Source organism: Pontibacter pamirensis (assembly GCF_010015475.1).
GTDB classification, from domain to species: domain Bacteria; phylum Bacteroidota; class Bacteroidia; order Cytophagales; family Hymenobacteraceae; genus Pontibacter; species Pontibacter pamirensis.
The window spans coordinates 57672-115342 of the sequence record NZ_SSNI01000009.1 but is presented as its reverse complement, the minus strand read 5'-3'; the positions used below and the strand labels follow the sequence as shown (position 1 = coordinate 115342).

Here is a 57671-nt window from a genome sequence, read left to right as displayed (position 1 = left end):
TACTTCTCTTTTCTTTGGGGCAGCATACTTCTTTTTCGCATCATCCAGTATGAGCACCCAGTCGTTGTCTGGGCCATTGGTAGGTGGCGTGAAGACTTTAGTGCCTTCGTTTATGAATTTACCTATAGAGGTAGATTCCCCTGTGCGCGGATTAAACCAGGTGGCGTTTATTCTATTACCAGAAATGATGCCCATATTCACGTCTATTGGTTTACCAAATGTGGTGTAGATAAAGGCAAAATCCTCACCCCGCGTGGCCTGTATGCGCTCCGCTCCCGCATAAGCTTCCCGCACCAGCTTCTGGTCTGGTACGCGCACCAGGAAAGGCCGTGACTCCATCAGAGTTCGCACGTGAGTCATCTGTGTGGCTCCGGGTAAATCAAGCGATTCTTTCCATGTTCTTCTGGGCCCATTGATAGCATTTCGTTCCGGGGAGTACATCTGCCAGATGTCGTGGCAACCGTAGGTGTGGCCATGGGCACCGGCAAACAAATCCTGGTAAGCAGTACGACGCACATCATGCGCCTCTGAATAACCTAGCTCCTTTGCATTGAAGCAAACAGGATGGTCTTCGTAAATGGGTTCTCCATCCATAGTTGGCTTGGTTGGCGTTAAGTTGTAGTCATGCGTGATCTTCTCATACACCTTTGCATCACGGCAGTGGCCTGTCTGGTACATGTTAAAGTCCAGCCAGTTGTTGTTATGGAACCACTTAGAGGAACCAGAGCCTCCTGAAGGATGGAAGGTTATCATGACTTTCGCCGGATCACCATCACCTGCTCCCGCTGTAATGCCTTCCGCCATGGCAGTCCATACCGCTTCATCCTGCTCTTGGCGTGGGTCACGGTCTCCACCCATAATCCAGATGATGGGCTTGTCTTTATAGCGCCTGCCAACATACTCCCCAAAGACTTTGGCATTAGAAGTATTAAATACCTCTGGTCCTTGTCCCCAGGTGTTCTTAAACAGCTTATCACCCCAGGTGGGTAACATGCCGATGGTCAAGCCCAGTTCTTCTGCTTTATTCACGATGTAGTCCACATGCTGGAAATAGGCTTCGTTTGGCTTCGTTGGGTCCTCGTTATGCAGCGGCAAATCGCCGTAGGGGTTGGGTTCCTTCAAACCATTCAGCTCTGCCAGCACCACTGCCTGAATCACTGTAAAGCCTTTATCGGCCCGGTTCTTCAAATATAGGTCTGCTTCTTCGCGGTTTAGCCGATGGAACAACTCCCAGGCTGTATCACCCAGGTAGAAAAAAGGAGTGCCGTCTGCTTTAACTATATACCGCTCGTTATCGCTGACGCGAAAGTGCTGCGCAGTTGCAGGCAGAAGACTTATAAAATAAAGCGCAACCCCAAGGGTAAGTAGTTTCGAAGTCATAAGATGTTATGTTTGAGGATCCAACCAGAAGAATTTCTTAGTGTTACTTCACCATTAATTTAAAGTTTCCCGAGGCAAAAGACAACAGCCGTCCATTATCGCAAACAATTACAAGGGCGTCAGCCTTTTTATTATTTCATACTCTCAGGCAGCGCAAAGGCAATATATTGGTCACCGGAAGGGCTGCCGATTTTGCCTCCACCACAGGCAATTACTACATACTGCCTGCCGTTCAGACTGTAGGTGGCAGGGGTAGCATAGCCCGCCGCAGGCAGCTTCGCCTCCCAGCGCACCTTCCCTGTTTTCTTATCAAAAGCCCTGATTTTTTCATCCTTTGTCGCGGCGATAAATACCAGACCTCCTTTTGTAACCAATGGGCCACCGTAATTCTCTGTGCCTGTTGGAGGAATGCCTTTCCTTGTCAGCTCCTCATACTCTCCCAGCGGCACCTTCCAGAGCAGTTTGCCGCTGTTCAGGTCTACTGCGTTCATCGTGCCCCAGGGAGGTTTAATGCCGGGGTAGCCGTTCTTATCCAGGAAGCGGTGATAGCCGGTGGATACATAAGGGATATCGCCAATAATGTTCTTCGGCCCTGCTATGTTATCGGCCTCGGCACCGCCAACTTCTTTTGCCAGTTCCAGTTTGGCGTGGGCTTCCTTATCTTCTGTGTTCAGCAAAAAGGCAATCAAAGCGACCCGCTCACTTTCGGGTATTTGTCTGAAAGCCGGCATCATGTTGCGGCCGGACGCAATGATACTATTTACCTGCTCCTCATTCATACGCCCGCTCAGATTTGCCAAATCCGGAATTGAGGTACCATTTCCTTTCAACCCCGTTCCATGGCAGGAGATGCAGTACTTGTTGTACACAGTTTTACCAATACCCTTCACCGAAAGATCTTTACCGGCTTCTTCGGGCACATCCATCATGGTGAGTATCCAGGGCAGTTCGCTGCTGTTCACATACATAATACCAGATTCCGGGTCTACGGCAGCGCCCCCCCACTCTCCTCCACCATCATACCCAGGAAAAATCCAGCTGCCCTCTTTACTGGGCGGATAAAACATCTCCTTGTGCTGCACCTGCCTGTACTTCTCCAGCATCTGCTGATGCGTTTCCGGTGTCAGGTCAGATACATCCTCTTCCTCGAACTTATGACGGGCAAATGGTTCTGGCAGAGTGGGAATGGGCTGCGTTGGCCATACTTTTTCACCGGGCAAGCCATTGATTGGCACAGGCTTTTCTTCAATAGGGAAAATAGGTTCGCCAGTATTCCTATTGAACATGAATATGTACCCATGCTTGGTAATCTGGGCAACGGCATCTATTTGCTTGCCATCTTTGTTAATGGTCACCAGGTTCGGGTTGGCAGGCAGATCGCGGTCCCACAAATCGTGGTGCACCACCTGGTAATGCCAGATATAGTTTCCAGTAGCGGCATCGAGGGCAAGCAGGCTGTTGGCAAAGAGGTTCTGGCCTTTGCGCACGCCGCCATAAAAGTCGGGGCCTGCCGTACCAGTAGGTACGTACACTATGCCCCGCTCCTCATCCAGCGACATACCCGCCCAGCTGTTGGCTCCGCCTATTTTTTGCCAGGCATCCGGGTCTTCCCAGGTGTCATACCCTTTCTCTCCCGGGTGGGGAATGGTATGGAAGATCCACCTGCGCTCACCGGTGCGTACATCAAAAGCCCGAATATGGCCGGGTGCGGCATCTCCGTCTTCGGTAACGCGCATGCCCATAATGAGCAAATCTTTGTATATGACACCGGGTGTGGTGCCAGCAATATAAGCATCCTCTGTTCCTTCCCTGTCCAGACCTACTGACAGATCTATAGAACCACCTTTGCCGAAGCTTTCAATGAGTGATCCGTCTTCAGCATTAACCGCAAACAGTCTGGGGCCTACACTGTACAATATTCTTTTTTCATCTCCTCCCGCACTCTCCCAATATACAACGCCTCTGTTTATCTGGTGAAACCAGGCCATATTCCCATCCGGGTTGATTCCGGCAGTTGCCGGGTCAAACAGCCATTTCTGCTCACCTGTTGCAGCATCAAGGGCAAACAGCTTCAGGAAGGGCGATGTGCCATAAAGCAAACCATCAACTATAATGGGGTTACACTGAATCTGCGAGTGATTTTCCGGATCTTTGTCGCCCGTACTGTAGCGCCAGGCTATCTCCAGTTGGTCTACATTTTCAGGCGTAATCTGCTCATTTGAAGAATAGCGGTTTCCTGCTTTGCTGCCGGCATACGTAGGCCAGCCACTATAAACCTCCTGCTCCTCTTGCTCTGTTTCGGGTTGCGTTGCGCAGGAATAGAACAGAGCTCCGGCGAGGGGTAAAACAACCCATAAAAGATTTTTTCTCATTTTTTAGCTGATGAAGAAACCACTCCATACCGGAGGGCCTGCTCTTTTCTGATTGGCTTTCGTCTATTAAATTAAGATCAATATAGCAAAAAACAACGCAGGATTCCCCACAGAGAGCAAAAGTATCAGGTGTATGGCTTATCTGCCTCTATGATTTGGCAAAAGACTTCTTGAGAGCCAGCGTCTTTAAAGAAAAAGAGTTGTTTCAGCAGGAATCACCTTTGTTCTTATACCAGCCGGGTGAGTTTTGCGTTCATTTATTTCTCCGCAAAGGATTTTCGTTACGTATACATTGCTTTTCAGGCCTTTGATGCAGCGGTACGCAGTTTTACGCACTACCAGAGCATTTTCTGCCTGCTTTATCTAAAACTTTATTATACAAAATTTTACATATGCCTACTGAGAGAAACACCAATGAATGGGACGACGAAAAATATAACCTCCTGAACGCGCACTTCCGCCAGAAGATAAATGAACTGCTGGGTTCAGACCCTTACCTGCAGCAGGCAGTGAGCGAGGGAAAGGAGCTACAACTCAGGGAGCTTATAGACAGGATGACAGCACAGGATAAAAAGCTTTGGAATGAATTCATGCGGCTAGACCGGAAAAAGCTGGAAATGGACATGAAAGATCACCTGGAAGGTAAAGGCACTCCCTACAATGCGCAGAGGGGCTTTGGTAACAGCACAGGAAGCATTAGCGATGAGGAGCAGCCTTGGTAACACTGGATAAAAGAAAATACAGAGCTTCGATGTGTTCTGATGCTAAACGCGAAAGAAGCTATATAAAATAAAGCAACCTGGCACTGAGACTTAAAATCAAACCCGTGCTTACTCCAGCACTTCATAGAGCATGACAGGGGTAATTTTATTTTTGAGCTTCACTTCACCTAACTGGCGGCACATAAAGGATTCCTTTACCTTTTCATAAACATTTGACGTAATCACAATCTGACCTGGCTGGGCTGAGGCCTGCAGGCGTTGTGCTACATTTACCACATCTCCTATTACCGTATAATCCAGCCGTTTAAGTGAGGCTGAACCGATGTTACCCGATACCATTTCGCCTGAACTTAAACCTATAGAAACCTGCGGTTTGTATACAGTGCCATTGGACACTATTTCCTCAACGGCTTGAAATTCTTTCCTGATGGCTATGGCTGCGTCTATCGCCCTATCCAGGTGATACTCGCCCCTGAAAACAGCGAGTATGGCATCCCCCATAAACTTATCTACATGGCCTTCCTGAGCAATTACCCCCTTCACCATCAGGTCAAAGAGATTGTTCAGTATATTGATTACCTTATTGGCGGGCACACTCTCTGTAATAGCCGTGAAACCACAAATATCGATGAACATTACTGTGGCTTCTATCGTCTCGTTCAGCATCAGGCTGTTCTCAAACTCTTTATGCGTCATAAAGTTGAGAACATTCTCGTCCACATACATTTTGAGGATATTGTTTTCTTTAATGGCCTTCAGGGTTTCCCGCAGCTGATTGACGTGCTGGAAGGTTTTCTCCATTGTGAGCTCCAGGTCTTCAAAGTTCACTGGCTTGCACACAAAGTCGAAGGCACCCCGGTTCATGGCCGTCCGGATGTTCTCCATATCACCATAAGCTGAGACGATAACTGCTTTAATAATGGGGTTTACTTCCGGAAGTTTTGTGAGCAGCGTTAAGCCATCCATCTCCGGCATGTTTATATCACTGAGCACAATATCTAAGTCAGGATTTTCCTGAAGCCTTTTCAGTGCTTCTACACCGTTCTGGGCAAATACGAATTTGTAGGTGTTCTCCCGTATCTTCCGTCTGAACTTCTGTTTGATCAGAAGTTCCAGATCAGCCTCATCATCTACCACGAGTATCTTTGCCATCAAAATGCCAGTGTTTTAAATTTATCCTTTAGAGCATTGAAGTCCAGCGGCTTTGTTAAAAAATCATCGGCTCCGTACTGCATTGCCTGCTGGTAATTTTCCTTATCACTATAAGCAGTGATCATCATGATAACAGGAGGAGGCGTATTGTATCTCTCCCGAATCTGGCGGAGTAACTCAATACCGCTCATACCAGGCATGTTGATGTCCGATAATATAAGAACTATCTCTGAGGGATGTTGCTCCATATAAGTAACGGCTTCTTCTCCGGAAAGCGCAAAGGAGAAGTCAAGCTCTCCACTGCGTATCTCTTTTCGGAACCGCTGTACGAACAGTGGCTGCACATCAGCTTCATCGTCAACTACAAGTATCTTCATCTGTCAATTTGTATAATACAATATAATTGAAAAATACTTACATACTCCTTTTTTATACGAAGGATCAGCAGAATTAATAAATTATTTGGTCATAAACTAAAGCTGAAGGCCTTCTCGTGAGGCATTTTCGTCCAAGTATCTTAAAATAAAGAAAATTAAGCAGCTACAGGTATTTTTAATTCTTTGCATAAGCAAAAAGTTTAACACAACTTGGTGCCAATCCAGACAAGAATTAAATCGGATAAGGCATTATTATATTTAGGCTCAACCATCACTGTTTCTTATTCAGCGGTATCTGCAGGTTTTTCAAATGGCAACCGGATGATGAATTCTGTGAATTTTCCTTCCTGGCTTTTCACCTGCAGCTTACCTCTGTGGCCTTTCGTTATTATATCGTAACTGAGCGACAGCCCAAGTCCGGTACCCTGCCCACTAGGCTTTGTAGTGAAAAAAGGCTGAAATAATTTAGCCTTAACCTTCTGCGGTATGCCTGTGCCATTGTCACACACCCGCACCTCCACTCTGCCCCTTAGCTGCCGCGTCATCACCCGCACCTCCGGCTTGTATTCCTGCCCAGCCTGCTTCTGCTTCTGCTGAACGGCATAGAAAGCATTATTAAACAGGTTCAACAGCACCCGTCCTATTTCCTGTGGCACCACGCGGATTTTTTGAAGCTTATCATCTAAATGAGTAATAAGCGCCGTATTAAAACTTTGATCCTTTGCCCGCAAGCCGTGGTAAGCCAGGCGCATGTACTCATTTGCCAGCGCGTTCAAATCTGTTAGCTCTTTCTGGCCGGTGCTGTTGCGAGAATGCTGTAGCATTCCTTTTACAATGGCTTCGGCCCGACGCCCGTGTTCCTGAATTTTATAAAGATTCTGAACGAGGTCTGCCAATGTTGTTTGCGCCTCCTCCAGCAGGCTTGATTCGATCTCCTGTCCTATCTCTGCGCAAAGCTCCACGCTCACCTCTGAAAAGTTGTTGACAAAATTCAGGGGGTTCTGTATCTCATGTGCGATGCCTGCCGTCAACTCGCCCAGCGAGGCCATTTTCTCTGATTGTACGAGTTGCGACTGGGTAGCTTTTAAATCTGTCAGCGCTTTCCTTAGTACATCCCGCTGTAGCTCTGTGCGCTCTTTCTGCTCTTGGATTTCTTCGTTTAGTTTGGCTAACTCAGTATTGCGAATCCGAAACGCCTCCATTTCTTTAATGGCTTTCTCTATGCCGTGTGTGATCTCCAGGTCAATCACTTTCTTGCTCATCGCCTCGCTGTAGATTTCTTTATCCAGCGCTATGTGCTTTTCATAATGCACAAGCGCCTCCTGATAATCTCCTGACTGTTTCAGAACCTGATAATAGCCTTTGTGAATTTTCGAAAGCGTATCTTTTGCCTTTATATCTTCTCCTAAATGCACACCTTCGTTTAAGTATCCTATAGCTTTCTCAGTGTTTGCCTCCAGGAACTCTTTATCAGAGTAGAGCTCGCTGAAGCAAAAGAGAATGTCCGCCTGACCCTTTTTGTCTTGTATTTCCGCTCTTATCTGCTGGCTGTTCACCCAATTTAAGCGTGCCTGTTCAAAGTCTTTAAGCTTAAAATGTATGCTGCCGATATGAAAGAGTGCATTGCCCTGCCCTTTTTTATCTCCAATGCTTTCAGCAATCGCCAGGCTTTGCTGGCAGAATGTCAGTGCCTTTTCATGGTCTTCCAGTTTGTAATAGGCAGTACCTATGTTATCCAGGCATCCTGCCTCCCCCCATTGGTCGCCGCTCAATTTACGAAGGCTTAAACTCTGCTGGTAATACGAAAGCGCTCTATAAAAGTCATTGCTCTCATAGTAAATAAGTCCTATGTTGTTCATCACATAGGACTCGGTTAAAGTAGCCTTTATTTTTCTAGCTTCCTGCAGGCTCTTCAGCAGATAGTCAAGCGCTTTGCTGTAGCTCCCGAGATACTTATACGTAATTCCCAGATCGTATAAGTTTAATGGAATATCTTCCTGGTTTGAAAGCTTTTCTCTTGTAGCCAGCGCTTTAAACAAACACTCGAGAGATAAAGCATAATTGCCCTGGCATCGTTTTATAATTCCCTTATACTGCCATATATCCGCCTGGCCTTTTAAATCATCTGTTGCCTGGAAAAGCGGAAATGCTTTTTCCAGGCAATAAACAGCCTTGTCGTGTTCAGAGCGGCGGATGTGGCAAAAGCCCCATATCCGCAGGCCTTCTGCCTCTCCCTGCAGATAAACTATCCCCTCCGCAAGGCGCACCGCTTCCTGACTAAGCACGAGCGCCTGGTTGGAATCTATCACCATTAGCTCCCTGGCTTTGCCGTTCAAGGCATCAACCTTGTTTTTAGTGGCTTCAGCAACCGAAGGCAATACTATCTTCTGCATAGGCGTCAGATCATGTAAAGCTCCCATTGTATCCGGTCTGGTTCTTTGAACGCAACATAGTTTTCCTTTAAAAGGGCATTTCTTTTTTAGACGTTGTCCTTCAGATTAATCTGGTATATATTATCAGGATTCAAAATGTAATAGCCAGGAATATATTTTTTAAGGTGGCAATGATGAAAATAGCCCTGGTAAATTATAAGATGATGCTATTTGTCAGTCCGGAACCTCTACCTTACCTTTCATATGCATCACGGGCACCTGAACAATAAACTCCGTATACTGACCTTCCGCTGTTTCAAAATAAAGCTTGCCACCGTGGCCCTTGGTCACAATATCATAGCTCATAGATAAACCCAGGCCAGTGCCATGACCATTTGGTTTAGTAGTAAAAAATGGCTGAAAGATCCGAGCAGCGGCTTTTTTCGGGATGCCCGTGCCATTGTCCCTCACCCGGATTTCAATAGCATCATTAAGGCGGCGCGTACTGACGGTGATCCGGGGCTCGTAAGTCTGCTCCTGCTCCCTTTGCTTTGCCTGCAAAGCATAGAAGGCGTTGTTGAAAAGATTCACCAGCACCCTTCCCAGGTCCTGCGGCACTATCTCCACTTTTCCCACCTTGTCATCAAAATTCCTGATAATCGTGGCAGTAAAGGTGCTGTCTTTTGCCAGCAGTCCGTGGTAAGAAAGACGCAGGTGCTCCTTTACAAAAGCATTGAGTTCTGTGGCCTCCATCTTTCCCCTATTCTTTCTTGAATGCTGCAGCATGCTTTTCACGATAGAGTCCGCACGACGGCCGTGGCTGTGGATCCTGGACAGGCTCTGCTCCAGGTCTGAGAGCAGCTGGTTTGCTTCGTTCCTTTGCTCTCCCTGCAACTGCAGCACAGGGCCCTGGCGCAGCTCCTCCAGCAGCTCCGCTCCTACTTCAGCGAAGTTGTTGATAAAGTTTAAGGGGTTCTGTATCTCATGTGCGATGCCTGCCGTCAGTTCCCCCAGCGATGCCATTTTCTCCGAATGAACAAGTTGCGCCTGTGTTGCTCTAAGCTCTTTCAGCGCTACTTTAAGGTTATCTCGCTTTTCTTCAGTTATCTTTTTCTGTTCCTTTATCTTCTGGTTCAGGTTCGCCAGTTCTACGTTGCGGAGCCGGTATATCTCAGTTTCTTTTTTGGATTGTTCTATTTTGTGTGAAATCTCAAGGTTTACAACCTTCTTCGTCATTGCCTCGCTATGCACTTCTTTTTCGAAAACGATGTGCTGCTCAAAATGATGTAGCGCCTCCTCAAACCTGCCTATCAGCTTTAACGCTTTATAATAACCTTCATGAATTCTAGCCAGTGTATCTTTTGCCTTGATTTCATCTCCAATCTGCACTCCCTCTTCCAGATAAGATAGAGCCTGCTCAACGCTGTAGCCTGAAAAATCCCTCTTGCAGTAAAGTTCGCTCAGGCAGTACAGAATATCCGCCTGCCCTTTTTTATCCTGCACTTCCATTCTTATTTTTTGACTTTCAACCCAACAGCCGTGAGCTTTGTCAAAATTCTTAAGCTGGAAATAAATGCTTCCCAGGTGAAAGAGAGAGTTCCCGTTCCCTTTCTTATCACCTGTTGATTTTGTTATCTCCAAGCTTCTGAAACAATATTCCAGCGCCTCTGTGCATTTGCCGAGCCTAAAAAAGGTAAGCCCTATATTATCCAGGCAACCTGCTTCTCCCCATTGGTCGCCGTTGGCTTTTCTTATTCTTAAGCTTTTCTGAAAGCAAACCAGCGCGTTGGCAAAGTCGTTGTTCTCGAAGTAGATAAGCCCGATGTTGTTGAGACTATAGGATTCACCCATCCAGAACTTGTTTTTCTTGGATATACTCAGGCATTGCAGCAGGTAGTCTAATGCTATACTGTAATTCCCTAGATATTTATACGTAATGCCTAGGTGATAATTTGTAAGGGATTTTCCTTCCTGGTAATTAATCTTTTCCCTTAGCTCAGCCGCCTTAAAGAGGAGTTCAAGAGACACAGCATAATCTCCCTGGCTACGGCTTATTATTCCCCTGTATTCTAAAACATCAGACTGTCCTTTTACGTCATCCAGCAGTTTGAAAAGCTGAAACGCCTTTCCCAGGTGCTGCAGGGCCTTCTCATGCTCTGAAAGTCTTAGATAGCAAAAGCCCAGGGTTCTGAGGCTTTCTGCTTTCCCCTTAGAGTAGTCGAGACTTTCTGAGAGCTGCAGCGCCTCCTGGCTGTACAGGCGCGCTTGGTTTGAGTTGATCACTCGAAGATTCCAGGCTTTGCTGTTCAGGGAGTCTACTTTATTAATTGTGGCTTGAGCAATGGAAGACATCACCATCTTCTGCATGTGTGTCAGATCATGTAAAGCTCCCATTGTATTCGATCCGGATCTTTGAACGCAACGTAGTTTTTATTCAGAAGGCTATCCTTTTTCACGCCGGTGTTTTCTACGCCTGCATCGGCAAGCGCCTTCGCTACCCGCCTCAGTTCCTCTTCGTTTTCACAGGCCATTGCCAGGTGGTCCATGCCTATATGAAATGGATTAAACACTGTTTCTCCGTCATCCGCAACTTTGGCCGGCCTGAAACCGATAAAATTAGAGCCTACCATGATGCCAAAGAGGTCCGGCGTGTCAAGTACTAGCTCAAAACCTAAAATCTCTTTGTAGAACTGCTTTGACCTGTTCATGTCTTTGCACCGCAAGGCAATGTGGTGAATACCGGGGGTTTTGATATTGATAGCCATTTTTTTTACCGTTTAAGTGAAAATGATTTATTACCGTATTTTGAGCCTGTATAAATGATCTTGCCTATCAGGAAGTAACCAGCATTCCTTTATCCACCTTCATCACCGGCACCTGAATAATAAATTCTGTATACTGGCCTTCCACTGTCTCAAAGTACAGCTTACCCCCATGCCCTTTCGTCACGATATCATAACTCAGGGACAATCCCAAGCCTGTTCCCTGTCCTGTTGGTTTTGTAGTAAAGAAAGGCTGAAAAATACGTTTAACGGCTTCTTCTGAAATACCTGTACCGTTGTCCTTTACTCTTATCTCGAAAGCATCATGGAGGCGGTGCGTGCTAACGTCAATTTGCGGCTGATAGATTTTGCCCTCCAGCCTTTGCTTCGTTTGCACTGCGTAGTAGGCGTTGTTGAGCAGGTTCACCAGCACCCTTCCCAAGTCCTCAGGGATAATCTTTGCCTTGCCCACCTCCTCATCGAAATCAGTAACGACAGTAGCCGTGAAAGTTTTGTCCTTTGCACGTAGCCCGTGATATGATAGGCGCAGGTACTCCTCCACAAAAGCATTAATATCTGTAAATTCTTTATGCCCGAGGCTCTTTCGTGCATGCTGCAGCATGCCTTTCACAATGGAGTCAGCGCGCAGACCATGGGCGTAAATCTTGGAAAGGTTCTGCGCTAGTTCAGAAAGCAGGCTGGTTGCTTCACTCTTCGGCTCATCCTGCAGTAGCTGTACAGGCCCCTCCCGCAACTCTACCACCAGTTCTGCACTGACTTCTGAGAAATTGTTAATAAAATTCAGGGGGTTCTGAATCTCATGCGCAACACCCGCCGTTAACTCCCCCAGTGAGGCCATTTTTTCTGACTGCACGAGTTGCGCCTGTGTGGCCCTTAAATTGTCGAGGGTGTGTTGCAACTCCATTTTCTGTTGCTCCAGTTCCACTGACTTCCGCTCCAGTTCTGCGGTGCGCTGTGCCACCAGGCTCTCCATTTGCTCCGCATAGCGCCTCAGGGAATCTGTCATCTTATTGAATTGCTGCGCCAGCGTACCTATTTCATCCTGCACCTCTACTGGTACCTCAACCTTTAATTCACCTGTATTCACCCTCTTCACACCTTCCAGCACATAATTGAGAGGCCGCAGCAAACTTTTTTGAAAAAAAGGAGGAAATACAATCACTATTAAAACAGTTGAAATTGGAATCAGGTAAGCCAGATACTTGAGTGCCTCTTGTGTATGGGCATCAACTGGGCCATCGGGATCGTTTATTCCATACAGCATGAAGCCTAGCATACCTAATATAACGAGGGTGAGGCACATAAACAGGCCTACCAACTTTGCCAGAAAGGTTGTCTTCTCCTGGGCATATGTCATATAGTTGATGACAATACCTGTAATCAGCACCAGATAAATGGCATGATGAAGTGGTTCCCACCAAGTGGAGGTGATGCGAAATATACCAAGGTTGGCATTGATCCAGGCTACCACAAGTAGCAGGCACCAAAGGGTAAACGCCCTGTATGCTTTTGTGTCGCGTGTAGCGGGTTCTTTAAGTTCCTCTAAAATTGCGCTCCATTTACCTGGAGCAGAGGCCTGATGGATAGAACCGGTAGCACCTGCTATTTCCAATTGAGCCTGAGCGGACAGCGTGGCTTTCCTAATAAATACAATGACAAACCAAAGAGCCATTAAAAGCTGCACGGGGAAGGTCCAAGGGTATCCCACTTGGTGAAAGTACATGCCACCACACATCAGCACAAGACTTACTACGAGTGCCACTCTCATCTCACCCGGATAGGGATTATACCGGTAAGTGTAGCAAAAAAACATATTGTAGAGTCCAAGAATAACAAGTATAACACTGTGCACCCACACGATAGGCGCATATGCATCTGTGCCAAAAGCGGAATTACGGAGAAATGACACAGCATTGTATAAGGTGTGCAGTACAAACATCCCTGTGATCAACAAGCCATCCTTCGATTTATCTTTGATGCTCAGCAGATACATAGCCAACGTCAGGCAGAGTGTGAACTCGGCAAGGGCTGCTATCGACTGCGGTCGGAGTTGAAACCATTCCATCATGTTTTACTTCTAATTACTGTTCATTCCCGCCTTTCTTCCCAACTTGCTAACTGTTTAAGCATTCAAAAATATCCTGCAAGCCATCCCGCCTTATACTGTAGCTTCCTCTGCAGCAACCAAGTCTCTCACCGGCAGTGATATAATGAACTCTGCGTATTCGTTCTTCTCTGTATCCACCTGTAGCTTTCCGCCATGGCCTTTCGTGATAATCTCGTAGCTAAGCGAAAGTCCAAGACCTGTTCCTTCCCCGGAGGGCTTTGTGGTAAAGAAAGGCTGAAAGATTTTATCTTTTAAGTCTCCTGCTATGCCTGTGCCATTGTCGCGTACCCGCACTTCTACCCTGCCCTCCAACTGGCGTGTGCTTACACGCACCTCCGGGACGTAGCCCTGCATATCCTGCACCTGCCGCTGCTGCACAGCATAAAATGCGTTGTTGAACAGGTTCAGGAATACCCGCCCTATCTCCTGCGGCACTACTTCTACCTTCTCCACTGCCGGATCAAAGTCCTTGATCAGACGCACGTTGAAGCCCTTATCTTTTCCCTTTAGCCCGTGGTATGACAGGCGCAGGTACTCATCAGCAAGCGCATTAAGGTCGGTAGGCTCTTTATGGCCCGCATTTGCTCTGGAGTGCTGCAGCATGCCTTTCACAATCGAATCTGCACGCCTGCCGTGCTGCTGAATCTTATGCAGGTTACGGGCAAGGTCGCCTATAAGCGACTGCGCCACTTCCACCCGCCCCAAATCCAGTTCCTGCCCAAGTTCAGCGCAAAGTTCCACGCTTACTTCAGAAAAATTGTTCACGAAGTTCAACGGGTTCTGGATCTCATGGGCAATACCTGCCGTTAGTTCACCCAGCGAAGCCATCTTCTCTGACTGGATCAGCTGCGACTGCGTAGACTGTAACTCTTCAAGCGTTTGCTCCATGCGATCGTGCTGAGCCTTAATCTTCCTGTTCTTCTCCAGGATTTCATCGTTCTGTGCCATCACTTCAGTTGTTCGCGCCTGCACCTTCTGTTCTAAAACCCTGTTTTCGCACTTCAATTTGCTTGAGCGGTACTCGATAGCACCCCATATAATACCTCCGAATGCTAGCACATATAAACCTATAGCCCACCAGGTGCTCCACCAGGGAGGGTTAACAAGAATGGCAATGTTTTTTTCAGACCACTCGCCATCACTGTTCGCCACTTTTAGATAAAAAACATACTTGCCGGGCGGCACTTTGAAATAAGATGCTGTTCGGTCAGGCCCGGCTATACGCCACACATCATCGTAATTCTGGAGCTTGTACAGATGGCGGTTTGCTTCCGGACTTATATAATGAATACCCGCAAAGCTTAAAGAGAAAACATTCTCTTTATAAGGCAGCTGAATCTCTTTTACTTCTGATAGGGGCACTTGAAAAGGTTGGCCTTTGCCCGGTTTCACAGATTGATCAAAAAGACGGAAATCTGTGAAAATTATTTCGGGGGCTTTGTTATTTAAGCCAATCTGGGCAGGAAGAAAGCTATAGTAGCCATTCATGTCACCTATAAATATCTCTCCTCCCCGCCCTCTGTGCCCTCCATAGGTAAAGGCGCTTGGATTTATGCCGTAGTTCCAGCCATACGTTCCTACCACATCGCGGGTCCGGTTAAGTCGTATCAGACCTGCCGAGGCACTTATCCAAAGATTTTGCTGCTTGTCTTCTGAAATATGTATCACGGTGGAAACTCCCTTTGATGTAAAAGGATCTAAAAAAGGCTCAAAGCTACCTGAACCGGGATGCAGGCGGAAGAGCCCGTTATCAGTTCCTGCCCACACCACTCCTGCTGCATCTTCATAAACGTTGTTTATGTCTTCCCCTTCCAGATAGCGTGTAAACTTGTTTGTTGTTTGGTTTAAATAATAAAGCCCCTCTCCACCGTGGTATATACCTATCCATAGATTGCCTTTGCTGTCCTCGGACAGGCAGTTAATCATACTTTCCTGTACACCTTTGTTAGTGAAGCTGTCACTGGTTAAGTAATGTTTGAAAGTAGAATTCTGAGCGTCGAAACGGTCAAGGCCATCGGTGGTTCCTATCCACAGTGCCCCTTTTTTATCCTCCAGAATAGCAATCACAGTATTGCTGCTTATGCTGCCGCTTTGCCCTGGGTCATGCCTGTATGCGGTGAAAGTTTCTGTACTGCGGTTAAAGCGGTTTAGGCCGCCCTCCTCAGTGCCTATCCATAGTACACCCTGCCGATCCTCTTTTATATCAAATACATTATTATCGCTCAGGCTGTTCGGGTTTTTAGCATCGTGAGCGAAATGCTCCATGCTGTTACTGTGCGGCTGCTTACGGAAGATACCCTTTTCTGTACCTAGCCATAATATTCCAGAAGAATCCTCGTAGAATGCGGATACAGATGTTCCCATCTCCACATATGGAATCACTTTCTGAAAAGGGTTTACACGGTAAATGTCTCCACCCCAGGTGCTGATCCAAAGCACCCCTTCCCGGGAGGTATAGGCGTACCAGGTACCGTTGTCCTCTAAGTTATGAGGCACATTCTTGCTGTACTCAAAATGCTTTACTTTTTTTGTTTCCGGATTATACCGGTTAAGGCCTCCTCTATACGACCCAATCCAGATAGTTCCTGCCGCATCTTCGTGTATAAAAGTGATACCGTCTTCCGTTTTACCACTTTTCAGATATGGCCGGCTGAGTTTTTCAGGCTGCTCCGGATCATACAGGTGCCGCTCAAATGTACCTTCTTCACGGTTCATGGTATGCAGGCCATCGCCATAAGTACCTACCCAGAAAACACCCTCGCTATCCTCAAGTATAGCCCGCACCTTGTTGTCAATCAAGGTATTGGGATTTTCGGGGTCGTGCATGTAACGCTGAAACTTGCCTGTAGTACGGTTGAAGCGGTTGAGCCCGCCTTCACCTTTCGGTGTCTCTCCAGGGAAAGGGCTTCCGGTACCAACCCAGAGTGTGCCCTGCCGGTCTTCATAAAGAGCCCGCACCTGGTTGTTACTTAGGCTGTAAGGGTCATCTTTATCTTGCATGTAGTGTGTGAAGGTGCCTGTAGCCGGGTGATAACGGTTAAGCCCGTTGTGAGTACCAATCCACAGCACCCCTTCATGGTCCTCTAGAATAACGGTAACGGTATCGCTGCTAAGGCTTTTCTTATCGCTGGGATTATGAGTAAAGTGCGTAAATTTTCCTGTAGCAGGGTTCAACCTGTCAAGCCCATGTCCGAAGGTGCCAATCCAGATAGAACCCTCTTTGTCGGCATGAACGCATTCTGTCCAGTTAGCAGCCAGTGATCCAGGGTCGTTTACATCATTTTTATAGACTACCCACTGATAGCCATTGTAGCGGAACAAACCTGTTTGCTTTGAAAACCACATGTAGCCCTGCTGGTCTTGTGTCATACCTGTAACAAAACCGCCATAGCTTAGGCCCTCCAAAGGAGCAACCCGCTTGAAGGCTACCTGCTGTGCCGAAGACAGATTTAAGCAGGACAGCAGTAAAAGGCTAACGAGTATAAAGAGAGGGTGAAGGGTTTTCATGACATCTGCTCAAAACAGTGACATACCTGCTCTGCAAAACTACACCAGTGCAGTTATACACGTTGATGCAGCACTATGGATTTTAACCGGAACCCATCCCGAAGAAGAAGCTAAACAGGGCGCTTTAGCTTGTAACACTTTAAAAAATCACCCTCTACACTTAAAGAGGATTATAATTTTATGTAGGTGTGTTTGCTTTAGTTCAATGGAACAGACACAGTTACTCACTATAATTATACGTATAATAAATTTTACTAATAAGCTAAATAGTCGTTTTCTTCAGATATTTTTAGTTGATGTAAGATTTTTTTTACCAAGCGCCGAATAAACACGAGCTAGAAGAGAGTCAGTATATTTTGTTTACAATGAACTGTGGGAAAGCGGTATAATGGTGCAAATACAACCTCCTTTCACACTGCAATTGATTTATGGGTTCATCTGCACCATCAGGAGAAGCAGAGCAGGCTTAAATCAAAAAACCGCTTCATTATAGAATGAGCGGCTTTTTTGAATAACTAACAAACATACTAACTTAAAAAGTCATAAGAACATGTTGAGGAAATCCTGCTTACCATTCAGGTATTCGTAGGCAAAGCCCTCTTCCGTCATCCGCGCTTTAATATTCTGCACGTCCTGCGATTGTTTCACTTCTATACCTATAAACACAGGGCCTTTCTCTTTGTTGTTTTTCTTGATATACTGGAAGTGAATGATGTCATCGTCCGGACCAAGCACTCTGTTCATGAAAATCCGCAGCGCTCCGGGCGTTTGGCTAAATGTTATCATAAAATAATGCTTCAACCCCTGGTGCTGCATCGCCCGCTCCTTGATGTCCTCCATGCGGGTAATGTCGTTGTTACTGCCGCTGATAACGCAGACGACATTCTTACCTTTTATTTTATCAGCATAATACTTCAGCACAGAAACTGACAGTGTACCAGCAGGTTCCAGCACCACACCTTCTTCATTGTACATCTTCAGGATGTCCACGCATATCTGCCCTTCCGGCACCAGCACCACGTCATCCAGCAGTTCCCTGCAAATCCCGAAGGTTAACTCTCCCGGAGATTTCACGGCAGCGCCATCCACAAAAGAATCAATGTTATCCAGCGCCAGGCGCTTCTGCGCCTTCAGGGAATTGTACATAGACGGTGCCCCCTGCGGCTGCACACCTATCAGCTTTGTTTTCGGGCTGATTTGCTTAAAAACACTGGATACTCCGGCGGCCAGTCCTCCGCCCCCAATCGGCATGAACAGGTAATCAATCTGAAAGTTCGCTGCCTCCAGTATCTCCAGCCCTACGGTTGCCTGGCCTTCCACCACGGCAATATCGTCGAAGGGAGGCACAAAGGTGCTGCCCCGGCTATCAGAGAATTCCTTGGCGGCCTTAAACGTGTCGTCGTAGGTGTCGCCTGTCAGCACTACTTCAACCATTTCTTTTCCGAACCCGCGCACTTTGCTCACCTTTTGAGCAGGTGTTTTGGCTGGCATAAAGATATAGCCCTTTAACCCGAGTAGCTGGCACGCGTAGGCCACGCCCTGTGCATGGTTTCCGGCGCTGGAGCAGACAATCTCCCGCCCCTCCTGCTGTGGCAGGCTACTCATCTTGTTGTAAGCACCCCTGATTTTGTAAGAGCGCACCACCTGCAAATCCTCCCGCTTCAGATATACATGGGCATCGTATAACTGCGACAACCAATGGTTCTGCAGCAAAGGAGTTTTGTTGATAACGCCTTTCAGGTTTTTCGCTGCCTTCTCTACCTTCTCTAATGAAACAACAGTGTCTAAAGCGACTATATCTTTATCCATTTGCCTTTACTTTGATCGGGAGCGCAGCTTTCTTACTGTAGCTCCTGTTTGCCATAACTCTGACTCGCGCAGTTCTTTCAGTTCTGCCTCAAGCTCTTTTCTGTAACCCGGAGTTGAACCACGCTGTATGGTACGCTCTGCTTCTTTCCCGGATTCCACGCTATCATATAAATCGTTCAATACTGGTAGCGTAGCTTCTCTGAATTTGCCTTTCCAGTCCAGGGCTCCACGCTGAGCGGTTACGGAGCAGTTAGCATACATCCAGTCCATGCCGTTTTCACCTACCAGCGGCACTAAGCTCTGCGTCAGTTCTTCAACCGTTTCGTTGAATGCCTCAGACGGCGAGTGACCGCGCTCGCGCAGCACCTGGTACTGAGCCTCGATGATACCTGCCAAGGCACCCATCAGCACACCACGCTCACCTGTCAAGTCGCTGTATACTTCTTTTTTGAAATCTGTCTCGAAAAGGTAACCGGAGCCTACACCGATGCCCATAGCTACCGCTTTCTCATAGGCTTTGCCTGAAGCATCCTGGAACACTGCAAAAGAAGAATTTAAACCGCCGCCGCTTACGAACAATCTGCGCAGGCTGGTACCGCTTCCTTTAGGGGCCACCAGGATAACATCTACATCTTTTGGTGGAACGATGCTTGTTTGCTCTTTAAAGGTGATGCCGAAGCCGTGAGAGAAATACAGTGTCTTGCCCGGCTTAAGTCTTTCTTTGATAGTTGGCCACAAAGCTATCTGGCCGGCATCTGAAAGCAGGTTGGCAATAATGGTACCGCGCTCAGCGGCTTCTTCTATTGAGAAGAGCGTTTTTCCCTCTACCCAGCCGTCTTCCAAAGCTTTGTCCCATGAAGGAGAATCTTTGCGCTGACCAACAATTACATTAAACCCGTTGTCTTTCATATTCAGTGCCTGTCCGGGACCTTGTACACCGTATCCAATCACTGCAATAACTTCATCTTTTAGCACTTCAAGTGCTTTAGCAAGCGGGAATTCCTCGCGTGTAACTACTGTTTCGTCTACTCCTCCAAAATTGATAGTTGCCATTTTGTTTTAGCTGGTTTATGATTTGTAAATTATTTTTTCTTTTGTTTAATGATAGTGAGATGCGAAATGAGAAACGTTTCTCTCTTTCCTTATCTCCTATAAAATGATATGCTTTGGCAGCGGGTTATCACTGCCGTTACATACTAAAAACGTTATTCCTGGTATTCAGGTCTCTGCTTTCTATTGTCTCGTTGCCCGGTTCCGCTTTTTCAAACTCCCGCAGCTTTCTGTTGAAGCCTTCGCTGTCTTTTATGATGGCGATTCTGGCGCTACGCACGAATTCTATCAACTCGAATGACTGCAGCACTTTTAGAAGATTGTCTGTTTCTTCGCGGTGGCCGGTTGTTTCGAAAACAGTATAATCTTTTCTTATCACCACGGCACGAGCTCCGTTTTCCCGTAGCAGCCGCTCTACCAGCGCCTTTTCTGCTATAATGTCAGTCGGAACTTTATATAGGGCCATCTCCTGCCATATAACATCTTTGTTGGTATGGTAATAGACTTTTAGAACCTCTACCTGCTTTTCTATCTGCTTAGCCAGTTTATGAACCACCTCCTCTGTTTCAATAATAACAATATTGAAGCGGTGTATCCCCTCAATTTCTGAGGGAGATGTGTTCAGGCTTTCAACGTTCATTTTCCTTCTGGAGAAAATGGTCGCTATCCGGTTAAGCAGCCCCACATGGTTTTCTGTGTACACCGTGAAATTGAACTCCTGCTTCTCCATATGATCTTGATTGCTCATCGTGTTTATTCGCTTTTACTTCAGCCTTATTTCGCTTACACTGCAGCCCTGTGGCACCATCGGGAAAACATTGTTTTCTTTTGTTACCATTACCTCCAAAAGATAAGCTCCTTTGTGCTGAAGCATTTCCTGCAAGGAATTTCTCAGGTTTTCTCGCTCAGATACTTTCTTTCCTGGTATGCCATACCCATCCGCTACTTTTACATAATCAGGACTGGTGATATCTACAAAAGAATAGCGCTTTTCATGGAAAAGCTGCTGCCACTGCCGCACCATTCCCAGAAACTGGTTGTTAACGATGACTATTTTAACATCGATATCGCTCTGCATGATCGTCCCCAGTTCCTGGATGGTCATTTGGATACCGCCATCACCGGCAAAAGCAATCACTGTTCTGTCTGGTGCCCCAAGTTTGGCTCCAATGGCCGCAGGCAGGGCAAAGCCCATGGTGCCCAAACCGCCGCTGGTGATGTTGCTACGGGTGTGGTTCAGCTTCGCATACCGGCAGGCCACCATCTGGTTCTGCCCCACGTCACTCACGATTATGGCATCACCGTTTGTCAGTTCATTAAGCTGCTGCATCACCTCCCCCATCGTTATCTCGCCGGAAGTAGGGTGCAGTTCATCCTGCATCACCTCTTCTACTTCTTTTTGATGGTAAGTATTAAATTTCTGGAGCCATTCTGTATGACTTTTCTCCTCGACAAGCGCAGTTAGCAATGGTAAAGTCTCTTTACAGTCTCCCCAAACCGGAACCGTTGTTTTCACATTCTTATCGATTTCTGAGGGATCAATATCCAAGTGAATCACTTTCGCCTGCTTCGCATATTTATCCAGTCGCCCGGTCACCCTGTCATCGAAACGCATTCCAATGGCAATAAGCACATCACATTCATTTGTCAGCACATTGGGTCCGTAGTTGCCGTGCATGCCCAGCATGCCAACATTCTGAGGGTGGTCGCTTGGTATGGCACCGGCTCCTAAAATTGTCCAGGCGGCAGGTATACCGCTCTTTTCAATAAAAGCCTTGAACTCCTGTTCCGCAGACCCCAGAATAACCCCCTGCCCCCACAGCACAAACGGTTTCTTTGCCTGATTTATCAGCTCGGCTGCCTGTGCCACATACTCCTTTCGGATAATTGGCTTCGGCCGGTAGCTACGGACATGGCTGCAAGGTTTATAAGCAACACAATCAAATGGCTGTAGCTGCGCATTTTTGGTGATGTCGATGAGGACTGGGCCGGGGCGACCGCTTTTAGCTAAGTAAAAAGCTTTGGCAAGCACACCGGGTATTTCGCAAGCATCCGTAATCTGATAATTCCATTTAGTAACTGGCGCTGAGATACTCACCACATCCGCCTCCTGAAAAGCATCAGTTCCTAAAAGTTGCGCATACACCTGCCCCGTAATGCAAACCAGGGGGGTGCTGTCAATCTGGGCATCGGCAAGCCCTGTAATAAGGTTTGTGGCTCCGGGTCCGCTTGTGGCAAATACAACACCCACTTTTCCTGATGCACGGGCATAGCCTTGCCCTGCATGTATGCCACCCTGCTCGTGCCGGACCAACACATGGTTAAACCTATCCATGTAGTCATACAAAGCATCATACACAGGCATGATGGCGCCGCCGGGATACCCGAAAATAGTGTCCACCCCCTCATTCAGCAGAGAAATTATAAGTGCTTCACTTCCTGTTATTGTCTTCTTATCTGCCAGCAGTTCTGGCACTAGTTTCTCTTGCGTTAGCATATTCCTCTTCTAAATCTGTTATACATCCGTTACTTGCATCGCTCACCGTTCTGATATACTTCTGGAGCACTCCTCTCTTCACTTTAGCTTCCGGCGCTACCCATTTGTCGCGGCGCAGTGCCAGCAGGGCATCGTCTACCTGCAGGTGAACGCTATTGGTCGCAACATCCAGCGTAATAATGTCACCCTCTTCTATGAAAGCAATGTTACCGCCGTCAAATGCTTCCGGACAAACGTGCCCTATCACAAAGCCGTGCGTTCCGCCAGAGAAGCGCCCGTCTGTAATCAAGGCTACTTTATCGCCTAAACCGGCACCCATAATGGCGGAAGTTGGTTTCAGCATTTCCGGCATACCCGGCCCGCCTTTCGGGCCGACATAGCGAATAACCACAACATCGCCTGCTTTCACTTTATTTACTTTCAGCCCTTCGTTCAGTTCTTCTTCTGAATCGAAGACAACAGCCGGGCCTTCAAATTTTAATCCTTCTTTACCTGTAATCTTCGCCACGCCCCCCTTGGTAGCCAGGTTGCCGTAAAGTATCTGTATGTGGCCATCTGCTTTGATAGGGTTAGACAGTGGGCGCAGCAGGTCCTGCTCTTCGCCCAGCGGCTTCACATCGGCCAGGTTCTCTGCCACCGTTTTGCCTGTCACCGTCAGCAGGTCTCCGTTGATGAGTCCCTCATTCAGCAGTGTTTTCATCACTGCCGGCACACCGCCCAAAGAGCAAAGGTCTTCCATCAGGTACTTTCCGCTTGGCTTCATGTCGCCCAGCACCGGCACGCGGTTACTGACCGCCTGGAAATCTTCCAGCGTCAGCTTCACGCCTGCCGCAGAGGCGATGGCAATCAGGTGAATCACCGCGTTGGTAGATCCGCCAAGCACCGTAATCACGACCATGGCGTTTTCGAATGCCTCCCGCACCAGTATGTCGCGCGGCTTGATGTCTTTTTCCAGCAGGTTCAGCAGGTAATGGCCCGTTTGAAGGCATTCGTCTCTTTTCTGCTGGCTTACAGCCGGAGAGGAGGAGGTATAAGGAATAGACATCCCCAGCGCTTCTGCCGCAGAGGCCATGGTGTTGGCGGTGTACATACCACCACAGGCACCCGGCCCCGGACAGGCGTTGCGGATAATGCCCCTGTAATCTTCCTCTGAAATATTATTGTTCAGTTTCTGACCGTATGCTTCAAAACAAGAAACGATGTTCAGCTTCTCCCCTTTGAAATTACCTGATTTAATCGTGCCGCCATACACCATCAGCGATGGTCTGTTCAGGCGGGCCATTGCGATAAGCGAACCGGGCATGTTTTTGTCACAACCTACCACACAAGCCAGCGCATCATAATTATGTGCACCCGATATCGTCTCAATGGAGTCAGCAATCACTTCTCGCGATACCAGTGAGTAGCGCATACCCTCGGTACCGTTGGTGATGCCGTCGCTCACCCCGATGGTGTTGAAGCGCAAACCTACCATTCCCAGCTGATTTACTCCCTTCTTTACTTCATCTGCCAGACCGTCGAGGTGCATGTTGCAGGTGTTGCCTTCGAAACCCGTGGAGCAGATGCCCACAAAAGGTTTTTGCAGATCCTCTTCTGATAATCCAGAGCCTATGAGCATGGCCTGCGATGCAGGTAAGCTGTCGTCTTGTGTATAAATGCGGCTATATTTGTTTAAGGCCATTGTGGTGATTTGTTTTTTGTTCGCTAAGTAGAGGCTGTGGCAGCATCTATTGAAGTATTGTCACTATGCTACGTTGGCTTCTTTATATTGTTGTTCTGTTAAAAAGAGTACTTCTTCACTATTAAACTTTCAACAACTTCCTACTTTTGGTCTTACTATCAAAATGTTGCTCCAAATTCACTACTATTTCTAAGAGGCTTAATTACACATATAAACACCTGATTTTAAACACTTTAAAAAACAAGCTAATACATTATCTAATAAGTTTGAGTCTCTCCTTTTTGTTTATAAAGCTTCATCATTTTTCTTATAACAGGCCAACCAGAAAAACCTGACAGAAAAAAAAAGCAGCCATCCCAGTTAAGATGGCTGCTTTATATATAGTGCTTCTATGCGCTTTATCGTTCGCAAACCATTTCCACCCCTCGTGTAATTAGCACAAGGACAATAATTATGAAGCGGATGACAGTCTCCTTTTGCATGGCTGGTTTAGATGATAGTGCTCAATCCTACCTCTATGTTGCTCCTGTGCGGAACCACCAAGGCCCCTTCTAAAACATAATAGGCGATAAAGCTTCCCACCTGCTCTGTGCTGTAAGGCGAAGTTGGGTTCAGTTCCGGCGTCAGCACCTGTTTCTCCAGGGCATTGTGTACAGCTACTTTAATTAAGTCAGCTTCCTTCTGTAGGTTGAAATGCTCGAGCATCATCGCCGCAGACAGAATAGCCGCAATAGGGTTGGCTATTCCCTTGCCTTTTGCCTGAGGATAGGAACCATGTATGGGCTCAAACAATGAAACATGATTTCCTACAGAGGCAGACGGAAGCAAGCCAAGAGAACCGGCTATAACAGACGCCTCATCAGAAAGAATGTCGCCAAACATATTTTCTGTCAGTATCACATCAAAGGCGCGCGGGTTAAGTATAAGTTGCATCGCCGCATTGTCCACGAACAGGTAATCCACCGCTACTTCAGGATAAGCCGGTGCCATTTCCTGTACTACCTCCCGCCATAAACGGGAGGTCTCCAGCACATTGGCTTTGTCTACCAGCGTCAGTTTCTGGCGCCTCATAGCTGCGGACTGAAAAGCGAGGTGTGCGATGCGCACGATTTCTTCTTTGCTATAAGTGCAGTTATCGTACGCGCTGTCGGCTGTGCGTCCTTTTTCACCGAAGTAAATGCCGCCTATCAGCTCACGGAAAATAAGCATATCAGCGCCTGCAATGCGTGTGTTCTTTAAAGGAGAGTGATCCAGCAGTACATCATAGGCTGTAACAGGTCTGATATTGGCGAAAAGTCCCAAAGACTTGCGCAAACGTAGCAGGCCCTGCTCTGGCCGCACTTTGGCCGCCGGGTTATTATCATACTTAGGATCGCCGATGGCACCCAGCAAAATAGCATCTGCCTCCATACAGGCATCCACTGTTTCCTCCGGAAGCGGGTTTCCTGTTGCGTCAATGGCGCAGGCGCCCATCAGGTGTTTTTCGAACAGAAAGCGGTGCCCAAACCTTTCAGCTACAGCTTCCAGTACTTTAATGGCTTCATTACAGACTTCAGGTCCTATGCCGTCGCCCGGCAATACTACTATCTTCTTATTTAATACGCCCATGGTCTTGTGCTTTCGTATGCTTCTATCGCCTCTTTCTGGCTCACTAAAAAATCAATATCGTCGTAGCCGTTTATCAGGCACTCTTTTTTATACGGATCAATATCAAAGGTAACCTTCTCGTCCCAGGCAGGAACATAGAACTCCTGGTCTGGCAGGTTTACCACTAATTCTGTTTGCGGGTCTTTTTCTACTTGCTCAAAAAGCCGCTGCAGCATCTGGTCCGACACCTGCAAAGGAAGCAGGCCGTTATTCAGGGCATTGCCCCGGAAAATGTCTGCGAAGTAACTGGATATCACCACCCGGAAACCGGCATCGTAGATAGCCCAGGCGGCATGTTCGCGGCTGGAACCGCAGCCAAAATTTTTACCTGCAATTAGAATCTGACCGCTATAACGCGGGTTGTTAAGGGCAAAATCTGCTTTGGGATTGCCGCTGTTTTCGTAGCGCCAGTCTCTGAAAAGATTCTCTCCGAATCCTTCTCTGGAAGTAGCTTTCAGGAACCGGGCAGGTATAATCTGATCGGTGTCTATGTTTTCTATCGGTAACGGAACAGCGCCCGATTGTACTATCTCGAACTTCTCCATTAATTCAGGTATTGGGTTATGTCAACAATCTTTCCTTCCACAGCAGTAATGGCTGCTACTAAAGGGCTGGCCAGTAATGTCCTGGAACCTGGTCCCTGGCGGCCTTCGAAGTTCCTGTTAGAGGTAGAAACACAATAAGCTCCGGCAGGTATTTTATCTTCATTCATAGCCAGGCAGGCGCTACACCCCGGCTCACGGAGCTCAAAGCCTGCTTCTGCCAGCAGTTTATCCAAACCTTCCGCTTTCGCCTGTTGCTCTACCTGCTTGGAACCGGGTACAATGATTGCCTCTACATGACTTGCCTTCTGTCGCCCTTTCACAAAGTCTGCCACTATGCGAAGGTCTTCTATGCGTGAATTGGTACAACTACCAATAAACACGTAGTTTATTTCTTTGCCAATTAAAGACTCTCCCGGCGCAAAACCCATATACTGCAACGACTTGTCGAAGCTGGCAGCCTCACCTGTCGGTACATTCACCGGAATAGAGGAACTAATCGGAATACCCATACCCGGATTCGTACCAAACGTAATCATCGGCGTGATATCGCTGGCATCAAAGAAGTATTCTTTATCGAAGGTTGCTCCTTCTTCTGTGTATAAGGTTTTCCAGTAAGCCAGTGCCTGCTCCCATTGTTCGCCTCTCGGTGCATGCTCGCGGCCCTTTACATAGTCGAAGGTTGTCTCGTCAGGCGCAATCATACCGCCACGTGCGCCCATTTCGATGCTCATATTGCACACTGTCATGCGTCCTTCCATGCTCAGGGAGCGGATGGCACTGCCGGCATACTCTACAAAATAGCCTGTCGCGCCGCCTGTTCCTAATTTTGAAATAACATAGAGGATCAGGTCTTTGGCGGACACGCCTTTGTGCAGTGGGCCATCAATAGTGATTCTCATTTTTTTAGGCTTGCTAAGCAGCAAGCACTGCGAAGCCATAACCTGAGCTACCTGGCTGGTACCAATACCAAAGGCGACGGCACCGAATGCGCCATGGGTAGAGGTGTGGCTGTCGCCACACACGATGGTCATACCCGGTTGGGTAATGCCTAGTTCCGGACCGATAACGTGTACAATGCCCTGGTTCTGATGCCCCAGACCGAAAAGCTCTACACCATACTTGCTGCAGTTCTCGGTAAGCTTGTCTACCTGCAACCGCGAAAGCGGCTCCTGTATAGGCAGGTGCTGGTTTTTTGTAGGCACGTTGTGGTCGGCAGTAGCTACTATTTTTTCTTTTCTGAATAGCGGCAGGTTGCGGGCTTCTATTTCATCAAAGGCCTGCGGGCTTGTTACCTCATGTATCAGGTGCCTGTCGATATAAAAAACATCCAGCCCCCCCGGAATAGAGCGAACCACATGGGCATCCCATATTTTATCAAATAATGTCTTTTTCATATTAGCTGGCCGCAACCAGGTTTTCTTGTTCTACTAAGGCGTGCAAATCATTGTCCACAACTTCTTTCTTGCAATCTGCTACCTGCAGGAAAGAAGCATAGGCTTTATCGAGTGTGTTCTTATCGAAATTATACCCAATCTTTTGCAAACGGTAAGCCAAAGCTGCGCGCCCTGATCGTGCTGTCAGCACAATTGATGAATCCGGCACACCTACATCGCGTGGATCGATGATTTCGTATGTCTCGCGGTGCTTGATGACCCCATCTTGATGAATACCACTCGAGTGGGAGAAAGCATTTGATCCGACAATGGCCTTGTTCGGCTGCACCGGCATGCGCATCATGTGCGACACCATAGCCGAAGTTTCCGCCAACAGTTTTGAGTTGACATTAGTATCAAGCTTCAGGTACGGGTGCTGGCGTAAAATCATGACTACCTCTTCTAAGGCTGTGTTTCCGGCGCGCTCCCCAACCCCGTTGATGGTGCACTCAACCTGGCGGGCACCATTCACCACACCTGCAATAGAGTTGGCGGTAGCCAGCCCTAAATCGTTATGGCAATGCGTGGAAAGGCGGACTCTGTCGATTCCCTTCACGTTCTCGTACAGGTACTTTATTTTTGCACCGTACTCTTCCGGCAGACAGTAACCGGTTGTGTCCGGGATATTCAATACGGTAGCACCCGCTTTAACGGCTGCCTCACATATTTTTGCAAGGAATTCATTTTCTGTTCTCCCGGCATCTTCTGCATAAAATTCCACATCTTCCACAAAGCTCTTCGCCAGGCGAACAGCCTCTACTGCACGTTCCATCACTTTCTCTTGTGTGGTGCGCAGCTTATATTGTATATGAGACTCGGAAGTACCTATTCCCGTATGTATTCTTGGTTTTTTTGCAGTGGCAAGCGCTGCTGCTGCTACCCGTATGTCCTGCTCCACAGCTCTTGACAATCCACAAACAGTAGCTTCCTTTGTTTGTGCCGCTATTGCTTTCACTGCTTCAAAGTCCCCAGGGCTTGATACCGGGAAGCCAGCTTCAATCACATCTACCCCCAGAAGTTCGAGTTGCCGAGCTATTACCAGTTTCTCATCCATGTTTAATTTGCAACCAGGCACTTGCTCGCCATCCCGTAAGGTGGTGTCAAAGATTTGTATTTTCTGAGCCGACATACTTTATTTGATTTATTATTGCAGATAGAATTCTTTATAGAAGCGTAAATAAGGGTATAAACAGCAGCTACCAAAACTATTTAAGGTACAGCCTGTTATTTCTAACTCAAGCGCTCATCCATACAACTTGCTGATAAATAAGCAATTAATCAATTAATTGATACGATGTCTACCAAAACGAATGATCCTGTTTTTCAATTGGTCAAATCCCTTACCAAATCAGAGAAGCGCCATTTCCGGTTGTTTTCCAAGAGACAGGGCGTTTCTGATGGACTGAAGTTTCTGCAGCTTTTCGATGCCATGGACAGCCAGACACAGTATGATGAAGAGAAAGTTTTGGCTCTGGCCCCCTCCGTTAAGAAAGTACAACTGGCAAACATGAAGGCCAACCTGTACAAGCAGCTCTTGTCCAGCCTTCGCCTGTACCACGCTAACCAGAACCTCGACATCCAATTACACGAGCAGTTGGACTATGCCCGTGTGCTGTATAATAAAGGCTTTTACCAGCAAAGCCTGAAAATGCTTGAAAAGGTAAAGACGGGCGCATTACAGGCAGAAATGCCCCACATTGCCTTAACCGCTATTGATTTTGAGAAGCTGATAGAGTCGCAGTACATTACACGAAGCCTGGAAGGGAAGGCAGAAGCACTATCTTCAGAAGCGGTTGACACTGCCCTGCATGTGTCGCAGATTCACGCTCTCTCCAATGCTGCGCTGCGCCTCTACGGTTTGTATATAAAGGTAGGGCACGCCCGCAATGTGGAAGATTATAACAGCACAACAGCTTTCTTCAAAGAAAATCTGCCTGTGATAGATTTGGCACGTGCCGGATTTACGGAAAGATTATACTACTACCAGGCTCACGTCTGGTACAATTATATAGTTCAGGATTTTAAAGCCTGCTACAGGTATGCTCAGAAGTGGGTGGATTTGTTTGAGGATAATCCTGAAATGAAGTACAAGCAGGACATGCTTTATATCAAAGGCCTGCACAACTTGCTGCTAGCTTTATACAATATGCTGTACTACAGCAAGTTCAAGGAAGTACTGCAGAAACTGGAAGACTTTGCCGCTGACACCAACAGGCGTTCCAGCCCCAACTCAGAGATGCTGCTGTTTCTCTTCATTTATACAAACAAGATTAACAATTACTTTCTGGAAGGGAAATTTACCGAAGGCTTAGAAATTATACCTGAGCTGCTTGAGAACCTGAATCGTTTTAAATCGCACCTTGACCCGCACCGCAGGCTTATGTTTTATTATAAAATCGCCAGCCTCTACTTTGGGAGCGGAGACTATCATCATGCCATTAAATATCTCCAGAAGATTATCTACTACAAAGACATCAGCCTGCGGGAAGACCTGCAGTGCTTTGCCCGCATCTTAAACCTTATTGCACACTATGAGGCCGGTGAGGACGAGGTGTTGGAGTATCAGATCAGGTCTGTATATCGCTTCCTGGGTAAGATGAACAATCAGCAGCAAATGCAGGTAGAGATTTTCAGATTCCTGCGCAGTTTGGGGGACGTTACACCAGGCGAGTTAAAGGACGCTTTTGCGTCACTAAAGGAAAAACTAATGACCATATCGCTGGACCCTTACGAAAAAAGGCCTTTCCTCTACTTAGACATCATCTCCTGGCTCGAGAGCAAAATAGAAAGCATTCCGGTTCAGGAGGTTATCAAAAGAAAGCATAAGGGGATGAAGTAGCTCTTTTAAATTTCAAACTTTGGTTAAGCAATGAGCCCCAAAAGAGGGACGAGCTATTTTTATCCTTAGGTTATTGATAACACAAGGCTATAAGCAGTTCGTCCCTCTGGGGCTGAAATCCAACCAATGTGGTGCTGCTATTGTTCCTCTTATTGCCTCGACACAAATACAGGCGTCTCCGTTGCAGTAATTTTCAGCTTTCCGTTTTTCGTCTTTACCGCTACTTTTTTCATTTCCCCGGCGCCTTCCACTAATGAATGAATGACGGCTTTGTCAGTTCCCAGGTTCAGTTCATATTCTCCTGTTCTGCTCACCTGGTCCGGTATCCAGAGGACATATATTTCATCATCTTTTAATTCGTACACATCAACAGCCGGGTCAGAACTGAGGGTCCTTTTATAGGTATAGCTGCCCATTAGTTTGTTCAACTGCGCTTTAAAATCAGCCGCTGGCCGGCGTTTGTAGCCATTCACTTTATCAATCTCACCAGAGGTAGAGTACTTACCGGGACCTGGGTTAGTCACATCGGTAGCCATATAAGTGTAGATTCGGTAAATCCCCAGCCGTGCATAGAGAAGTGCTGCTCTGATACCCCAGTCGGCCTGTGTCTGTAAGATGCTTCTGGTTGGTGTAGCCATCGCTCTTTGGGGAGACTCGGAATGAACATCATAGCCTGTTTCAGAAATCTGCACTGGCATGCCTTCACATTCTTCATACGACAGCTGCAGGAAGGACTTTGCTCTTTCAGTTGCGGTGGATAGTTCCGGACAAATTCCAGTGGTGTTTGCCTGCTGGTCCTGCGTTGAGTTAGCGGTATTATGGTACACGTGGTAATCAATGATATCAAAAGGAAGATCTACTACCTTCTGCCTTTTGTCATTCAGCTTATACCCCCTGTTTTCTTTGCTCCAGTCTATCATGCCCCTCATAAACCCGATGTCTCCTACGAGGCCTCCTACCACGACCTGCATCGATGGATCGGCCGTTTTAACGCCATAGCCCGGCCCCATTTTGCCTTTGTGTCCATCGTAGCAGGCAGAGCTCCTAGCAGCATATTCCCGGCCATTCTGATACGCCTGCCTGCCATGCCAGTAGCGATCCGGTTCATTGTCTACCTGCATATACTGAACAGTACCCAGTCCCGCTTTGGATTTGTTAGCCGGTTGGTTCGGGTAAAATGGCTCTTCCTTTACAGAAAGAAACTCTTCCGGAATATCTTTGTTTCTGCCGTAGCGGGCGGAAATCCGGTAATAAAGGTGTGCTACTTTCCTGTAAGAGTCCCAATTCTCTCCATCTGCATCCCATGCTTTCGGCACATTACTCTCTCCTCTTTGTTCAGGGGGATAATTGGCTTCCTGAAACCAATCGGGAACTTTCTGCGGACACACCATTACCTCTTTTCCCTCATCATGCATGCGCTGATAATACGTGTCTCTTAAAGCGCCACCCCAGGCGGAAGGTTCATAAGTAAACTCCCCCTCTTTATCCTCAAAAGTTTTCCAGTCGGTATAGTCACGGAAACAGGTATACCCCTTTAGCGCCTCCCATTTATGTTCTGCCACACCGTCCCATATATTCTGTGGGTCTACCACATCCGGCCAAAGTATCACCATACCAAGCATGTTGCCGATTGGTGCCATCTCCGGTACGTATGGCGCAGGCGCCTTATAAGGAAGCCAGTTGCCTGTCAGCCTGATTTCGTTGGGCAAATGAGTGTCTATTTGGAAGATGATATAGGCCACGTCTATTGCTTCAGCCAGTTTATACCTTGCATCCGTATTCTCCGGCGACCAGGCCAGCGGGTCCTTTCCTGTAGTCCATTTCCTGAAGTCTTTCCCGTCAAACACAGGGCCTGGTTCCCTCTTCCAGGTGCCATCTGCAACAGCACTTCTGCGAACAAAGTACGTTCGCATTGCTCCTTTTACTATGTCTCCGTTACCGTCATAGAACTCCATGTTCTGCAGGTTAAACTCCAGTTCTTCCGGAATCCGCACCCACAGTTCAGAAGGCTTCACGAGCGGTTTCCAGTCCAGTACCACACTGTTATCTACATCACCGTCAAACAGCTTCTGTACGTCCTGCTGTTTGCTGTGGCTCAGGTGGTAGGCCTGAATAAACTCAGAGGGTAGTACCCCCTTATACCTTCCGGAAGGAAGTAAAACAGGAGCATCCTCAGAAGCAGATTCCTGGTTTCCGTTTATGAATTGCCTCGTCTCTCGTAAAAGTACATATGCGCGGTCCTGCGTTAGCCGTGCTATTTTCTCCATAGCATGTCCCTCTATGATTCTAGTCGAAGCATTATGTTTGACTTCCAGGAAAGTAAACCCGCATAAAACCAATAAAAGTCCGAATATCAGAAAAAGGTGGAGCTTGGATGTTTTTAACTTCATGTTATGCGCCGCATGTGATAAGAGCATGTATACTTTTTATGATTGAATATAATTATGCATAATTTCAGGCTCTGATATGGCCTCTTTATAATGGAATAAGGTACTTTGGCGCTAACAATAGCTGTGGTCAGATTTTGAAAGTGCGCATTTGCAGCTTCTTTCATACGGTTTAAACATGCTCGTGCTTACAAATCATAGACGACTTGATATACGAGAAATGCTTCTCTATCCTTTGGAAGAAAACCTTTCCCTGCAGTATAGTACGTTTTTTTACAAGGTGTTTTTTTCGTGGTCTAATTTTACTTCAGAAAAAAAAATTGAATTAACTCAGATATGAACTGCTCCTTGGGTACGCTCTGAAAAGACTGCATGAAGTAAATGCAGATAACATTTCCATGGAGCACTATCAGATAGCGCCTTCTTGAACATATGCTCCAGCGCTTCCCACAGCTACCAGTTATGAAGAGAGGTAGCCTGTGTCTCGTTTGTTAAGGTAAACAATCACATCCTCTACAGAGGCAAGGTCACCTATCTCGTGATACTTCCGGATGCGCGTCATTTCTCCGGCAATCAGTCCGGCCCTTGCAGCCTGCACCTTCCCCTGTGAGTGCACCACTTCCTCCTTCCACGGCATGGTACTTCCTGGTTGACTATAAAGGTACAACTCCGGGTAAACTCTAAGCGCTGCCGTTACGGCGGCCATAAAAGCCCGTGGCTGTTGAAAAGGCGAAGCCGTTACGATAAGGTGCTTATACTGCTTCTCTCTGGCATGCACCATCAGCGACTCAGCTTCAAAGCCTGTGTGCAGAATATCGTTGTCTGCCGACACACGAGACACCGGCTCCAGTAACCCCTCCTCCACTCCGGAACTGATCAGCGCATTTTTCCAGCTATTGAAGCCGGGATAGCCGCTAATGGGTTCTGTGTTCATAAATAACACTTTTTTAGCTCTCTTCTGCTGCAGTAGTTGTCGTGCAGCTGCAAACACTGATTCTTGGTTATCTGTCGTTTGGCCAAACAGGAAAAGGGCATCTGCAGGCTCATCCGGCAGCGTGTCGCAGAGCGACCGGATTATTAATTCTTCTATCATAGCTACCCTTATACGAAGGGCGGCTGCGCCGGATGCCGTTCTGAGCAGTAAGTAGTGCTAAGTCCCAAAATCAGTAAAGGAACAATTGAGATGAATGATGGATGATTCTTTTCTCTAGAATAATGTATGATGTACCTGGGCTATAATGCAAAATTTTACTTTTCTCGGACTGAATAAATCCCTCCAAATCCGAAGTTTAAAATGGTTAAATCAGAATCACTGCTAGCCGAGCCCATACTCATACCATTTTGAATCCCCTCCACTTTAGTTATACTAACACCTTTCTTTGTTTTAGTGGTAACGGTATATTTCCCATCTTTTAGATTGAGTTTATATGGGGTCTTTAACCTTTTCTTCTCCATTTTGAAAGGTTCGTGCGCTCCATTCTGTGCAAGGGTAACACCAGTTACTGATAAATTGAACAGCGCCGATTTTTGCGTTGGCGATTCCACTGTTACTTCAAAAGTGTAATCCTCAGAAGTTCTGGTAGGCTCAGGAAGGACACTTACAAGAAAGCCAAGTGGCAATAATAAAAGTCCTAGCAACAATTTCATCTAATTTGATTTTCGGTTGATAAACAGGAGTTCCTTTTGCGCTACACACACACTCATAACTCTTAGACTATAAGTAAGTTAAAAAAATTCACATAATCACATTCACAATTTACCTTTATCGAAAGTAATATCTTACCATACTGAATACCAATGTCAGCTTTCCAAAGGTTGAAATCGTTCGGTGAGAAGTCCTGACCGGTAGCAGCTTAGCAAGTCTTTGAGATCTTCAATCATGTCCTTGATCTTGTCCCCATCCCTGATGTCTGCTACTTTTAAGGGTTTATCTGAATATGAATAAAGCGTTTCGCTTGAAAGGATATCAATTTCATCTTCTATCGCTTTTTCAGTGGACTCAAAAGGTAAATGCGCGATGATTTGCTTTCCCCGATCATCAAATATCAACGTGTAACCCGCTATACCCGTGTGACTCTGGTAAGCTTTGGCAAAGCCTCCATCAATCACGATAAGCTTTCCGTTTGCTTTAATAGGATTCTCCCCCTTCTTTACCACCACGGGAACGTGGCCATTTATAATGATTGAGTTTTCAGTCTCCAGGCCAAAATCCTCTAAAATTTTATTAACGGTTGCCGCGTCATCCCTATAGTAGTAATAATAGCCTTTTGCCTCCTGATGGATGGTTGGATCGTTGATAAAATAGCGCTCGAAAGTGGTCATTTTGTCTTTCCCGAATAAGGGCGACTGTGGACCTGCCCACAGGTACCACATCATATCGACTGCCAAATCATTTTCGGCCGTTCCCACCATTCCTGAAAACGCTTCACGGGCTATTTTATCCAGAAAATCTAGGTACTTCCTGCCCTTCAGTTTTTTCCCAAGCATTTCCACAAGGGCCAGATCTCCGTTTTGATCAATGGGAATGCTCCCGTGAAACAGCAGGCAGTCATTTGAAATATGATACATCGACCCTTTTTCAAACAGGAACTGGACATGTTCTTTCAGCCTCCTGCTTTGCTGAAATGACTCTGAGAGCTGTTCAACCAGATCCTGCTCTTCCCTCGAAAGCCTAGTAGGGTCTGCAGGGTCAATTGTAGGGAAATAAGAGTCTTTTAATTTGTAGTTCTTGCCTTCAATCAATATTTCACCAGTGGCAAAATTGATGTTAGACAGCATTTTCCTGTGTGTGAGCCGGAAATCGGGACGCCGGTCAATCAGTTGTTCCTCCAGTTTGAACTGTATAATGCTGATGGCTTTATGCATGATGCGGTTCAACCAGTGTTCACTTTCATTCAGCAAGTCTTCCGCATTCACCTTCGGATTGAAAATCAGGCTTTCGTCTTCTTTGTAATGCTCAAGCGCAAAGGAGGCCAGCGGTATCAGGTTGATGCCGTAGCCTTTCTCTAAGGTGTCGGTATTTGCATAACGGAGCGAGAGCCTTATCACGTTGGCCATACAGGCCAGAGAGCCTGAGGCTGCTCCCATCCAAACGATGTCATGATTGCCCCACTGGATATCGACGGCATGGTAATCTATAAGGCTGTCCATGACTGTTTCAGCACCGGGACCTCTGTCGTAAATGTCGCCTATCACATGGATTTTAGAAATAGCAATCCGCTGGATGAACTCAGCCAGGGCGATGATCAGCTTATCGCAGGCCCCAATCTCCATCACTGCTTTTAACAACCGCTCATTATAGGCGCTCCTCCTTTCGCCCAAGGCCTCTCCCTGTAACAATTCAGATATAATTAAGCCATACTCCCGCGACAAAAGGCGGTCTATTTTTCTTTTGGTATAGATGGAAGTGAGTTCGTAGGCGATAGAAATTAACCTTTCAATGGTACTGGTATAGAAACTTTCCCAATCATTGTTTTCCTTTTTAATGATCTGCAGCTTTTCATGGGGATAGTATATGAGTGCTGCCAGCCTTCGCAGGTCTTTTTCACTTAATGTTTCACCAAACAAATCACTGATCTTCTGCCGAATGAGCCCTGAGCCGTTCCGGAGCATATGCTGAAACGTTTCGTGCTCCCCATGAATATCGCTTATAAATAGTTCGGGGCTTTTAGGGAGTGACAACAGAGCCTCCAGGAGAATGATCTCCTTCCCAACCTGTGCGGCATTGGGAAAGCGGTTCGACAGTAACTTTAAATATTTCGGATCATTTTTCATAGGATATCAGGGCTAAAGCGCATTTTCGCAGCTTCATAACCTCGTTTAAAATCGATTACAAAGACTATAAATGCCCATCTTTCACGCGTAAAAAGAATGTCATGCTTTTTTACGAGGTCTTGAAATAAATAATTGTCCTATGCTCCACTTTGAAGTGCCTGCTCTTTATATTCTCTTCACCCAGAGACTTTAACAGCATTAAATTTTAATAAACATAAAGGCAAAAGCTGCTAATGCCGCCCCCAAAAGAGGCCCGAAAACAGGCACCCAACTGTAGGCCCAGTCGCTGTGTCCCTTCCCTTTGATGGGTAACAACCAGTGTGCCACCCTTGGGCCTAAATCCCTGGCCGGATTGATAGCGTAGCCTGTAGTGCCGCCGAGTGCCAGGCCAATGCCCCACACTAAAAAAGCCACGGGAATGGCTCCTAATGACCCCAGCCCTACGGGAGTGTTATTTTCGTCTCCCATGGCTGCAGGTGTAAAATATAGGATGACAAAAATTAACACGAATGTGCCGATGACTTCACTCACCATATTGATGGGGTAATTACGAATAGCAGGCGCTGTCGCAAACACGCCTAGTTTTGTGCCTGGGTTGGGCGTCAGGTCGAAATGGTCTTTGTGCATTATCCAAACCAAAGTGGATCCGGTGATGGCTCCTAAAAGCTGCATCAGGCAGTAAGGCAACACGCTTGCCCATTCAAACTGACCTGCAAGTGCCAAGCCCACGCTTACGGCGGGGTTGAGGTGGGCACCGCTATAAGGGCCGGCTACTACCACACCAATAAATACGCCCAGCCCCCAGGCGGTGGTGATAACTATCCAGCCACCTCCCTGCCCTTTTGTGCCCTCTAAAATAACATTGGCTACCACGCCTGCTCCAATCAGAATGAGCAAGGATGTTCCGATATATTCTGCTACCAGTGGATGCATTATTCTATTGGTTAGGGTTAACAGCCCAGTTTCTGGTTCTTTCTATCGCCTTGTGCCAGAAGTGCAGGTTTTTTTCCGCTGTTTCAGCATCCATGCTTGGCTCAAACACATCCGCTTCCTGCCCCAGCGACTTAAGTTCGGCCATATCCTTCCAGTAGCCTACGGCAAGCCCGGCCAGATAAGCTGCCCCCAGCGCCGTACTCTCCCGCATCTTGGGGCGCTTTACAGTGCAGTTTAAAATATCTGTCTGAAACTGCATCAGGAAATTATTCTCAGTTGCTCCTCCATCCACTTTGAGCTCCCGCATGGGTACGCCACTGTCTTTTTCCATGGCCCTGAGCACATCGTGTACCTGGTAAGCGATAGACTCCAGCGCGGCTCTGGCAAAGTGGGCAGAGGTAGTGCCACGCGTAATACCGAAGAAAGCCCCCCGGGCATCCTGATCCCAGTAAGGTGCTCCCAGGCCAGTAAGAGCGGGCACAAAATATACCCCTTCATTATTGGCTAAGCTGGTAGCCATACCTTCACTCTCTCTGGCATGGCCTATAACTTTTATACCATCCCGCAGCCACTGAATAGCGGCTCCCCCGATAAACACACTTCCTTCCAGTGCATACGTTACCTTTCCATCCAGTTTCCAGGCAATGGTGGTCAGGAGTTGGTTATTCGATCTAACAGGCTGTTCTCCGGTGTTCATCACAAGGAAACAGCCCGTGCCATACGTTGTCTTCGCCATTCCCTTCTCCATGCAAAGCTGCCCGAATAAAGCGGCCTGCTGATCTCCAGCAATACCAGCTATAGGAATTTTAGCAGAGAAAATTCTGCCTGAGGTGGTGCCAACCACTTCACTGCTAGACTTAACTTCGGGTAATATGGTTGCTGGAATATCAAAAAGGTCGAGTAGTTCCTGGTCCCACTGCTGCTTATGGATGTTGTAAAGCATGGTGCGGCTGGCATTGGTGCTATCCGTACAGTGTGTATTGCCATCGGATAGCTTCCATATAAGCCAGGAATCAACCGTTCCGAAGCAAACCTCTCCTTTGGCTGCCTTTTCCCTGGCACCCGCTACATGATCCAGTATCCACTTAACTTTAGTGGCTGAAAAATAGGCATCTATTATCAAGCCTGTCTTTTCACGAACCAGCTCCGACTTGCCTCTCTCCTTTAGTTCATTGCAGTATGCCGAAGTTCTCCTATCCTGCCATACAATAGCGTTATAAAGTGGCTCTCCGGTATTTCTGTCCCAGAGAATAGTTGTTTCTCTTTGATTGGTGATGCCTATACCTGCTACCTGATGGGCAGACAGGCCAGCCTTCATCATAGCCTCGGTGGCTACTGCAGCCTGCGAGGTCCATATCTCCATCGGATCATGCTCCACCCAGCCGGGTTTTGGAAATTTCTGTTCGAAATCGCGCTGCGCGTCCGTCACTACTTTGCCTTGCTGGTTAAAGACAATGGCTCTGGAACTGGTTGTTCCCTGATCGAGCGCTAGCAAATACTGCGTTTCATGGTTCATAGGCTGGTAGGTAATATAGTGATTTTCTGATTGATTAAATAGCCTTCCGCTAATTGCTGAAATGCGTAAATCTCTGCTTTCTCCCAATCTTCACCTAAACCCAATATTTCGCGCATTATCTTAGCCACTGCCGGGGCCATTTCTATTGCTGCCTGTGCATCCAGGAACAGTATCCTCATCCTCCTGGCCAGGATGTCTTCCACTTTAAGTGCCATCTCATTTTTCACCATCCATACCACTTCAGCTTTTGTGTTGGGGTAATGTTGATGGAGTTGCTGCCCTAAATCAGGATTTTGCTCAATCAAATATCTGATGCCCGCAGCATCACTTCCATAGACTGCCAGGTGCCCCTCTTCAACGGTTGTCTCCGGGTAGCCATGTATCCTGATTTTTGAGGAGGTGCTCTTAGCTAATTGCAAACCCTTCAGCCTGGCAAGTGCATCTACGGTGTCTTCTCCCATCTTTCTAAAGGTGGTCCACTTGCCTCCAATGATAGAAATAAGGTGGCTATCTGCAACGGATACCTTATGACTGCGGGAAATTTCTTTCGTTTTAGCTCCTTTTTCTTTCGGTGCTGCAAGCGGCCTTAACCCTGCATAAACTGACAGTACATCCTTTCGGGTAGGCTTCCTGACAAGATATTGGGCACATGTATTCAGTATAAAATCAATCTCCTGTTCCAGTGCCCTTGGCTCCAGCGTTGGATTTTTTATGACCGTATCGGTAGTGCCCAGCACAAGTTTTCCATGCCAGGGAATTCCAAACAGCACCCTACCATCAGAAGTTTCGGGTATCATGAGGGCATCCTTGCCTCCCAGAAAGGAAAGATCCAGCACCAGGTGCGCGCCTTGGCTTGGCATAATAGAAAGCCTGGCCTCGGGATTATCCATCTGCAAAATCTTATCAGCAAAAACACCCGTCGCATTCACCACTGCCTTTGCTTTTATTTCATGATGCCGCTGGCTTATCTGGTCCGTGAGCTTTACACCATCAATAATACCGTTTTCATCTTTGGTCAGGCTCGTCACTTTCATGTAATTTAAGACACATCCGCCCATTTCCGAACAGGTCTGTGCAATATTTAGCGCAAGACGCGCATCATCAAACTGCCCGTCGTAGTAGATGACGCCTCCATTAAGCCCTTCTTCCATAATGGCAGGAATCCTTTGAACTACCTCTTTTCTGGGGAGCCACTGAGACTTTCCGATCCTTAAGTTGCCCGCCATTAAGTCATAGACTTTGAGCCCGACACCGTATTTTAACTTATCCCAGAGTGAATAGATGGGAATAATAAAGGCCTGTTTCCGGGATACGTGCGGGGCATTTTTCATGATAAGTCCACGTTCTTTCAGCGCCTCCAAAACCAACGTTACATCGCCCTGTGCCAGATAGCGCACGCCCCCATGCAATAGTTTGGTGCTACGGCTGGATGTACCCTTAGCGAAATCAGATTTTTCGACCAGCACTACTGTTAACCCTCTTGACAGCGCATCAAGGGCAACCCCTAAACCGGATGCGCCTCCACCTATCACAGCCAAGTCCCAGACTTTTTGCTTGTCTTCAATTTCGTTTATACTTCTATTTCTATCCATTGCTTTGTTATTGCATTCATTTAACTTGCCCCCACAGCTAAATGTAGCAAAAAAGAAAATAAAAAGAAATCAAAACAAACAAATACAACTATTAAAAATGAATTAATTTCAATACTAAATCATATATTTATAAATTATAACTAAATTTTAACAGATAGGCAATAAAAGGTTAAAAAAGAATACTTTTGGAAATGAACCGTAATATGACAATTGCTGAGAGACACAAATTAATTCTGGATAAACTTAGTAGTGAGGGCTTTGTGGGTGTAGCCGAGTTGAGCAAAGAAATGGATGTGACCATGGTGACGGTGCGAAAAGACCTGAAACTGCTGGAGGACAAAGGGCTTCTTTACCGCTCACACGGAAGTGCTACGCCTGTCTCGCCCTATGTAAATGATCGGCCGGTAAATGAGAAGAAACTGGTACAGGTAGATGAAAAAGAAAAAATTGCCTCCCTTGCTGCAAAATTGATACAGGAAGACGAAGCCATTATTATTGGCTCCGGCACTACGGTAATGGCGCTGGCGAAAGCAATTCCTAAGAACATGAAGCTTACGGTGCTCACAGGAGCGATGAATGTGACGATGGCACTTCTTGATAACCAGAACATGGAAATTGTACAGTTGGGAGGAGTGGTAAGAAAAAGTTCCTCTTCGGTAGTGGGGCATTATGCTGAAGACATGTTGGTAAGCTTTGCCTGCAGTAAGCTTTTTCTGGGTGTAGATGGCATCAGTCCTGAATTTGGACTGACTACCTCCAATATGATGGAAGCCCATCTGAACAGCAAGATGATCAAATCAGTGCAAAAAACAATCATCCTGGCTGACTCCAGTAAATTCAGAAGGAAAGGATTTGGGAAAATCTGTGAAATAGACGACATAGATGTCATCATCACAGACGAAGGTATCTCTGAAACTTACAAAGCCATGCTGGAGGAAAGAGGCATCGAAGTACTCATTGCCACATAAGAACTTCACGCTTTGAGCCCTGTACCAATATTTCTGAATGGCTGATTTGCCAACATGTTAGCCATTTGTATTTTTAGCGGTGCCTGCGGTTTTCATGTACTTGGCGGCTTCGATGAAAGTGGGATTCCAGATTTTCTTTTCGTTGGCTTTCAGGAAGTGTAACAGTTTGCTGTGTGCCTCAAGCGATACATTCAGGCTATGGTCTCCCCCCACGCCATGAAAAAGAAACACGATCATACTGTTTGTGCGCATTGCCTCTTTCACCAGTGCTATCAATTCTTCTCCGGATTGACCATTGATCATATAGGAGCCAACATTGTATATATCTGTGCTTTTGTTTTGCACCATTTCGCCATGCACACCACGTGCGGCAACAAGATCACCTTTTAAAGCATCTATATAAGTAACGCCATCAACTTTTGTATCTCCGCACGGATAGGCAAACGTCCTTTCTGTCTTGCCGTCAAGTGCCTGCAGCGTAGCATTGGTCATTTTTATTTCATCCGTTATACGGCGAAGAGAATAGGTAGCCAGATCATATTCAGGGCTAACAAAGCTTCTTCCGGGCTGGCTTCCGTCGCAGGGATGGAAGAGGGCATGATTCGCTAGTTCATGCTTTTTAGCAGCTACCTTTTTCCATTCGTCTAATCGCTGTGTAAAAGCCGGCGAAGCGGCAGTCAGATAGAAGGTCCCTTTTAATCCTAAAGAGTCCAAGGCTGGAATAGCATTGTCCAGGTGTACGTTCAGAGCATCATCATAGGTCAGGACTACTGCAGCCTGTTTTTTATTCCATTCCTGTGCCCAAACAGATAAGCTGCATAAACACAACAAAAGCGTGAAGGTTCTCTTTAAAAGCATATGGTAGTTTCTTGGATTTGTGCTGCTAAATAATTAATTCCCCCTCTTCAGATACCTGTAAAGCTCAGAGTCGGTAGACAGGATAATACTTGTTTTCTCGTCAAAGGATTTCTCCAGCGTTTCCATAGATCGGAGGAAGCTGTACAGGTCTCTTGCCTGGGCATTCTTGTTATAGGCTTCCGCATAAATTGTGGTGGCTTGGGCGTCTGCCCGACCTTGTATCACCTCTGCTTCACGGGTTGCCTCAGACTGTATCTTGGCCAGGTCGCGCTCTTTGTTACCCTGAATTTTCCGGGCCTCTCCCTGTCCTTCAGACCTAAACTGGTCGGCGATACGGTTACGCTCACTTTTCATCCTTTCGTACACCCGGTCCCTTACTTCATCCACGTAGTTCATGCGCTTAAACCGGAAATCCAGGATTTTCACACCAAGGTCAGCTGTTCTCTCATTTGCCCGCTGCAGTACGAGCGCCTCAATTTTATCTCTGCCCACGCTGATATCATCCAGGTTCTCCATGTCTTCCATAAACTCCTCTTCCACCTCAGGCTCACGGTTGGTAGACCGCACTATTTCCAGCAGATCGTGGCTGGCGATGGCATTGCGTGTCTCACCATCCAGTATATCGTCGAGCCTGGATTGGCCGGAGTTTTCGTCCCGCAGGCGAATAAAGAACTGTAGCGGGTTCGTAATCTGCCAGCGGGCATACGTATCCACGAAGATAAATTTTTTGTCTTTGGTAGGCACTTGGTTGGCATCACCATCCCACGCGAGATAGCGCTTGTCAAAGAACTGCACTTTCTGGATAATCGGAATCTTGTAATGAAGTCCGGGCTCAGTGCGAGGAGCACCTACAGGCTTTCCAAACTGGGTCACGATGGCCTGCTGCGTTTCGTCCAGCACAAAGATGCTGGTAAAGGCAAGCGTCAGGATGATAATAGCGACTACGAGCGAGAGTATACTTCTTATGTTCACGGCTTATTGCTTTTCAGGCTGATTTAGGTTTAATAAAGGGAGGACATTATTGCCTCTCTCATCTACGATGACCTTGCCTCCTATCTTAGGCAGTATTCTTTCCATCGTTTCAAGGTACATACGCTTCCTGGTTACCTCAGGCGCTTTCACATATTCTTCAAAGAGGGAGTTAAAGCGGGCAGCCTCACCGGTAGCCTCGTTTACCCTGGTGAGGGCATAAGCCTCTGCGAGTTGAATGGTTTCATCAGCCTCACCACGTGCACGCGGAATAACACGGTTATACTCCGACTCAGCCTGGTTGATGAGGGTCTCGCGCTCCTGCTGCGCCTCGTTCACCGCGTTGAAGGACGGCTTAACCGGCTCCGGCGGGTTCACGTCCTGCAGCACCACCTGGTCAATCCGAATTCCGTTTTCATACTCATCGCACATGCGCTGCAGCAGCACCTCCACACTGGTAGCCACCTCCTGGCGGCCTACGGTCAGCACCTCGTTCACGGTGCGGTCCCCGACCACCTTGCGCACAGCAGACTCTGACATATCTCGAAGCGCTTTATCGGCATTTCTAACCTGGAACAGGTAACGGTACGAATCCACTATACGGTACTGCACCACCCACTCCACGTTGGCCAGGTTCAGGTCACCGGTCAGCATAAGTGATTCATCGCCAAAGTTCTCTCTGGAGTATTGGGTGCTGGTGCCTGCCTCTACCGTGCGAAAGCCGAACTCCTGCTTCAGCTGGCGCTGCACAGGTATCTTTTCCATTTCTTCTATACCAAAAGGCAGGATAAAATGGAGACCCGGTTCTACCGTACGGTCATATTGCCCCACATACAGCACGACCCCTTCTTCCTCGGGGCCAACCGTTTTGATGGAGGTAAATACAATAATGAGCAGTATCAGACCTAGAAGTATCTTGCGATAATGCTTGCTGAGCAGGAACATGTAATACTGTAGCCTGTAGTTTGGTTCTTCTGCCATGGGTGAGGGCATTGGTGTTGGTTATTCGACAATTTACTATAAAATTTTTACAAGCCCTAACACTTGTTTGGTCGGAAACACCGACATTATACTGTTTACTATGTCCGCTCAACTTTACTTCCTGCTTACCCGTTTAGCGCAAGGAGGCGAATAACCACCTCCGGCACATCCGTAGATGTGTTATTGTTAGAACATATTTCTTAGCCTTTTAACCTACTAGCTTGGCCCTCTTATGTGGCTTCTTTAGTTAGCTATAGTATAAACGAAACATAAAAGAGCAAAAGGAAAAATTGAGTTAAGACGATGATAAATTAAATTTGATTACAATACCACAATCAACAGAAACAGAGTTAAAACACATATTATTTTATCAAAAAGGCAATCTTATTGTAGCAATTTTGACAAAAGCTTCATTATATTGCGAGAATCACAAATTTTATTGACTAAATCAGCATTATAAAGGAAAACATACATGAATGGTTCTGCCAACAGCATATTACAGGTTTACAATAAGCAAGTAGGTCTCCGGTTTCAGTTATACAATAGTTTATTCACCGCCCTTCCATTCCATAGAATGGAAAGAACCGGCGTGTTGCTGACTATCTTCCTGCTGCATTGCGAAGAAGGATTTAGTAAAGAGCAAAGCCCGGTTGAAATTATCGACTCTTTCTTTAAACAGCATACATCGTACAGAGAAGACAAAGAAATGCTGGACCTGCTGTTCCGTTTTGTGCAGTACACAGAGCGTCAGGTTGTATTGTTCGATGCCCTGGAGGATGCCGCTTACCGCGATATTCATGATATGCATGGCCCGGGTACGCTAAAGCAGCTGCAGTCGGAGGTGCAGCAAAAGCAGAACCAGGCCCAACTAAAAGAGAAGCTGGAAGACTTTTCTGTTCGATTGGTATTAACAGCCCATCCTACGCAGTTTTACCCAAGCGAGGTGCTCGGTATCATCAACGACTTATCTAAAGCGATGGTGAACGACAACACCTCCCAAATAAACAGCTACCTGCGGCAACTAGGAAAGACTCCTTTCTTCCGGAACGAGAAGCCCACCCCTTACGATGAGGCTGTAAACCTGATTTGGTACCTGGAGAATGTGTTTTACTCGGCAGCGGGGCATATCCTGACATACCTTAAAGATCAGTTTCCGGACGAAATAAGCAAAAAGAACCCGCTCGTTCGGTTCGGCTTCTGGCCGGGAGGCGACAGAGACGGAAACCCTTTTGTGAATGCAGGGATTACTTTAAGAGTAGCTGAAGCTTTGCGGGGCGCCGCCCTGAAGTCTTACTACCTGGATGTGCGCCGGCTGAAACGACGGTTAACCTTTAAAAACGTGTCTAATGTGGTGCTGGCGATGGAGCAGAAGCTTTACAACAACCTGTTCGTGCCGAACCATGAGCTGGATATTTCGAGCGAGGAAATTATACAGACACTGCAGCAGATTCGAACCACGCTGATAGAGGAGCATAACAGCCTGTTCCTGGATATGGTCGATAACCTGTTGCGCAAAGTGGAGTTGTTCGGTCTTCATTTCGCCACCCTGGATATACGGCAAGACAGTTCCGTGCATGTGGAGCTTCTGCAAACTATAGCAGAAACAACAGATGTGCTGCCTCCGGATTATTCGGACCTTCCGGCGGAGCAACAAATGACCACCCTGCTACAGGCAAAAGGCACGCTTGATCCAGCAGTTCTGGAGAGCGAACTGCACCGGGATGTACTGGAAAGTATGGCGGCCATTAAAACAATACAGGAAACAAATGGCGAAAATGGCTGCCACCGCTATATTATCAGCCACAGCACCAGCGCCCTGGACGTGATGCACGTATATGGCCTGTTCCTGCTGAGTGGCTGGAAAAAGGAATCGCTTAGCGTAGACATAGTGCCGTTGTTCGAAACAATTGACGACCTGCGCAATGCCGGCGACGTAATGGCTGCTTTATACCAGAATGAGGTATACCGCCAGCACTTGCAGCGCCGCGATAACGTGCAGACAATCATGCTGGGCTTCTCGGATGGGACCAAAGACGGAGGCTACCTGATGGCAAACTGGGGTATATATAAAGCCAAAGAAGAGCTAAGTGCCATTTCAAAGGAGCACGGCGTGCAGGTGGTGTTCTTCGACGGCAGAGGAGGACCTCCGGCAAGAGGCGGCGGGCGCACGCACCAGTTCTACGCTTCCATGGGGCCAAACATTTCTAACAAGGAAATTCAGCTGACGATTCAGGGGCAAACAATCAGCTCTAACTTTGGAACAGTGGATGCAGCACAGTTCAACATTGAACAACTGATGCATGCCGGTATCCACAGTGCCCTTTTTGCCTCTAAAGATTCTACGTTGACTCCTGATGAGGAAGCGCTGCTACTGAATCTGTCGAAAGAGAGTTTTGAGAAGTACAGTACGCTTAAGAATCATTCAAACTTCCTGGAGTATATGCTATATGTTAGCCCGTTACGCTATTACGGGGAAGCGAACATTGGCAGCAGGCCTTCGAAGCGCAAACCAGGCAAACTTAACCTCGACGATCTGCGGGCTGTGCCTTATGTAGGGTCCTGGAGCCAGTTAAAGCAGAACCTGCCTGGCTACTATGGTGTCGGCACGGCGCTTCAGAGAATGGAGAAAGCCGGCAAGTGGGAAGATATCGCTCAGTTATACAAGCGTTCCCTGTTCTTTAAAACGCTGATGGACAACTGCGAAATGGCGATGACGAAGTGCTTCTTCCCGCTGACTGCCTTCCTGGCGAACCACCCGAACTATGGCGAGTTGTGGAATATGATTCATGATGAGTTCCAACTGACGAGAAGCTATATTCTGCGGTTGACAGGAGCTGCTGAACTGATGGAAGATAAGCCGGTTAACCTGCAGTCTATACAAATGCGCCAGCGAATAGAGCTGCCTTTGTTAACCATACAGCAATACGCGCTCACAAAGATACGGGAGATGGAAGAGCAGGGCCAGCAGACGGAGTACAAACCCAAGTATGAGAAACTGGTGGTGCGTTGCTCCTTCGGTATCATCAACGCAGAACGAAATTCAGCTTAAAGAATTCTAACTGAGTAGAACATAAAAGCTGCCATCCTTGCCGGGTGGCAGCTTTATACTTTAGTATAGGCCTCTACTCCTGAACTGTCATTAATATTTTCTTCATTATGAGGCATTAGTATAGCTACTCATATTACTTCAGTAAATAAATATAAATACCTCTATGAGTTTGTCCCCGGACTGGAGCCACATAGAAGTTTGTGAGGTACAGGAGAAGTCAAAGCTGGTAACCTGCAAAAACGTGCAGCCGCTTAAGATTCTCAACCCCGCCTCCCATAACAAAAGCTGCCATGTAGTGCTGTCTAACTTTGGTGGCGGCATGGTATCAGGGGATCAGATAAACCTGCATGTAACCTGTGGCACCCAAGCAAACCTCTTTCTCAGTTCACAGTCCAATTCCAAGATTTTTAAATCGGTAGATGGCGCAGCAGCCGAACAAACCATTAAGGGTACGCTGGAAGAAAATGCGCTAGCCGTGGTTTTCCCGGATCCGGTGGTGTTGCAGGAGGGCAGTATATACAGGCAGGTGCAGCACTGGGAGATGCAGCCAAAATCTCTTCTGTTGGTAGTCGACTGGTTCCATTCCGGCAGAATGGATATGGGCGAACGCTTTGCTTTCAGTTCTTTTTTCTCAGAATTAAAAGTAACCGCCAAAGGTAAGCCAATTCTCCTCGACCGCTTTTCATTTAGCCCCGAGCAGCACATTGCCACCTCCCCTGCCAACTTCGGCCAATACCAGACTATGTTCTCTGCCTATTTGGTTGGCACTCCGGGTGAGGAAAAGTTTGAATGCCTGAGTCAGCAACTACTCCAACTCCGGATGCCCGAAAGTACCGTCCTAAACTTTAACATGACAGCCAAGGATTTTGTGCTCACAGTGGTGAAAGCAAGAGAAGGCGTGTACATCCTGCGCACTATGGCGAAGAGCAGGATGGACCTGCAACCACTATGCGATGCCATTCTCAAAGCACTTTCTTCTGATATGTTCCTGGGCTACAACCCAATGAAGCGGAAGTATTAGGATTGAACAACACTGCAACACCACGTTCAGGAGGAACGTTACTTCTGGCTCTTTGACTACTTAGAAAATAAATAAAGCTTATTACCTCCTATCCTCCCGCACCGACAGCAATGCTTTTTCTTTGGCTTTAAGTATATGATCTATAATTTCATCTAAGCCGTCTCCGTGCAGTGCGCGGGCAAAAACGAAAGGACCTTCCCCGCGCATTTTTTTGGAGTCCCGGTCCATCACGTCCAGGTCCGCCCGAACTAATTGAGCCAGGTCAGTTTTGTTGATGACCAGCAAATCGGATTGGGTGATGCCGGGGCCGCCTTTGCGCGGTATTTTATCGCCACCAGATACATCAATTACATAAATGGAATAGTCTACCAACTCACGGCTGAAATGAGCTGCCAGGTTATCGCCGCCGCTCTCCACAAACAGGAAATCAATTTTATAGTTAAACTTGGCCATCAGCCCTTCCAGTGCATCCATGTTCAGCGATATGTCCTCTCGGATGGCGGCGTGAGGGCAGCCGCCTGTCTCCACGCCTACTATTCTGTCTTCACTTAAAGCGCTGTTCCGGATCAGGAACTCCGCGTCTTCCCGGGTGAAGATATCGTTGGTTACGACTCCCAGTTCGTAAGTATTCCGGAGCCTTTCGCAAAGCGCCTTGAGCAGGGCAGTTTTACCTGTACCCACCGGGCCACCTATTCCCACGGTAAAAGCTCTTTTCCTGAAATTCCGGTAAGAAGGCAGCTTCCGTGTATCCCGCAGGTCATAATCTCCGGGAGATTCATAAAATTCGTGTGTATGCCCGTGTAGCAGGAGCGCTAATTTATCGACGAAGGCCATTGTTTTGATTAATTAATTGCTTCATTGTTGATTGCTGTACATAGTGATAAACAGGTCAAAATATCGTTGTAAACTGTTTAATTCTGAAATAATTTGGAGTAGATGTCTTCATGGAAAACCTGAGAAGTATCTAATATAAAAGCAGACCGTGTGGCTTGAGTATACGTCATATCTCCATGGCTTTCCATCAGGTTATCGAAAACGGTATAAAACGCGTGCTGCAGTTTGTGGCCTTCCATGGGCCCGATAAACCCTAGCCGGATAGCAGCGCTCACCTGGTCGCGCAGGGCCATGTGCAGGTACATCGTTTGCACATCTTCTAAGGTAAAGTTTACCCGTTTCAGGCATAGCGCATACACCAGCACAAAATGCAGCGGAAGCTCCTTCTCCGTAAACCATTCCCGAATATGCTGCATGCTCGCTTCCGGGTAAAACGACTCCAGCAACCTCAGCCAGTTTTTCCCCTGCACCACACTCGCCTTATGAATAACAGGCACCAGCATCATTGCATCATACTCCTCCGCTATAGTATAAAGTTCCTCCTGCAGTTCCGGCTCTTGCAACCAAAAGCAGGAGTTCATGAACGGAAATTCCATGCTTACCACCTGCTGCAAGAAGGCGTACAGGTAATTGCGCAGCTCAAACTGGTTTTGAATCAACCCAAACGTAATGCTGCTCTCCAAACCATAGGAATAGGCAAAAGAACCTGTAGGAATGGAAGAGTCAACTAAATGCAGCAAACGGGCGAATTTCATTGTTCAAATGCTAAAAGCTAAATGATATTAGACACAAGACTGTGTCGTTCCCTGCTCTTAAAAAAGATTATAAAGCTGCGCCAGGGGCAGTTTTGTGGCTGGTTCGCAGGTAAGGTGCACACCATCCACTGTTACTTTATAGGTCTCTGGGTCTACTTCAATATTGGGCAGGAAATCATTCAGCGCCATATCTTTTTTAGAAACACTCCGGCAATTTTTTACCGCTACCACCTGTTTCTGCAAGCCATAGTTTTCCTGCACATGCGCCACCGATGCTTGCGACACAAACACCATAGACGTCTTCCCAATGGCGGAACCGAAGGAACCGAACATTGGCCTTGAGTAATAAGGCTGCGGCGTAGGAATAGACGCGTTGGCATCACCCATCTGCGACAGCACAATAACACCGCCTTTGATGACCATCTCAGGCCGCGAACCGAAAAAGGCAGGCTTCCACAGCACCAGGTCCGCCAGTTTTCCCACTTCCACAGAGCCAATCTCCTCTGAAAAACCATGTGCCCGCGCCGGATTAATAGTATACTTAGCGATGTACCGCTTTACCCGGAAATTATCCGCTTTGCCTTCTGAAGCGGCATCCTCAGGTAGCAGGTCGCGTTGCTCTTTCATTTTATGGGCTGTTTGCCAGGTACGTGTCACCACCTCCCCAACCCGGCCCATGGCCTGTGAGTCGGAAGCGATGATAGACAAAGCACCCATATCATGCAGAATGTCTTCGGCAGCTATTGTTTCTCCCCGAATGCGGCTTTCGGCAAAGGCCACATCCTCGGGTATGTTCTTATCGAGGTGATGGCACACCATCAGCATATCGAGGTGCTCGTCGATGGTGTTCACCGTGAAAGGGCGCGTCGGGTTGGTGGAGGATGGAATCACGTTAGGCTCTCCGCAAATCCTGATGATATCCGGTGCGTGACCTCCACCCGCTCCCTCAGTATGATAGGCGTGAATGGTCCTGCCTTTGAAGGCATTTGTAGAGGTTTCCACAAAGCCGCTTTCATTTAGTGTGTCGGTGTGGATGCACACCTGCACATCGTATTGCTCTGCTATAGTGAGGCAGTTATCGATGGCAGCCGGTGTAGTGCCCCAATCCTCGTGCAGTTTAAAACCCAGGGCACCGGCTTCCACCTGCTCTATCAGCCCTTCTGGTTTGGATGAGTTTCCTTTGGCCAGAAAACCGAAATTGAGCGGGTATGCCTCCGTTGCCTTCAGCATCATCTCTATGAAGAAAGCACCCGGTGTGCAGGTGGTCGCGTTGGTGCCTGCCGCAGGACCTGTGCCCCCACCCACCATGGTGGTTACACCGGAAGCCAGCGCCTCATTTATCTGCTGCGGGCATATAAAGTGAATATGGCAGTCTATGGCACCGGCTGTCAGAATCTGGTTTTCTCCAGCTACCACCTCAGTTGTTACGCCAACCACCATACCTGGGGTTATACCCGGCATTATGTGTGGGTTGCCACCTTTTCCTATACCCGATATGCGTCCGTCTTTGATGCCGATGTCAGCTTTATATATACCTGTATAATCAATCACTAGCGCATTGGTTATCATCAAATCCAGGGCATCGGCCTGTGCTATACCAGCAGCCTGGCCCATGCCATCACGCAACACCTTACCTCCTCCAAACTTACACTCTTCACCATAGACACTGTAGTCTTTCTCCACCTCTACCAGCAGGCTGGTATCGCCCAGGCGCACCTTGTCTCCTACAGTAGGGCCATACATGTCGGCATAGGCGCGGCGGTCTATTTGGAAGCTCATAGCGTTGATTGTTTGTTTAATTGTTGATTGTTATTTGTTGTGTGTTGATTGAATTGGTTTATAATGAATGAGTTTCGGAATACGAACAACGATTAACAATCAACGAGACAGAAAGCCTGCTGCTTTGGCTCTTTCCAGGGCATCGGCTTTATGCTTTTCTGTCAGCTGCCCTCCAGTTAAATTGTTGCCACCGTAGACCGTCCGCTCACCGGCCAGGGACACCAGTTGCACCCTCTTCCGTTCGCCGGGCTCAAAGCGCACAGCTGTACCGGCGGGTATGTTCAGGCGGTAGCCAAAAGCTTTCCCTCGGTCGAACTGCAATAGGGCGTTAGTTTCAAAAAAAGGATAGTGAGAACCCACCTGCACCGGCCGGTCACCCATGTTGGTCACATCCATTTCTATGATATCGCGCCCCTCGTTTAAGGTGAGTTCTTCCGGTGCCAGCATATACTCCCCCGGATTTTCATTCACTGTATTTTCCGGCGTTATGGTTTTTTTATCATAACTCAGGCCTGAGCCATACAAAGCCAACTCAGGGAGGCCACGCTCGCGGCAGATGGGGTGGTGCACCGTTACGAGCTTTGTGCCATCCGGGAAAGTACCCTCCACCTGCACTTCGGCCACCATATCGGCCACACCGTGCATCACATCACACAGCCCCAGTATCTTTTTACCTTTGTCCATGAGTGTGGCTACGTTCTCACCGTCTCTGATAAACTCCAGCAATTGTGTGGCAATCAACGCCACCGCTTCGGGGTAATTCAACAGCAGTCCCCGTGCATGTCGTTTCTGGGCCACAAATCCTGCGTTATGCAAAACCAGCTTGTCAATGTCTTTAGGCGATAGGTGCATTTGTTGTGGCGTTAAAACTTGAAGATGCTATATATATAAATAAGCAGCTAAGTAATTAGAAAAACAGTGCTTTCTGAAATAGCTGCCTCTCCTGGCATGAACAGACTATCAATAATGACTTTGCGTTTATGCCTCCAGGTTCAAGCAATCAGGTTCTGGTATATCATCCAGCTGCCATAAAGAACACAGATCAGCGAAGACACGACCACAATACCTGATCGAAAGGTCTTGTTGATCTTCATACGCTGTGTAAACGGAATACTAAACAGACCCGCCGCTATGAACATACCAACAATAGAGCCCATACCAAAAACAAGCAGGTAAGTGATACCTAACATTATGTCGCTGATTTCGCTCATCACCAGTAGTACAAGGGCACCGCTACCGGCCAGGCCGTGCAGCAGGCCAACAGTATACGCTACACTGTGCTGGTAGCGGGCAGCGCCTGCTCCGGCAAAATTACGCCTGTTCGTGAGCCTGCTAATGCCCATTATGATTAACATCAGTCCCACAAAGGCCTCGAAGTAACCTGAGCTCAGAAAAGTGGCGCGGCTTAACAAAATCACCGATCCTACTATGACCAGTGTTGTTGTATGGCCAAGCCCCCAGTAGAAGCCATCCTTCACTGCCAGTACCAGGCTATCGCGCCTCGTAATGATGTTACCGACGGCAATCAGGTGATCCGCTTCAAAGGCATGCCCCATCCCAACCAGCGCGGCAAACAAGATAGGCAAGAATGTTTCCATCAGATTAGGTTATATTTTGCCATTTGATTATCTGTAATCAATAATACTTAACAATTTAACAATATACAACAGAAAAGATTGACATATCACATTTTAACTTTTACAAATAGCTTCTGTCACTGCCATTGTGACTATAGTAAGGATCGTGGCTTACATTTAGGAGAGAATAGTTCGAAGTCATGCTTAAGCGATGTCCTATCAACAGTTTGGCAGGATTTACACTTCTTCTCTTTGAACCGTACCGAATCCGGTTAAGTAACTTACATTTTCTAACAAAAACTCAAAATTTTAATCTTTGCGAACATGGCAATAGTTTGTCCTGATAGGCACCTGCATTTTTAAACTAATTTATATAAAGTACATCTTTTTTGCTGATTTTTCATCTAAAAACGTAGTTCTAATACGATATCTATAAGGAATAATTTGTTTTTTGACGATTCTTGTAGTAAATTATGCATTCGTTTACACAAATAAGTAAATGTTTACCTCAGTTAATGTTAGATGAATCAAGATAATACAATAAATCCAGGGTTGTACAGATCCGAGTTTGAGCATGATTCCTGCGGAGTGGGATGTGTTGTAAACCTGAACGGGAAAAAAGCACACAGCATCGTGAAGGATGCATTGACCATGCTAACGAATATGGAGCACCGCGGTGCTACAGGAAGTGATTCTGAGACGGGGGACGGTGCCGGAATTCTGGTGCAATTACCGCATGAGTTTTTCAAAAAGCAGTTGGATGAGTTTGCCATTCAGCTTCCTCAGCCTGGCTTCTATGGTGTCGGGATGATTTTCTTCCCGTCGGTGTACGAGGTAAGGGATAAATGCCGCCAGACCATGAACCAGTGCATCCGCAAGATGGGCTTTGATTTGCTGGGCTACCGTTTAGTACCTGTAAACGGTCGCGTTCCCGGTCACGAAGCGAAAGCGGTAGAGCCGTACATTGAGCAGGTGTTTGTAAAGCCCGTTGATCCGAACATTAAGGAGGATGAACTGGAGCGGAAGCTGTTTGTGTTGCGCAGCTTGATAACACACGAAATAAAAAAAACAGTGAGTGGCGAGAACGGCACCTTTTTTATTGCCAGTCTCTCCTCGCGCACTATTATATATAAAGGTCAGCTGAAAACAGACCAGGTTGAGAAGTATTACCACGATCTTCGCCACCCTGACTTTAAGTCTGCCCTGGCGGTGGTGCACTCCCGCTTCTCCACCAACACCTTTCCTAACTGGAAACTGGCACAGCCTTTCCGTTTTATCGCGCACAATGGCGAGATAAACACCATCCGCGGAAACGTGACCAAGATGAAGTCGAAGGAGGCCCTGATGTACTCTCCCCTGTTCACAGAAGAGGAGATGAAATGGCTGCTACCTATCACAAACCCGGAGAACTCAGATTCTGCCAACCTGGATGCAATGGTGGAGTTGCTGACGTTAGCCGGAAGGCCTCTCCCCCACGTGATGATGATGCTGGTGCCGGAAGCCTGGCAGGACAACCCTTTTATGGACCCTTACAGAAAAGCTTTCTATAAATACCACGCTTCCCTGATGGAGCCCTGGGATGGTCCTGCCGCCCTGTTCTTTACCGACGGCAAACAGATTGGCGCCACACTGGATCGCAATGGTCTGCGCCCCGTGCGTTTTTGCGTGACAAAGCAAGGGCGCCTGATCATGGCATCAGAGGCCGGTGCGCTCCCTGTTAACCCGAAAGACGTTGTGCGACGGGGCAGACTGCAACCTGGTAAGATGCTCCTGGCTAACCTTGAAGAGAACAAGATTTATGAGGATGAGGAGATAAAGCGCATTGTCTGCAACGATAAGCCTTATTTTGAGTGGATTCAGCAAAACCGTATTAAGCTGCACCAGCAGCCGGAACCTAACTTCTGTCTGAACGAGATATTACCGGACGAGCTGCTGCAAAAGCAAAAGGCTTACGGCTATACGGCCGAGGACTTAAAGCTGATCATTAAACCGATGGCAACCACAGGCAAAGAGCCTTTGGGCAGCATGGGTTCTGATGCTCCGCTGGCAGTGCTCTCGCTGCAAAGCCAGCACGTGTCCAATTACTTTAAGCAGCATTTTGCGCAGGTGAGTAACCCACCGATTGACCCTATCCGCGAACGCCTGGTGATGTCGCTTTTCACTCGTTTAGGAGAGTCGCTGAACGTGCTGGATGAAACGCCTGCCCACACGCGCCAGATACATATTTCGCATCCGGTACTGAGCCACGGGGATTTTAATAAGATCATCAACCTTGGCTCGGAAGGGTTTGAGCACACTTATATAAAGGCCACCTTCCCTACTACAGAGACAGGTGCCTTGCAAAAAGCACTGGATACCATATGTGAAGAGGCAGAGGCAGCCGTGCGTGACGGTAAGAAAATACTCATCATATCTAACCGTGCCATTGGCCCCACCTGTGCCGCTATCCCTTCGCTTTTAGCTGTAGGTGCCATTCACCATCACCTGGTGCACAAGCGCATCCGAACGAAAACGGGATTGGTGGTTGAGGCCGGAGACGCATGGGAAACGCACCATTTCGCTACTATAATTGGGTATGGCGCCAGCTGTGTATACCCATATATGGTGTATGATACTATTCAGAGCCTGCTGCAGCAGGAAAAACTGGATACCTCGGTGCCTTTTGCAGCCTACGCGGATAACTTTATTTATGCTGTCGGAAACGGTTTGCTGAAAATTCTCTCCAAAATGGGTATCAGTACCCTTCAGTCTTACCAGAGCGCCCAGATTTTTGAGTGCTTAGGGTTCGGGCAGGAAGTAATTCAGAAATGCTTCAAAGGCACAACCAGCCGACTGGAAGGTTTGAACTTCGAGGATTTGGAGAAAGAGGCGCTTATTAAGCACCAGTCTGCGTACCTGGAAGAAAACAACCTGCTGGAAACAGGTGGCTTCTTCCAGTGGAGAAGAAGAGGCGAAGAACACCTGCTGCGTCCGGAGATTATTCACTTGCTGCAGAAATCTACGCGATTGAATGACTTCCGCCTGTACCAGGAATACTCGCAGCATGTGCGCAAGCACCAGGAGTCCACCATAACACTCCGCAACCTGTTCGAATTCCGTAAGCGCCAGTCGGTGCCAATTGAAGAAGTAGAGCCAGCAGAGACTATACTCAAACGCTTTGCCACCGGGGCAATGTCCTTTGGCTCCCTCTCGCATGAGGCGCACAGCACACTGGCCATAGCCATGAACCGCATCGGCGGAAAGAGCAACAGCGGCGAAGGCGGCGAAGACGAGGCGCGTTATGTTGTGAAGCCTAATGGCGATTCAGAACGATCAGCTATTAAGCAGGTGGCCTCCGGCCGCTTCGGAGTAACAAGCCATTACCTGGCGAACGCTGATGAAATACAGATAAAAATTGCACAAGGTGCCAAGCCTGGAGAAGGCGGACAGCTGCCTGGACATAAAGTAGACGGCTGGATTGCACGGGTGCGTCATTCTACACCGGGTGTAGGCCTGATTTCACCGCCGCCGCACCACGACATATACTCGATAGAGGACCTGAAGCAGCTGATTTATGATCTGAAAAATGCCAACCCGAATGCCCGGATCAATGTGAAACTGGTAGCAGAGGCAGGCGTGGGTACTATTGCTGCAGGTGTGGCCAAAGCGAAAGCAGACGCCATCATGATATCCGGTGCCGACGGAGGTACTGGTGCAAGCCCTCTTAGTTCTATTCGTCATGCCGGTCTGCCCTGGGAAATCGGTTTAGCTGAGGCACATCAGACACTGGTGAAGAATAACCTGCGCAGCCGCGTGGTGCTGCAAACAGACGGTAAGCTGATGACGGGGTATGACCTTGCTGTGGCCACACTATTAGGCGCAGAAGAATACGGTGTTGCCACCGCCGCCCTGATTGCCGAAGGCTGTATCATGATGCGCAAGTGCCACATGAACACCTGCCCTGTGGGTATTGCAACGCAAAACCCGGAGCTGCGGCAGCTGTTTACCGGCGAGCCGGAGTACGTGGTGAACCTATTCCAGTTTATGGTCGAGGAGTTGCGGCAGATCATGGCATCACTGGGCTTCCGTACTATCAACGAGATGGTGGGCCAGAGCCAGGTACTGAAAGTACGGAACAACCTGAACCACTGGAAGTTGAAGAACCTAAACTTCGCCCCTATCCTGCACAAGGAGGTAGTGCCGAACAATGTGGGTATCTACAACCAGATTCACCAGGTGCATGATATTGAGCAGATACTGGACAGAAAGCTAATCCGTGACTACAAGAAAGGCAAAACCGAAGTAGAACACCGCATCATCAACGTAGACCGCACGGTAGGTGCCATGCTCTCTTATGAGGTATCCCTGGAGCACGGAAAGGCAGGTTTACCGGAACACAGCTTCAAGGCAACCTTTCATGGTTCTG

General features: G+C 47.4%; 39 protein-coding genes (2 of these 39 cut by a window edge). 6 read left to right on the top strand and 33 right to left on the bottom strand.

What is annotated here, in order from left to right:
• A protein-coding gene (locus E1919_RS09975; protein ID WP_162053221.1) for a glycoside hydrolase family 140 protein crosses the window boundary here: on the bottom strand, nt 1–1380 show its 5' portion. 3 nt of this gene lie to the left of the window's left edge; 1380 of the gene's 1383 nt are visible here — the first part of the coding sequence; the start codon lies at nt 1378–1380; its stop codon lies beyond the left edge, outside the window.
• A gap of 131 nt (nt 1381–1511) precedes the next feature.
• Nucleotides 1512–3752: an outer membrane protein assembly factor BamB family protein gene (locus tag E1919_RS09970; protein WP_162053220.1), complete on the bottom strand. Its 2241-nt coding sequence runs from the start codon at nt 3750–3752 to the stop codon at nt 1512–1514.
• Nucleotides 3753–4144: 392 nt separating this feature from the next.
• Between E1919_RS09970 and E1919_RS09965 the strand changes: the two genes are divergently transcribed.
• The gene (locus E1919_RS09965; RefSeq protein ID WP_162053219.1) at nt 4145–4474 is read left to right on the top strand and encodes a hypothetical protein; all 330 of its coding nucleotides are present in this window, start codon (nt 4145–4147) and stop codon (nt 4472–4474) included.
• A gap of 108 nt (nt 4475–4582) precedes the next feature.
• Here the strand turns inward: E1919_RS09965 and E1919_RS09960 are convergent, their stop codons facing one another.
• From E1919_RS09960 to E1919_RS09885, 16 genes are all read right to left on the bottom strand, one after another.
• Entirely contained in the window at nt 4583–5629 is a 1047-nt protein-coding gene (locus tag E1919_RS09960; RefSeq protein WP_162053218.1) for an adenylate/guanylate cyclase domain-containing protein, read from the bottom strand.
• Entirely contained in the window at nt 5626–6003 is a 378-nt protein-coding gene (locus E1919_RS09955; RefSeq protein ID WP_162053217.1) for a response regulator, read from the bottom strand. Before E1919_RS09955 ends, E1919_RS09960 begins: the two co-directional genes overlap by 4 nt.
• A gap of 281 nt (nt 6004–6284) precedes the next feature.
• Nucleotides 6285–8396 carry a tetratricopeptide repeat-containing sensor histidine kinase gene (locus tag E1919_RS09950; protein WP_162053216.1) on the bottom strand — a complete coding sequence of 704 codons (2112 nt, stop codon included), beginning with the start codon at nt 8394–8396 and terminating at the stop codon, nt 6285–6287.
• Between the two features lie 213 nt (nt 8397–8609).
• Complete coding sequence (locus E1919_RS09945; protein WP_162053215.1) at nt 8610–10769, bottom strand: tetratricopeptide repeat protein; 2160 nt, start codon at nt 10767–10769, stop codon at nt 8610–8612.
• Nucleotides 10748–11140 carry a VOC family protein gene (locus E1919_RS09940; protein ID WP_162053214.1) on the bottom strand — a complete coding sequence of 131 codons (393 nt, stop codon included), beginning with the start codon at nt 11138–11140 and terminating at the stop codon, nt 10748–10750. The genes E1919_RS09945 and E1919_RS09940 overlap by 22 nt, the downstream gene beginning before the upstream one ends.
• Before the next feature lie 67 nt (nt 11141–11207).
• Nucleotides 11208–13226, bottom strand: a complete 2019-nt coding sequence (locus tag E1919_RS09935) for a sensor histidine kinase (RefSeq protein ID WP_162053213.1) — start codon at nt 13224–13226, stop codon at nt 11208–11210.
• A gap of 90 nt (nt 13227–13316) precedes the next feature.
• Entirely contained in the window at nt 13317–16772 is a 3456-nt protein-coding gene (locus E1919_RS09930; RefSeq protein WP_162053212.1) for a two-component regulator propeller domain-containing protein, read from the bottom strand.
• Nucleotides 16773–17312: 540 nt separating this feature from the next.
• Nucleotides 17313–18581, bottom strand: a complete 1269-nt coding sequence (ilvA, locus tag E1919_RS09925; RefSeq protein ID WP_162053211.1) for a threonine ammonia-lyase IlvA — start codon at nt 18579–18581, stop codon at nt 17313–17315.
• 6 nt (nt 18582–18587) lie between these two features.
• Nucleotides 18588–19634, bottom strand: coding sequence for a ketol-acid reductoisomerase (ilvC, locus tag E1919_RS09920; protein ID WP_162053210.1), 1047 nt, complete (start codon nt 19632–19634; stop codon nt 18588–18590).
• Nucleotides 19635–19770: 136 nt separating this feature from the next.
• Nucleotides 19771–20379 (bottom strand): acetolactate synthase small subunit, encoded by a 609-nt coding sequence (gene ilvN, locus E1919_RS09915; protein WP_202915889.1) that lies wholly within the window; start codon nt 20377–20379, stop codon nt 19771–19773.
• A gap of 15 nt (nt 20380–20394) precedes the next feature.
• On the bottom strand, nt 20395–22128 hold the full coding sequence (gene ilvB / locus E1919_RS09910) for a biosynthetic-type acetolactate synthase large subunit (RefSeq protein WP_162053209.1): 1734 nt from the start codon (nt 22126–22128) through the stop codon (nt 20395–20397).
• Nucleotides 22085–23809: a dihydroxy-acid dehydratase gene (gene ilvD / locus E1919_RS09905; RefSeq protein ID WP_162053208.1), complete on the bottom strand. Its 1725-nt coding sequence runs from the start codon at nt 23807–23809 to the stop codon at nt 22085–22087. Before ilvD ends, ilvB begins: the two co-directional genes overlap by 44 nt.
• A 489-nt stretch (nt 23810–24298) precedes the next feature.
• Nucleotides 24299–25417 carry a 3-isopropylmalate dehydrogenase gene (gene leuB, locus E1919_RS09900; protein WP_162053207.1) on the bottom strand — a complete coding sequence of 373 codons (1119 nt, stop codon included), beginning with the start codon at nt 25415–25417 and terminating at the stop codon, nt 24299–24301.
• Nucleotides 25405–26001: a 3-isopropylmalate dehydratase small subunit gene (gene leuD, locus E1919_RS09895; protein ID WP_162053206.1), complete on the bottom strand. Its 597-nt coding sequence runs from the start codon at nt 25999–26001 to the stop codon at nt 25405–25407. The genes leuB and leuD overlap by 13 nt, the downstream gene beginning before the upstream one ends.
• On the bottom strand, nt 26001–27395 hold the full coding sequence (leuC, locus tag E1919_RS09890; RefSeq protein ID WP_162053205.1) for a 3-isopropylmalate dehydratase large subunit: 1395 nt from the start codon (nt 27393–27395) through the stop codon (nt 26001–26003). The genes leuD and leuC overlap by 1 nt, the downstream gene beginning before the upstream one ends.
• Before the next feature lies 1 nt (nt 27396).
• Nucleotides 27397–28563, bottom strand: a complete 1167-nt coding sequence (locus E1919_RS09885) for a 2-isopropylmalate synthase (protein ID WP_162053204.1) — start codon at nt 28561–28563, stop codon at nt 27397–27399.
• 165 nt (nt 28564–28728) lie between these two features.
• Between E1919_RS09885 and E1919_RS09880 the strand changes: the two genes are divergently transcribed.
• Complete coding sequence (locus E1919_RS09880; RefSeq protein WP_162053203.1) at nt 28729–30273, top strand: hypothetical protein; 1545 nt, start codon at nt 28729–28731, stop codon at nt 30271–30273.
• A gap of 149 nt (nt 30274–30422) precedes the next feature.
• Here E1919_RS09880 and E1919_RS09875 read toward each other — a convergent pair whose 3' ends face one another.
• The 7 genes from E1919_RS09875 to E1919_RS09845 all read right to left on the bottom strand — a co-directional run bounded on the left by E1919_RS09875 (nt 30423) and on the right by E1919_RS09845 (nt 40475).
• Complete coding sequence (locus E1919_RS09875; protein WP_162053202.1) at nt 30423–32540, bottom strand: hypothetical protein; 2118 nt, start codon at nt 32538–32540, stop codon at nt 30423–30425.
• Between the two features lie 580 nt (nt 32541–33120).
• Nucleotides 33121–33753, bottom strand: coding sequence for a YdcF family protein (locus E1919_RS09870; RefSeq protein ID WP_162053201.1), 633 nt, complete (start codon nt 33751–33753; stop codon nt 33121–33123).
• A 155-nt stretch (nt 33754–33908) separates the two neighbouring features.
• Nucleotides 33909–34307, bottom strand: a complete 399-nt coding sequence (locus tag E1919_RS09865) for a hypothetical protein (RefSeq protein WP_162053200.1) — start codon at nt 34305–34307, stop codon at nt 33909–33911.
• Nucleotides 34308–34460: 153 nt separating this feature from the next.
• Nucleotides 34461–36434: a fructose-1,6-bisphosphatase gene (locus E1919_RS09860; RefSeq protein ID WP_162053199.1), complete on the bottom strand. Its 1974-nt coding sequence runs from the start codon at nt 36432–36434 to the stop codon at nt 34461–34463.
• Between the two features lie 198 nt (nt 36435–36632).
• Complete coding sequence (locus E1919_RS09855; RefSeq protein WP_162053198.1) at nt 36633–37367, bottom strand: MIP/aquaporin family protein; 735 nt, start codon at nt 37365–37367, stop codon at nt 36633–36635.
• 4 nt (nt 37368–37371) lie between these two features.
• Complete coding sequence (gene glpK / locus E1919_RS09850; protein WP_162053197.1) at nt 37372–38883, bottom strand: glycerol kinase GlpK; 1512 nt, start codon at nt 38881–38883, stop codon at nt 37372–37374.
• Nucleotides 38880–40475, bottom strand: a complete 1596-nt coding sequence (locus tag E1919_RS09845) for a glycerol-3-phosphate dehydrogenase/oxidase (RefSeq protein WP_162053196.1) — start codon at nt 40473–40475, stop codon at nt 38880–38882. Before E1919_RS09845 ends, glpK begins: the two co-directional genes overlap by 4 nt.
• Nucleotides 40476–40678: 203 nt before the next feature.
• Between E1919_RS09845 and E1919_RS09840 the strand changes: the two genes are divergently transcribed.
• Nucleotides 40679–41443, top strand: coding sequence for a DeoR/GlpR family DNA-binding transcription regulator (locus E1919_RS09840; protein WP_162053300.1), 765 nt, complete (start codon nt 40679–40681; stop codon nt 41441–41443).
• 57 nt (nt 41444–41500) lie between these two features.
• Here the strand turns inward: E1919_RS09840 and E1919_RS09835 are convergent, their stop codons facing one another.
• The 3 genes from E1919_RS09835 to hflK are packed head-to-tail and all read right to left on the bottom strand — an operon-like array spanning nt 41501 to nt 44251.
• Nucleotides 41501–42301, bottom strand: coding sequence for a polysaccharide deacetylase family protein (locus E1919_RS09835; RefSeq protein WP_162053195.1), 801 nt, complete (start codon nt 42299–42301; stop codon nt 41501–41503).
• A 33-nt stretch (nt 42302–42334) separates the two neighbouring features.
• The gene (gene hflC, locus E1919_RS09830) at nt 42335–43273 is read right to left on the bottom strand and encodes a protease modulator HflC (protein ID WP_162053194.1); all 939 of its coding nucleotides are present in this window, start codon (nt 43271–43273) and stop codon (nt 42335–42337) included.
• 3 nt (nt 43274–43276) lie between these two features.
• The gene (hflK, locus tag E1919_RS09825) at nt 43277–44251 is read right to left on the bottom strand and encodes an FtsH protease activity modulator HflK (RefSeq protein WP_237144213.1); all 975 of its coding nucleotides are present in this window, start codon (nt 44249–44251) and stop codon (nt 43277–43279) included.
• Nucleotides 44252–44825: 574 nt separating this feature from the next.
• Here hflK and E1919_RS09820 point away from each other — a divergent pair.
• Together E1919_RS09820 and E1919_RS09815 are read left to right on the top strand one after the other, a co-directional pair.
• Nucleotides 44826–47300 carry a phosphoenolpyruvate carboxylase gene (locus E1919_RS09820; protein WP_237144211.1) on the top strand — a complete coding sequence of 825 codons (2475 nt, stop codon included), beginning with the start codon at nt 44826–44828 and terminating at the stop codon, nt 47298–47300.
• 163 nt (nt 47301–47463) lie between these two features.
• The gene (locus tag E1919_RS09815) at nt 47464–48321 is read left to right on the top strand and encodes an urease accessory protein UreD (protein ID WP_162053192.1); all 858 of its coding nucleotides are present in this window, start codon (nt 47464–47466) and stop codon (nt 48319–48321) included.
• Between the two features lie 81 nt (nt 48322–48402).
• On the opposite strand, the gene ureG is transcribed toward E1919_RS09815, so the two are convergent.
• The 5 genes from ureG to E1919_RS09790 form a co-directional block, all read right to left on the bottom strand.
• Complete coding sequence (gene ureG, locus E1919_RS09810; protein WP_162053191.1) at nt 48403–49155, bottom strand: urease accessory protein UreG; 753 nt, start codon at nt 49153–49155, stop codon at nt 48403–48405.
• Nucleotides 49156–49232: 77 nt separating this feature from the next.
• Nucleotides 49233–49910: an urease accessory protein UreF gene (locus E1919_RS09805; protein ID WP_162053190.1), complete on the bottom strand. Its 678-nt coding sequence runs from the start codon at nt 49908–49910 to the stop codon at nt 49233–49235.
• Between the two features lie 57 nt (nt 49911–49967).
• A complete protein-coding gene (ureC, locus tag E1919_RS09800) occupies nt 49968–51689 on the bottom strand; it encodes an urease subunit alpha (RefSeq protein WP_162053189.1) in 1722 nt (573 codons plus the stop codon).
• 99 nt (nt 51690–51788) lie between these two features.
• Nucleotides 51789–52541 (bottom strand): urease subunit beta, encoded by a 753-nt coding sequence (locus tag E1919_RS09795; protein ID WP_162053188.1) that lies wholly within the window; start codon nt 52539–52541, stop codon nt 51789–51791.
• A gap of 140 nt (nt 52542–52681) precedes the next feature.
• Entirely contained in the window at nt 52682–53287 is a 606-nt protein-coding gene (locus E1919_RS09790; protein WP_162053187.1) for an urease accessory protein, read from the bottom strand.
• Between the two features lie 501 nt (nt 53288–53788).
• On the opposite strand from E1919_RS09790, the gene gltB reads away from it, so the two are divergent.
• Nucleotides 53789–57671 carry the 5' portion of a glutamate synthase large subunit gene (gene gltB, locus E1919_RS09785; RefSeq protein WP_162053186.1) on the top strand. Its footprint extends 620 nt past the window's final position, so the window shows 3883 of its 4503 coding nt (coding positions 1–3883); its start codon is at nt 53789–53791; its stop codon lies off the right edge, out of view.

What these genes read in the sequence shown, in the direction of transcription:
- E1919_RS09880 (WP_162053203.1), top strand. Translation starts at nt 28,729, where the DNA reads ATGTCTACCAAAACGAATGATCCTGTTTTTCAATTGGTCAAATCCCTT.
- E1919_RS09940 (WP_162053214.1), bottom strand. Translation starts at nt 11,140, where the DNA reads ATGGCTATCAATATCAAAACCCCCGGTATTCACCACATTGCCTTGCGG.
- ureG (WP_162053191.1), bottom strand. Translation starts at nt 49,155, where the DNA reads ATGGCCTTCGTCGATAAATTAGCGCTCCTGCTACACGGGCATACACAC.
- ureC (WP_162053189.1), bottom strand. Translation starts at nt 51,689, where the DNA reads ATGAGCTTCCAAATAGACCGCCGCGCCTATGCCGACATGTATGGCCCT.
- glpK (WP_162053197.1), bottom strand. Translation starts at nt 38,883, where the DNA reads ATGAACCATGAAACGCAGTATTTGCTAGCGCTCGATCAGGGAACAACC.
- E1919_RS09875 (WP_162053202.1), bottom strand. Translation starts at nt 32,540, where the DNA reads ATGGAGAAAATAGCACGGCTAACGCAGGACCGCGCATATGTACTTTTA.
- E1919_RS09795 (WP_162053188.1), bottom strand. Translation starts at nt 52,541, where the DNA reads ATGCACCTATCGCCTAAAGACATTGACAAGCTGGTTTTGCATAACGCA.
- E1919_RS09855 (WP_162053198.1), bottom strand. Translation starts at nt 37,367, where the DNA reads ATGCATCCACTGGTAGCAGAATATATCGGAACATCCTTGCTCATTCTG.
- ilvD (WP_162053208.1), bottom strand. Translation starts at nt 23,809, where the DNA reads ATGGCCTTAAACAAATATAGCCGCATTTATACACAAGACGACAGCTTA.
- E1919_RS09860 (WP_162053199.1), bottom strand. Translation starts at nt 36,434, where the DNA reads ATGAAAAATGATCCGAAATATTTAAAGTTACTGTCGAACCGCTTTCCC.
- E1919_RS09865 (WP_162053200.1), bottom strand. Translation starts at nt 34,307, where the DNA reads ATGAAATTGTTGCTAGGACTTTTATTATTGCCACTTGGCTTTCTTGTA.
- ilvC (WP_162053210.1), bottom strand. Translation starts at nt 19,634, where the DNA reads ATGGCAACTATCAATTTTGGAGGAGTAGACGAAACAGTAGTTACACGC.
- E1919_RS09945 (WP_162053215.1), bottom strand. Translation starts at nt 10,769, where the DNA reads ATGGGAGCTTTACATGATCTGACACACATGCAGAAGATGGTGATGTCT.
- ilvA (WP_162053211.1), bottom strand. Translation starts at nt 18,581, where the DNA reads ATGGATAAAGATATAGTCGCTTTAGACACTGTTGTTTCATTAGAGAAG.
- E1919_RS09970 (WP_162053220.1), bottom strand. Translation starts at nt 3,752, where the DNA reads ATGAGAAAAAATCTTTTATGGGTTGTTTTACCCCTCGCCGGAGCTCTG.
- E1919_RS09805 (WP_162053190.1), bottom strand. Translation starts at nt 49,910, where the DNA reads ATGAAATTCGCCCGTTTGCTGCATTTAGTTGACTCTTCCATTCCTACA.
- leuB (WP_162053207.1), bottom strand. Translation starts at nt 25,417, where the DNA reads ATGGGCGTATTAAATAAGAAGATAGTAGTATTGCCGGGCGACGGCATA.
- E1919_RS09965 (WP_162053219.1), top strand. Translation starts at nt 4,145, where the DNA reads ATGCCTACTGAGAGAAACACCAATGAATGGGACGACGAAAAATATAAC.
- E1919_RS09870 (WP_162053201.1), bottom strand. Translation starts at nt 33,753, where the DNA reads ATGATAGAAGAATTAATAATCCGGTCGCTCTGCGACACGCTGCCGGAT.
- E1919_RS09840 (WP_162053300.1), top strand. Translation starts at nt 40,679, where the DNA reads ATGACAATTGCTGAGAGACACAAATTAATTCTGGATAAACTTAGTAGT.
- E1919_RS09815 (WP_162053192.1), top strand. Translation starts at nt 47,464, where the DNA reads ATGAGTTTGTCCCCGGACTGGAGCCACATAGAAGTTTGTGAGGTACAG.
- leuC (WP_162053205.1), bottom strand. Translation starts at nt 27,395, where the DNA reads ATGAAAAAGACATTATTTGATAAAATATGGGATGCCCATGTGGTTCGC.
- E1919_RS09790 (WP_162053187.1), bottom strand. Translation starts at nt 53,287, where the DNA reads ATGGAAACATTCTTGCCTATCTTGTTTGCCGCGCTGGTTGGGATGGGG.
- ilvB (WP_162053209.1), bottom strand. Translation starts at nt 22,128, where the DNA reads ATGCTAACGCAAGAGAAACTAGTGCCAGAACTGCTGGCAGATAAGAAG.
- E1919_RS09935 (WP_162053213.1), bottom strand. Translation starts at nt 13,226, where the DNA reads ATGATGGAATGGTTTCAACTCCGACCGCAGTCGATAGCAGCCCTTGCC.
- E1919_RS09885 (WP_162053204.1), bottom strand. Translation starts at nt 28,563, where the DNA reads ATGTCGGCTCAGAAAATACAAATCTTTGACACCACCTTACGGGATGGC.
- E1919_RS09820 (WP_237144211.1), top strand. Translation starts at nt 44,826, where the DNA reads ATGGAAAGAACCGGCGTGTTGCTGACTATCTTCCTGCTGCATTGCGAA.
- E1919_RS09835 (WP_162053195.1), bottom strand. Translation starts at nt 42,301, where the DNA reads ATGCTTTTAAAGAGAACCTTCACGCTTTTGTTGTGTTTATGCAGCTTA.
- hflK (WP_237144213.1), bottom strand. Translation starts at nt 44,251, where the DNA reads ATGGCAGAAGAACCAAACTACAGGCTACAGTATTACATGTTCCTGCTC.
- E1919_RS09930 (WP_162053212.1), bottom strand. Translation starts at nt 16,772, where the DNA reads ATGAAAACCCTTCACCCTCTCTTTATACTCGTTAGCCTTTTACTGCTG.
- E1919_RS09955 (WP_162053217.1), bottom strand. Translation starts at nt 6,003, where the DNA reads ATGAAGATACTTGTAGTTGACGATGAAGCTGATGTGCAGCCACTGTTC.
- leuD (WP_162053206.1), bottom strand. Translation starts at nt 26,001, where the DNA reads ATGGAGAAGTTCGAGATAGTACAATCGGGCGCTGTTCCGTTACCGATA.
- E1919_RS09845 (WP_162053196.1), bottom strand. Translation starts at nt 40,475, where the DNA reads ATGGATAGAAATAGAAGTATAAACGAAATTGAAGACAAGCAAAAAGTC.
- E1919_RS09950 (WP_162053216.1), bottom strand. Translation starts at nt 8,396, where the DNA reads ATGCAGAAGATAGTATTGCCTTCGGTTGCTGAAGCCACTAAAAACAAG.
- ilvN (WP_202915889.1), bottom strand. Translation starts at nt 20,379, where the DNA reads ATGAGCAATCAAGATCATATGGAGAAGCAGGAGTTCAATTTCACGGTG.